Source organism: Anabaenopsis tanganyikae CS-531, from assembly GCF_029891675.1.
Classification (GTDB): Bacteria; Cyanobacteriota; Cyanobacteriia; order Cyanobacteriales; family Nostocaceae; genus Anabaenopsis; species Anabaenopsis arnoldii.
This window is the reverse complement of sequence record NZ_JANQDF010000116.1, coordinates 1-46,618: the sequence shown is the minus strand read 5'-3', so window position 1 is coordinate 46,618 and position 46,618 is coordinate 1. Positions and strand designations below refer to the sequence as shown.

The window sequence follows — 46,618 nt, the reverse complement described above, 5'->3', positions numbered from 1 at the left end:
TGCTGACAAAGCCACTTTGATCTGCTCCTCATTGGGGGGAATATACAACCGTTGCTTTTTACCTTCTGCGACAATAGCCATTAACTGAGTCTGCATTCTTCCTGCTTTCCCCTCCTGGCGGATGTGGTCAAAGGTTACTGGACTGTCACAACAAACACACATCGCCCCTCTGCGGTTAACGGTTCCCTCCCGTGGTGTTCCTTCGCCGGTTTTGACTGTAAAAGTAACTGTGGGGGGTTGGTGACTGCTATCAATTACAGGTTCTACCCAAGCTTCCTTACCCTTTTTGGTGGATAATTTAAAAGAATTTACTAAGGGCATTTGCGCCCCACAAGCGGGGTTAGGACATTTGACGGTTCGCGCCCACAACCAAGCAATTACGGTTGCTTCCCCACCGCCATGCTCTTGGGGTAGGGTGACTTTGGGGTATAAATGGCCAATGGTTTTAAAGGCTTGGTTTCGCATCCATTCGCCATAGTAGCGGACATCAGCAGCTAACCCCTGGGCGCTGTACCATTGGTCGGCTTTTAATTCTCTTTGTGCTTGGGGGTTAACGGGGGGTTGATTGGGAAATTTGGGGGGAATTTCAATGAGGGCTTTAGTAATTAGCACCGCCACGGGGTTAATATCACTACCATGGGCGACTAAACCTAGGCGTTGTCCTTCTAGGGGTATGGAACCACCGCCACAGAAGGGGTCATAAACTGGGGGTGCGTAGGTTTGTAGATATGTCAGTACTTTTGCGGGGTCTGTGGGTGGTGTTTCGTTGCGACTCCAAGCTAAACAGCGGGCGATTTCTTTTTGGGCGGTTTGGATAATTTCGGGTTTGTTGATACTGTCCCAGGATACTAAACCTTGTACTACTTGCTCTTGTTTACCTTTTTTTTCTAGGGTAGCAATTTTGCCAATGATATCAAATAGGCGTTGTCTTTCTTGTGCTTGGTCTGCTTCTGTGGGGAATTTGTCGGGGTGACTAGAGGGGTCATCGACTAGGGAAGCAAATAATACGGCTCTACAAGTGGCTGTAGGTTTTCTTGACCACCATAAATGGAGTGTGGAAGGATGTCCGTGTCTGATGGATTTTTCCCTGGCTGATTCTTGGTTGATGGCTTCTAGGGGTAGGGCGACTTCGATTAATTTTTTTATCATCAGAGTAACCAGGGAATACTAGGGAATACTTATGATATTAATTTACCTCATGGGATGGTGAATGGGGATATTGGGTGAAGTATTTCCACAAAATGATTAATTGTATTGAAGAAATGTTGAAATTTTTAGCATATGGAGATTGACGCTACCAATAGGCTAAACTAAGAAAGTACAACAATATTCCCTGTTCCGGTGTTCCCTGTTCCGGTGTTCCCTGTTCCCTGAAACTAAACAACTTTGTACCTCACGAGCATGGGAAATGCTATATTTTGAGGCTTTCTCAATCTGCTGGGTAAAGTATGTTTCTTGATGTTTGAGTTGTTGAGCCAATTCTAATCCTTTTTCAAAGGCTATGAGTGCTTGGGAATAGTCCTGAGTTTGTAAATACAATTGACCCATTTGATCATAAGCCGCCATCATGCCATAATAATTCATGGCTTGCTCTTGGGTTTCTATTAAAATTTGGCTGACTTGTAAAGCTGCGTCTGTTTGTCCTTGGTCAATATATAAAGAAATTATTTTTTGTAAAGCTTCCCCAGCCCGAACATATTGCCGCGATTCCATGGCTATAATATAAGCTTGTTGATAGTTGTTGAATGCTTCTGTGAGTAAACTAGGATTTTTTTGGGCGAGGAGTTGATAATTAGTGCCGATGGCGAGTTGCAATTCTGGTATTTTGGTCAGGTTATTTTCCTGTTGGTAAATTTTTACTATTCTCTGGAGAGTATCTATCGCTGCTTGGGGTTGTTGGTGCTGCTGGTATATATAACTTAGCTGTTGCAGATATACTAACTCCCTGGCGCGATCGCCCTGGTTAGCAGTTAAATTGAATAATTGCTCATAGGTGGCCGCAGCTTGGGGATAATCAAACCAACTCAAATGGAGTTCGCCAATTGTGGTTAGGGTTTGCAATACTGCTGCTGTATCTTGTTGCTGTTGTACTACTGTTAAAACTTGCTCATAGGCTTGTAAAGCTAATTTAGGCGATCGCACTTGCTGGTATGCTTCACCGAGCGCTCGCATTAATTCCCAATCAAAACCCTTAGCTTTTTGGGCTGACTGCTGGATAGTTTGTAGCCGCTGTGTAATATATCTTACTTGCTCCCCGTCATTTTCACCCCATGCGATCGCACCAAACCGGGACAAGGCTTTTACTTCAGCGAATACACCCAAATAGCGGCGTAACCGTATTTCCCGGTTCCAAATCGCAAAAGCTCCTGGTTGGTCTCCCCCTTGTAATTTAGCTGTAGCTTCCTGATTCAAAGCATCTAAAGCCCTCTCTAAGTTTTCCCGTTGTGGGATAGTTAACTGCTGTTTATCCCTCAAAGGCGGTAGCAGTGGGTCAGGTGTGGTAAGTTCTAGGGGATTGGGCGTAAATTGAGCCTGTGCTAGGGTAACCGCAGTATGAAACTGACAGAGGATAACTAGACTAACAGTAATATACAAGTGCCTGAGCATCGATAATTTACCTCAGATGTGATCATCCCAAGCCTTAAAATAAAGCTAGATAATTTAAATTAACATCTGTAATTACTAATTCCATGGATCTTACCACCTTAGCCCGCTGGATGGCGGCTGATTTTAGTAATCAAGCACAAGCCTTTGAAAATCCGCCTTTTTTTGCCCATATTCGCGTGTGTATGCGCCCCCTACCTGTAGAATTATTATCAGGGGTGAGTTTATTTGTCGAACAAGCCTATGATTATATGCTCAATGACCCCTACCGTGTGCGGGTGTTAAAATTGGTCAACGCTGGCGATCGCATCGAGATTGAAAACTACACCGTCAAATCAGAAGAAAATTTTTATGGCGCATCCCGTGACCTCCCACGCTTACAAACTTTAACTAAGGACTGCTTAGAAAAGCTACCAGGATGTAATATGATTGTAGAGTGGTCTGGTAACAGCTTCAAAGGTAAGGTAGAACCCGGTAAAGGTTGTATTGTTTTTCGTAAGGGACAAAAAACCTACCTAGATAGTGAATTTGAAATTGACGAACACAAATTTATCAGCCTTGACCGAGGACGGGATTTAGACACCAACCAACATATTTGGGGTTCTGTCGCAGGTCCATTTTACTTTGTCCGTCGCCAAACTTTTGCCGATGAGGTAATATAGGTAACACAAATATAGTTCAATTAAGATACTGTAGCAACTAACTCCAATGGCTGGAAATAAGGAACTCTTTCTACTGTAGTTTCCCACATCCCATTGGGGTAGAGTTTTAACAACCGAAAACCCGGGTATTTTGAGTCAATCATCAAAGTAGGGCTTTGGGTGCGGAACTGTAATCCCGTGGAGGGGGTACCCAGGTAGTGAACTTGGCCGCGTTGGCGTTGAAATTCCTGATGGATGTGACCAAATAAGACTAACTTCACCTGGGGATGGCGATCGAGAACAGCAAATAATTCTTGGGGATTTTGCAAACTGCTATGATCTAACCACGGTGAATTGACTGCAAAAGGGGGGTGATGTAGCGCCACTAAAGTGGGATGATCTCCCAATATTGTCAACTCACGGTTGAGCCGATCAAGAGTTTTACCCGAAAGATAACCATGGCTACAACCGGGAACACAAGAATCTAGTAAAATAAAATTCCACCCACCCCGCTTAAAAGACTTGCGCCGGGAAATCATCCCCATATTTAAGATATTATCCATGGCGATCGCACAGTCATTATTTCCCGGTAACCAATAAACAGGTATTCGTAGTGGGTTCAGCAGACTTTGGAGATTGTCATAAGACTGAAGATTACCATCCCCAGATAAATTTCCCGTCACTAGCAGTAGATCAAGTTCATTCCCGAATGCGTGTAATTTGTCTACAATAGCCTGGAAAGACTTTATAGTAGGCATTCCCAGCATTTTATGATTTTCCGAGCCAAACAGATGTATATCTGTGATTTGGACAATTGACATGGGAGATACTTGATTCATTTTCACTGATTATCATATTTGCTGAATATCTGATTCTGTCTTGGCAGTAACTCACCCGGTTCATACTGATCTTTAATGTCACCATAGAACTAAAAACCATCAATCAACATGGAATTTATCAAAATCTCTGAATTTTTATCCATCTTAAGAGTGAAATTGTATTTTTTTTTGTATTTTAAGTCACGCATATTTGCCAGAAATTCATCAATTCCTCACACTTTCCCTATATATCTTTATCTCGCCTTACCATCTCCTGGGGTGTTAAAATGCCATTAACCACTAAATTCCCTCAACTTGAGAAAAATTTCCTCAGACGTATGGCGTAAATTTGTGGAATGTGTTATCATCAGCAAATATGAAAGCGGCGACATAGCCAAGTGGTAAGGCAGAGGTCTGCAAAACCTTTATCCCCCGGTTCAAATCCGGGTGTCGCCTTCAAGAAGAATAGAGATTAAAAAACTCGGAGGTATGATATTATCTCCCACCGAGCATTTTTATCTATTTGTCAGTGTACCTGAGAGGTATGATATTATCTCCCACCGAGCATTTTTATCTATTTGTCAGTGTACCTGAGCTGAGAGGCGACATAGATTTTTTTACTCCCTATTCCCAGCCCTCACCAATATGAAAGTGATGGGGATAGCCCATCACTATTGAGGAAATCAACTTACTTACTACACCAGAGTAGTTAACTGCTCTAAGTGGTTTTGTATCTGCGCCAAGTCGCGGGTAGCATCAGGAGAAAGGGCTTCATGAGTTAATGCGTCTCCTGGGAAAGTACCAAACATATAACGCACTGCCATGATACCGTCAGAATAGGCTCCTACTGAACCATTGCCATCAATATCAAGGTGTCCTTGGTTGATACCTTCCTGTAAGTAAGCCTGAATTGCTACCAGGTCGCGGGTAGCATTAGGATCAATGGCTCCGTCAATTAACTCATTGCCAATAAACGAACCGAACAGGTGACGCATGAGGATGACACCATCAGACAATGCTTTTATCTCGCCATTACCGTCAATGTCCAGATTCCATCCTTGACTCACTGTAACAGAGTCTGCTGCCAGAGCGTAACCAGCGGCTGTATTACTGGAACTGAAGTTAACTTGGGTGCCAGTAAAACTATCGGTGGTAGCAAACTTCAAATCAGCTAACTTTAAGGGTAAAGGCTGATTCGGCCAGTCGCCTGTAAAGTCGTTGTATTGCAGTTGTACGAAACGATCAGTAGTCAGGTCGTTGTCAAAGTTTTCATTGTCTGGTAATTCCTTGACATCACCAAACAGGTTTGTTAGGAACAGGTCACTGGCATTGTTAAAAGTTAGCTCGCTGGAATTGTAGTGTAGGCGCAGACTAATACCAGGTAGGCTGTTATCACCAGTGGTAGTATCGTAGTACAGAGGAATTGTTACAGTTCCACCAGGAGCAGCAGATATATTGCTGCTAGATGTAATTTTTTGTGCGTTGTCTATTGCAGTGTCATCATTGAGAATGGTTCCCTCTGCAGTGTCTGTGTTGATGATGGCATCCACAGCATCAGATAAGGTCACGCTGAATCCTTCATCACCTTCATAACTAATGTCACCACTCACATCAACTATAATTTCCTTGGTGGTTTCCCCTGCTGTAAAGGTAACTGTACCTGATGGTAGTGTTGTGGTCGTTGCCGTTTCTATCAGTAAAGACCAACCCCCAGCAATTGAGCCAGAATCTCCGAAAGAGTCATCATCCATGACGTAGAGACTCCAAAGCCCATTGGGGTCGGTATTGTGGAACACTGATAAATCTGTGCCATGGCTACCTCCTGGCGCTGGGGCGGCAAAGTTATCCCCTGTGCCAATATTTGTGGGTAGATAAGTACCGCTGGTAATTTGTCCTGCATCAGGCAAATATGCTGTTGCCCCCGCATCAAAGGTTAAGGTCGTGTTACTGATACCATAGAGATATCCCACATCAGACATAAGTATGGTGGTTGCCCCTGTGGGACCCACGAGCAACACATCAATATCATCAGGCCAAGTATGCGCCAAATTCGTCAGGGTGACTGTGACATTAGTTACTTCCCCACTTAATCCTGAGACAGAAATAGTGGCAGGATAGGGATTACCCGCTCCACCAATAGGAATAGAAATGGGATCCGGATTAGTAAAAACTGGCAAGGTTTCTTCAGAAACAATTGTCCCCGTAGCTGCACTGCTACCAATGTAGCCCTCACCAGGGGTAACACTTAACTGCACCGTTTCGGCAATTTCCTCTAAGCTATCAGCTATGGGGTCAACCACTACTGCTACACTGTCGGCGTTAGCCGCAAAGGTGACTGTCCCGGTTTGCGTAGCCGAGTCGAAGGTGACATCGCTATTGGTCACCACCGTATAGTCTGCTGGGTCTGTCCCTACTGCTACGGCGTTAGCTGTTCCTGAAGCACTGAAGTTCACTGTGAGGGGACTGTCTAAACTCTCCCCGATGCGAGTGAAGGTATAAACTAAATTCTCGCTGCCATCTTCTGCCACACTTGCGGGAGAAACTGTGACACTGATAACAAAACCGGGATCACTCAGCAAGGCATTATAAACATTCAGTCGCCCCCCAGATACCGTAATCCCATTTAGAGTCTCAGTGGGGTCTACTGTCTGCAGTAACACGTCTTTCACCTGCTGGGCTGTCCAGGTGGGATTTTCTGACCATAGTAGTGCTGCGGCTCCCGCAACGTGGGGAGATGCCATGGAAGTTCCAGAAATGCTAGCGTAACTATTTCCGGGAACTGTGCTGTAAATACTTGAACCCGGCGCACCTAAATCTACTGTGGTCAGTCCATAGTTGGAGAACCATGATAGACCATCTGTGTGTGTGGTGGAAGCAACGGAGATGATATTGTCTAAATTGTAGCTTGCCGGATAGCTGGGGCTACTGTCGTTATTATTAGAATCATTTCCCGCCGCTGCAATGAATAATGACCCTGCGTCCCCGGCGGCTGCAATGGCATCGTATAGTCCTTGGCTGTAACCGCCACCTCCCCAGGAGTTGTTTGTCAGTTTTACCCCCTGGGCTGTGGCATAGTCCACTGCCAAAATTGCATTAGAAGTCGAACCAAAACCCGTGTCGTCTAGGAACTTCAAGGGCATAATCTTGGCGTTCCAAGCAACTCCTGTGACTCCCACCGCGTTATTACCTTTACCCGCAATGGTTCCAGATACATGAGTTCCATGTCCGCCTACATCCATGGGGTTGTTGTCGTTATAGGCAAAGTCCCAACCCCTGATGTCGTCTATGTAGCCGTTCCCGTCATCATCTATACCATTGCCAGCAATTTCTCCGGTGTTTGTCCAAATGTTGCCCACTAAGTCTGGGTGGGTATAATCTACTCCGGTGTCAATTACACCAATTACTAAGTCGGGGTTACCAGTTTGAATGTCCCAGGCTTCTGGGGCGTCGATGTCTGCATCTGGGGTGCCCCCTGTTTGTCCTGTGTTATGTAGTCCCCACAGGAGGTTAAAGCCGGGGTCGTTGGGAATGGTGGCGGCGGTGGTGACAATATAATCAGGCTCGATGTATTCAAATACCCGACTCTTACCGTAGGTGGCTAGGGCTGTTTCTACGGAGGTTGTCCCTGATAGTTGCCAAATTTCTGCCCCGGTGAGTCTGATGTTTTGTGTCTTGACTACTCCCAGGCTATTTTTAATTTCATTGGCTTGGGTGCTATTAACTTCTCGGTTGAATTTAACTATCAGTCGATTGGGTGCATAAGGCGATGATGGCGTGGTTGTGTCGCTTTGGCTGTTTGGTGCATAAGGCCTTGATGGTGTGGTTGTCTCCCTTTGGCTGTTGTTAATGGACGGAGTGAGGCTAAAGTCAGCAGCATCAGCCGTACCGGAAAGGGTCACCGCCCAGTTGACGGTACTTGTAGCTGTGGTGTCGCCGCTACGGGTGACGGTGAAGGTAAAGGGGGTGAGTCCTTCATTGCCTTCTGCTTGCACTGCGTCAAGAGGGGCAATGTCTAGGGTAGGTGGCACATCATCATTGAGAATAATTCCCTCTGCGGTGTCTGTGTTGATGATGGCATCCACAGCATCAGATAAGGTCACGCTGAATCCTTCATCAGCTTCATAACTAATGTCACCATTGACGTAGACTGTAATTTCTCGGTAGTTAGTGGTATCCCATGGTTCAAAGGTGAGAGTACCCCGTGGGAATACTCCCAAATCAAAGTCATCAGCAGTAGCAGGGTTGTCACCCGTACCTGTCACCGCCCAGTTGACGGTACTTGTAACTGTGGTGTCGCCGCTACGGGTGACGGTGAAGGTGAAGGGGGTTGTGCCTGTGTTACCTTCTGCTTGCACTGCGTCAAGAGGGGCAATGTCTAGTACTGCTACATTTTCATAAATTCTCAAATTACGGAATTGACCATTACCAGTAGGTGATGTTACATCATGGTCGTTGCTAAGGACGAAGTACTGAAAGTCACCTGTAAAGAAATTTCCCACTGGAATCTGGTAAGTCTGCCAACCGGAACCCGTGACGTAGTTATCAAAGTCTCTCAATCCCACATTCTGGGTTCCACTGAGTTTGAATAGCCAACTCGTGCTCAGTACATTATCATTATCAAACCCAAGTCCGTGAATTTCTCCCTCGATGGTGCTTTGGAAGTCAAATTCTAGGATCGTATCTGTGGTAATAGTGTAGTTAACGCCAAAGTCGAGTTTTTTCCAAGTGTTACCTTTGAGTTCTAATTGGGTTTGATTGTTTGTAATATTGAACTGACCGTTTCTATCTTCCGTAGCGTAGGAGGAAAGAGGGTACAGTACGCTATCACCGTTGATTTGTACAAAGAGTTTGTCAGTTTGAGTCATTTTACTTGATCATTAAATTATTTAACTCGGACGACAAAAATTAAATTACTTTAATCCTTGTCGCGCACATTTAGACCTTGAATGCTGCTTGCGGCTATTTCGGAGCAAAAAAAATAATTAATTTTTGTATCCACCCGCGCCGGTAAAAAGATGTTTGGCAGTGTACATTTATATCCACCCCAAACAATAGATTAAGGACTATTTCCTGATATTAACGGTATGGGTTACCAAACATATTTAGGTAACTAAATAATCATCTTAACCTAAAAATATGTATTTACACATTTAAATTTTTTATGTTTAATAACGTTAATACAATAGTGATTTAAGTTGACTATGTAAGGATACAATGGCAAATAGTATACAAAAAACTACATGATAATATCTTATGTTAATTATGTTTAACTTACTTGCTTGTGTGCAGTTTGCTGGGTGGGGAGTGTTTTCACTGCTCCTGGCCGAAGTATTCAGAGATAGTTATCATGTTTTGTGTCACCAGGTGAAATGGTTAGCTAAATGGCACAATAAGCATCATCAAGTATATCGGCGGGATTTGTCTATAGTCTCCCTACAAGCTTACCAGGATTCCCAACTGTATCATGATGTAGTTGAGTCCGGTTTACTAGTGGTGGTTTTAACAATCATTGCCTTACTGGTTAACCACATGGGGTTATGGCTGGGAGTAGTTTATGGCTGTACTTTCTTGTATGGCGCTTCTGTGCGATATTTTTCTGGTAAAATCGATACAGACTACAACCACTTACCAGGGCCTTTACAAATCATCCCTTCTGTGTGGTGGGTCAATCGTTCTTACCATTGGCGACATCATTTTGATGATGTCAATGCTTACTACAGTGGTGTATTTCCTCTAGTGGATAAAATACTGGGTACAGGACTATCCCTGAAAGGTAAAACCGTCGCTTTAACAGGAGCATCCGGCGCTCTGGGTCAAGCATTAGCAGCAGAACTACTCAAGCATAATGCTAAAGTAGTCGCCTTAACCACCAACCCGGAAAAATTAGCACCCCAGAGTAATTTAAAGGTGCTTTCCTGGGAATTGGGGAATGAAGAGCAACTGCGGGAGAGTCTCCAGAAAATTGATATTTTGATTATTAATCACGGTGTGAATGTCTACAACAATCGCACACCTGATGCGATCGCCACCTCCTATGAGGTGAACACTTTTTCCGCAGTGCGACTGATAGATATATTTCTAACTACAGTCACCGGACCCCAAGACAAAGCCACCAAGGAAATTTGGGTTAATACTTCCGAAGCTGAAGTTTCCCCCGCTTTCAGTCCCCTGTATGAACTGAGTAAACGCACATTAGGGAATATTGTTACCCTCAAGCGTTTAGATGGAAGTTGTGTAATTCGTAAGTTAATATTGGGTCCGTTCAAAAGTTCACTAAATCCCTATGGAGTCATGTCAGCCCAGCAGGTGGCTCGTGGTATATTGTTTTTAGCACGGCGAGACTACCGCAACATTATTGTCACTATCAATCCTCTGACCTATTTGCTGTTTCCTCTCAAGGAAGCAACTACATGGTTTTACTACCGGGTTTTTAGTAAGATGACTCAGAATTAGGCACATACAAATCATAGTGGGTCACTGACTCTGCATTGACCCCGATGAAGCGCGCTGTAACTCCTAAACCCCAGCGATCGCAAAAACAGTAATTAAAGAGGTAAAAATGTCCCCAAATGTGCGATTTAAAATTCCCCATCAAAAGTTAATCATATTAGTGGTAGGTGCCACGGTAATCACATCGGGAATTGCTATTTATGGACTATCCCAGTTTAATTTAAGTAGTGAAAATACCGTAGCAGTAGAAAATCAGCCAACTGCAACCAGAGTTACCGCATTAGGAAGACTAGAACCAGAAACAGAAGTAATTAGCCTATCAGCACCACTACAATTAGATGGCGATCGCATAGCTGAGATTTTAGTACAGGAAGGGGAGCCAGTCAAATCTGGGCAAGTAGTAGCAATTCTCGACTCAAGAACCCGTCTGCAAACTGCTGTAGTCCAAGCAGAAAAACAGCTCAGAGTTGCTGTTGCTAAACTAGCTCAAATTCAAGCTGGGGCTAAAACTGGAGAAATTCAGGCGCAACAAGCAACAATTGAACGTTTACAAGCTGAGTTAGAAACAGACATCATCGCCCAGCAAGAAGCGATCGCCCGCATAGAAGCACAATGGCTAGGGGAAAGGATAGCACAAGAGGCGACAATTAACAAACTGCAAGCAGAACTGAATAACGCCCAAGGGGAATATCAACGTTATCAGCAACTATCTGCTCAGGGAGTAATTTCTCATTCTTTATTTGACAATAAACGCTTAAGTTTAGACATCGCACAACAGCAACTAAAACAAGCGCAAGCAGTTCTCAATCGCATTAACTCCACAGCGAGCAGAGAATTAAACCAAGCGCAAGTCGCGCTCAAGCGCATCAACTCCACCGGGAATAAACAAATCACACAAGCAAAAGCCAGACTCAACAGTATTGCTGAAATTCGCCCCGTAGATATAGAACTAGCCAAAAGTGAAATTGAGAATGCAACCGCCGTACTCAAACAAATAAAAACCGACTTAGAATCTGCCTATATTAAAGCACCAATAGAGGGAAAAATCCTCAAAATTCACGCTCGCAAGGGCGAAAAAATTGGGGATGATGGAATCGCGCAACTAGCACAAACCCAGCAAATGATTGCTATAGCAGAAGTGTATCAAACCGATATTAGGAAAATTCAACTAGGACAATCAGCAGTAGTTACCAGTCAAGCATTTAATGGTGAATTGCAAGGAACAGTTTCTCAAATTGGTTTACAGGTAAATAGACAAAATGTATTTAGCAACCAACCAGGGGAAAACCTAGATAGTCGAGTCATTGAGGTAAGAATTCGCCTAGATCCCACAGACAGTAAAAAAGTAGCGGGATTAACTAACTTACAAGTGCAAACAGCCATTGAATTATAAGAGGATGTTTTATAAGTTTTCAACAGGTAATTTTTATCTTAGGGAACAGGGAACAGGGAACAGGGAACAGGGAACAGGGATTAGGGAACAGGGAACAGGGATTAGGGAACAGGGAACAGGGAACACACCGGAAGAAACAAAATCAAGTCCCATTCCCTTGTGAAGGGAATGGGGAGGGTGGGGGTAAAACAATATTTGATACACTAATCATACCTTTTAAAACATCCTCTAACACTCATTTGACTTCTATTTGATTTTTGAACAAGACTCAGTACAAATGGCAATTCTTCTTACCTGTTCCCTGTTCCCTGTTCCCTGTTCCCTACCTAGACAAATCAATTCAGAAACCAAACCGGATTTCTATATGTTTTTCAAATTCTTACATAAAACCCCCTAGCATGGCGACAGTTAATGAAAGAAAAAACTCGTTTACTAGTCGCCGTCGCAGGTATTACATTTGCTGATATGCTGATGTTTATTCAGCTAGGGTTTGAAAGTGCGCTATTTGACGCAGCTACCAAACCGCATCGGAACCTACAAGCAGATTTAGTTTTAATTAATCCCCAATTTCAAACTTTATTTTCAGTCAAAAGCTTTTCTAGAGAAAGACTTTATCAAACATTGGGTTATGAGGGTGTACAATCAGTAAATTCTGTTTATATTGGCACCGGACAATGGCGCAATCCCCAAACACGTTTGGATCGTGCTATTTTAGTTTGGGGTATTGACCCTGTAGCACCGGCGTTTAAATTTCCCGCAGTACAACAAAATCAGCATCATCTCAAGGCATTGTATCAAGTTCTGTTTGATCAAGATGGTCGTCCAGAATATGGCGCAGTGGGTGATATTTTTGCAACCACAGGTAAGTTTAACACAGAACTCAATAATCAAGCCATCAGTGTTCGGGGGTTATTTAATAATGGTGCTTCCTTTGCTGCGGATGGGAATGTCATTACCAGTGACTCTACCTTTTTACAACTCTTCCCCGAACGCCAAAGAGATAAGATAGAGGTAGGATTAATTACACTTAAGCCCAGTGTAAATATTGAGAAAATGCGATCGCAACTAGCCGCCGGCTTACCCAATGATATTAGCGTATTAACCATAGCAGATTTCGCCCAAATAGAACAGACTTACTGGGCCGAGAGTACTGGGATTGGTTTCATTTTTGGTTTAGGTGTGGTCGTGGGGTTTATTGTCGGTATAGTCATTGTCTACCAGATTCTTTACTCTGATGTCTCCGAACACCTACCAGAATACGCCACCCTCAAAGCCATTGGATATACTGATGGCTATCTGTTGGGGGTTTTGCTACAAGAAGCGTTATTTTTAGCTGTTTTGGGTTATATACCCGCTTTGTTCCTGTCATTTGGATTATATCAGTTAACCTACGCCGCCACCATGCTACCCATAACTATGAAGGTAGAACGAGCCATAACTGTATTTATTCTCACAGTCATCATGTGTAGTATTTCCGGTGCGATCGCCATAGGTAAACTACGTAAAGCTGACCCAGCTGATGTTTTCTAATTCCCAGCAGTTGTGAGTTTATGAAAGTCCCACCCTTGAGTAGTATTCTAAAAACATAAATTAAATTACCTTAGGGGGATGTATCCTATGACAATTTGGGTAAACGAGCAAATTGATCCTTCCGGTATGATTCACGCTTGTATTGCTTGTTGTGATGAATCCCAAGCCAAACACTGTCATCAATCCTTTGAAGAAAATTTGACTGATAGCCAAAAATTAGCCGGTTGGGTAGCACAATTGCGAATAGTTAACTCTTGGGATGAAGTCCCAGTTAATGCGCTCAAACTTAATTAGACACCAGTCTTCTATAAAGGTCATACCTTTGAGGTTTTGACCTTTATTTTTCTACCAGGGGGGGAATTTTCCCTTATATACAGCGCATTTTATCTGAGTAGGTACAAGGGCGGGCAGGATGCGCACCCCACAAGATTTATGATCTTAAAGTGTGTACTTTATTTACTTGAGAAGTGCTGTAAGTATTAAATGTATGATAATTTATACGTATCACCTAATAAACCATAAACATTAGACTCACAAAATCAGCACTCATACACAACAAATTTTAAGAAACATCAATAATTATGCAAATTTCATGAGTTTTATGAACTTTTAAGAGTTATCATCATAGCAATAGTTTAATGTAAAACTTGCGAAACCCGAATTAATATAGTGAACTATTCCCCAGTTTACACTATGGCTAACGCCACGCGATCGCTATCGGAGCAAACCTGTCCTATTAATTTAGTTGGCGAAACAGGACAAGCAGTGCAGATTTCTATTCATCCCCCCAGCCATTATATCTGTGCCAACTGCGAACAGATATTACCAGACTGGAAAAATCAAGCTTGTATATGGGTCGTAATTGTTTTACAGCAATCACGTTATCAACTAGTAAAAAGAACCACCGCAATAGAATTAGAGAAAGAACGCTTACGAGAAAAGTTTATGCGGTTTGGTTGCGATTTAGCATTTAAACTCAGAGATTGCGGCTATTTAACAGACCTGATTGATCCTCGCACTGGCTATCCTTTACTGTCACGTCCGGGAAAAATTCCCCACAATGACACAGCAGTAGTGCAAGCTTTGCTCAACTATCCAGTCATGAAAAACAAATGTCGTGTACTGATTCATCCCCTATGGGGTGCAGCAGTTTATCCGAGTATTTTAATATCAGTTGCACCCCCAAGAATTATCGCCACTTTTACTAAAGAGATTGCACCCTTACACGGTTGGAATTGAATTTAAATCAAATATCAAGGGAACAGGGAACAGGGAACACCGGAACAGGGAATGGGGAATGGGAAATAGGGAACACCGGAACAGGGAATGGGAAATAGGGAACACCGGAACAGGGAATGGGGAATGGGAAATAGGGAACAGGGAATGGGGAGCTTGGTGTGCAACTTTATTTATTAGACACAAACCAAAGGCTTTACTTGAATGTTGGGATTAATTAAATATTTCTCCCTCGGTGTCGTGGTTGAGCATTAATAGGGATGAGAATTTGGTTAAGCCTACGTAATTGCTCTGATGTTCCCAGGCAAATTAGTGTATCTCCAGGTAATAAAATAGTATCCCCAGTCGGACCGCCAATCAGACTACCATCAGTGCGGCGAATGGCAATCACTAAAGCCCCAGATTGTGATCGCAACCTTGTTTCTTTTAAACTCTGACCCACCAGAGGACATACCAGGGGGTCTACTAGAAACTGTTCCATATAAAACTGGCGGTCTGCACTAGAGATAAAACCATCCACAAAATCCAACACCTGCGGTCTTAAGGCCGCCGCCGCCATCCGCTTACCACCAGTAATATAAGGTGAAACCACGATATCTGCCCCGCCGCGTTGTATTTTTTTTGCCGATTCCTCCGTACTAGCCCGGGCGATCGCTCTAATTTTCGGATTCAGTGTTTTTGCAGTCAATACAGTATATAAATTTTCAGCATCAGAAGGTAAAGCCGCCACAATACAAACCGCTCGGTCTACCCCCACCCTCAAGAGGGTATCATCCAAAGTGACATCGCCCTGGTATGCTATGTAATTTTGTGCTTGTGCCTGTTCTACAGATTCTAAATCCGAATCAACCACCACAAAAGGTGCGCCTTCGGCCTGAAATTCCTTAGCAATTTGACGGCCAGTGCGACTAAATCCACAGATGATATAATGTTGTGTCAGGGTTTCCATTAACCTTCTCTGCTGCCGTAATCTCATTCCTTCTTGAAAGTAGCCTTGAATCACGGCTTCTGTAAATCTATTGATCATGTAACCAATAGTGACTACACCCAACAAAATCAAGGCAATTGTAAATAATCGTCCTTGTCTACTCAAGGGATTAGTCTCCCCAAACCCCACAGTAGTTAAGGTAATCACTGTCATATAAGCCGCTTCTTCCCATGACCACCCCTCCATGAACTTGTACCATAAAGTACCGGTGAGAAAAACGCCCCCCAGGGAAATAGTCCCCAGGGTAAGTTCTTGTTGGAGTCTTCGGTATTTTTTCTCAAGTGTGGAATACAAAGTTATTTTACCGTTACCATTATTTGGCAGAATATTTAACCGTTAACCTAGAAAAAAGTATCAGATTTAATAAATAAAATGTTATTTTTAATAATTTCTAGCAAACTAGTAAGTGACTATTAAAATTAAAGAGATATCAGGAGGCGCGGCCGTGAGTATCGAAACTCTCATTGAGCAAGCTACCATCCCCCCAACATCAAATTCTATGTCATCCAGCCCTTTTGACCCTGATAGCTTCAATGAAGCTGTTATGTCAACCTATGCTCGGTTCCCCCTAGCTTTAGATCGGGGTGCAGGTTGTCGGGTTTGGGATACCCAGGGACGTGAATATCTGGACTTTGTGGCCGGAATAGCCACTTGCACCCTGGGACACGCCCACCCGGCTATGGTAGAGGCGGTAACGCGCCAAATCCAAAAGCTGCACCATGTTTCTAATTTGTACTATATTCCCGAACAAGGTCAATTAGCCCAATGGATAGTTGAACACTCCTGTGCAGACCGGGTATTTTTCTGTAATTCCGGTGCTGAAGCTAACGAAGCAGCCATTAAACTAGCCCGCAAATATGCTCACACGGTTCTAGAAATTGACAAACCGATTATCCTCACAGCCAATGCTAGTTTCCACGGTCGCACTTTGGCCACAATCACCGCCACCGGACAACCGAAGTATCAAAAATACTTTGATCCTTTAGTCCCCGGCTTTGAATATGTTCCCTATAACGATGTTAGTGCCTTTGAGGCAGCAATTAGTGAGTTAGATGAAGGTGATTATCGTGTCGCCGCAATTCTAATTGAACCCTTGCAAGGAGAGGGTGGTGTCCGCCCAGGGGATCTGGCTTATTTCCAAAAGCTACGGCGACTTTGTGATGAAACTGGTATTTTGTTGATCTTCGACGAAGTGCAAGTTGGTATGGGACGCACCGGTAAGTTATGGGGTTATGAATATCTGGGCGTAGAACCAGATATCTTTACCAGTGCGAAAGGTTTGGGTGGCGGTATCCCCATTGGGGCGATGATGAGTAAGAAGTTCTGCGATGTTTTTCAACCAGGAGAACACGCCAGTACTTTTGGCGGTAACCCCTTTGTTTGTGGCGTGGCCTTGGCTGTCTGTCAGACTTTGGAAAAAGAAAATATTTTGCAGAATGTGGAAGCCAGGGGTACTCAGTTACGTGATGGATTAAACGCGATCGCCGCTAAATATCCCCATGTGATTTCTGAAGTCCGCGGTTGGGGTTTAATCAATGGTATGGAGTTACAAGCAGATATTGCGCTCACCGCCGCTGATATTGTGCAGGTGGCTATAGATCAGGGTCTGTTGTTAGTACCCGCAGGTCCCAAGGTTGTCCGGTTTGTACCCCCGTTGATTGTCACTGAGGCGGAAATCAATTTGGCTTTACAAGCTGTTGAACAAGCGATCGCTTCTTTGACAGCTTAGTTGTATATCCTCAGCGAGGATGGGTTGTACCTGTCTCTCGCTGTTCCACCCAGGAAAGAGGCAGAAGATGTAAAAATATGTTAATTTTCTACGGGGTGCTGCCCATAATATGGTTGAGCATCGAACCAATGGGGATGTTTACCTTCTTGCCAATCTAAATAAGCCAATTCCAAAATACTGCCTACAGTTATAGCCAAGTTAGATGTAGCTTTAATTAGTTTATATTCACTTTGCCAGTTAGCTAAGGTTTCTTGCCATGCTTCCGGTGTGAATACAGTATCCGGTAATAAGGCTCTGATGCTCGACTTATCAGGGGATGGTTCATATATCCCACCAAACACTTTTCCCCTTTGTGCTGGCATTTCTACGGCTATTACCCCCGATTTTTCCCGGTTTTGAGGTTTTTTAGCCCAAGCCAATGCCGCTAAGGTAGAAATCGTAAATACAGGGATATTTAATTGTTGTCCTAAGGTGCGAGCAATGACAAGGCCTATCCTGGTTCCGGTAAAACCACCAGGACCTTTAGCTACAGCAATAAATCCTAACTCTTCCCAAGTGTGGGGCTTAATAAATTCTACTAAGTATTGATGGACGTAACTAGATAAATCACGCCCCAAATCCCAAGTATGAGCACGACTTTCACTATTAAAATCACTGATAGCCAAACCCAGTGAGGGAGTGGTTGTGTGTAGGGATAATGCGTATGGTTTGGCTCCAAGGTCTTCTAGTTGTTCAATCACGGCTAATTACAATGGTATATTCCACAGTCATTTAACCTCTATGTTAGATGCACATCACACTTACAAAGCAACTGAGTACATTAAACGATAAGAATCCATACAGGAGGAAACATCGCCCTGATTTTTGCCCAAACGGCTACCTGCGTCACTCAGTAGTAGCCGCTTTCAATGATAATTGTATTGGCTCAGGTTGGTACTAGTTCTCCAGGACGCAATTTTGACCACTTACCCACTTCCTGCTTAAAGCTCAAACAACCCACCACGTCCCACTCCATTTCAATGATATCTTGGCTGGTACGAATGTTGACGTTGATGGAAGGTTCACTCGGAGCAAAGGTGGGATTTTCAGTTAGGTGCGGCTGTTGGTGCTGTGTTTCTACCGCGTGGTAGGTTTGACAGCGGTCTACGTAGTGGCAGTTCACACAAATACACATAATCGAACTGACTCCAAAAACCTATTTTACTGTTAATGTTAATGTAACTTAAGCCCAAGTTGTATTCACTAGTTGTTGGGTTGATTTTTATGACAATCCACAGTTTGAGAAATCTCACTCTAGTTACCGAAAATTGCCCTTTTAACTGGCAACTTCTCCCTCCATCTGCTTATATGGTAGGTGGTGCAGTGCGTGATGCCCTGTTGAGTAAGACTCGTGAATATTTGGATCTCGATTTTATTATTCCCTCTCAGGCGGTGCTGTTAGCTCACACCATCGCCCGCCATTATCATGCTGGTTTTGTGCTACTCGACCCCGAAAGGCAAATCGCTCGGGTGGTATTTCCCAACGCTACAGCCGATTTTGCCCAACAGGAAGGAGATAGTTTAGAGGCAGATTTATCAAGAAGAGATTTTACCATTAATGCGATCGCCTATCATCCCCATACCCAAACCATCTTCGACCCCTTACACGGTTATGATGATTTACAACGGGGTATATTACGCATGGTATCACCAGCTAACCTCAAAGATGACCCCCTGCGATTAATGCGGGCATATCGTCAAGCTGCCCAACTTGGTTTTACCATTGAACCGACTACTCAGGCAACTATTACCACCCTAGCACCACAGATCACACAAGTCGCCCCGGAACGAGTACGGGGAGAAATTGCTTATTTATTAGCAAATCCTCAAGGGACATTTTGGCTAGTTAAAGCCGCGTCACATCATTTACTTGCGCCTTTCTTTCCCCATGCTACCCCCGAAAGTTGGCAAAAATTGGCAACAATAGACACAGTAGCTGATTTGATTGCTCAACATTGGCCACAATTAGATGTAAAATTACAGCAGCATATCCGGGATACAGTCAAAACTACTTGGTTAGGCATTGCTAAACTCGCTTGTCTAGTTCACCCTGACCCAGAAGTTGCTAAAATCCAACTCCAAGCACTCACTTACAGCCGTGCTGAAATTCAGGCTGTGACCACCGCCCTAAAGCTGTTTCCCCTACTCAAATCCCCTCATATGTCTGTGAGAGAACAATATTTTTTCTTCCAAGAGGCGGGAAATGTATTTGCGGCTACAATAATCTTAGCCTTAATAAATAATAATTTGGTATCGGCGACCTCAGTCCACAAGTCGCTACGCGCCTATGCACCATTAATCAGCCGGTACCTGAACCCTGATGACCTGGTTGCCCATCCCACTAAATTAGTGAGTGGCGATGAGTTAATCATAGCACTAAATATTCCCCCTTCCCCAAAATTAGGCGAATTATTAACAGAAATTGCCATTGCACAAGCTGAGGGAAAAGTTTCTACCCCAGAAGATGCGATCGCCTTCGGGCAGCAGTTATTATTAAATATAGACTGAAGGTGATTTTTCATCCTCAAGATTATCATGGTCAAAATATCAATTCCTTCTCGACACCAGAAGGAAAACTAGACCCTAACAACCAGAATCTAGCTGATTTAGAAAACCATACACCAACATTAATCACCCATCAGGAATTTAGTCCGATTATCTTTTCATCCTCATATCACCAGGCGAAATCACGTCATAATTCTCAATCAACTTTAGTAATAAATAACTTACCAGCTGATATCATCCGAACTTTCCTGACTAATTTACATCAACAATCACATAGCAAATACCAGTTAGAAATTTTACCTCTTGCTATATCTGTAAATAATCGTCTAGTAGTACAAAGTACCTTAGTCCGGGGTTATGAAGATGGTCTTAATCCAGTAGACTTAGAGAATTGGCAAATACCCTATGAAGTAGTTTTACAAGCTCTAGACATTCAAACCTCTCAACTACCAGATGGTCAATTAGAACTGCGATCAGCTCATTTTATCCTGGGAATCAATCCCAAAGAACTTACTCTAGACCCAGAATTGGGACGAGTGATCAAAATTAAAGATATACAAGAATTATTTGATGTCGTAGTCAAATTTGACATTAACAGTTATACATTGCTCATTCAAGCTCCCTGGTTAGATCAAACACCTTCTCAAATAACCAGGAAAAAACCCGAAATAATCACATTAGATGGATTACCAAAAGTCAAAAGTCCACTATTTAGCTTTAGTCATCTTTTACACGATATACAGTTCAATAGTTCTCATAACCATACCATTCAAAGTTCAGCTAGTTTTCAAGCCATTGGTACAGCTTTTCAGGGAGGATGGAGCTTAGGAGTTCAACAAGGAAATATACTAGAAAACCCAAAATTCCAAATTAATTCCTTTCAATGGGTTAATTCAGATGCACACCAAGACTACATTGTAGGACAGCAACAAACATTGTGGCCCAGGACATTCTTTCAGCAATACTGGGGAGTGTCATTAGTCCAGCGCCATGGTTACACCTTGTCACCTACCCAAAGCACTAATATAGAGCAACGCAACCAAGCTGCTGACGTTAAACGTACCATTCAGGGAAAAGCCGAACCCGGAACTTTTGTCGTCCTCCGTCCCCAGAGTGACACTAAAAATATCTTAGGTGAAATATTAGTAGATGAAACTGGTATTTATCGCTTTCCTGATGTCAGTAGTGGGGTGTTTGTGATTGAAAAATATCCCCGTGGAAGATTAACAGCACAACCCCAAGTTAAAGTAATTAATTTAGCTTTTACACCAGGACAATTATCTTCTGGGACAAGTTCCTCTGTATTTTCTGCTGGTTGGTTATATCAACCCCCATTCCCCCAAACTTCCGAAATTATCGGCAATTTTTCTAATTTTCAAGCTGGAATAAAAAAAAAGTGGGGAGTTTCCGAAAGTCTCACATTAGGAATAGGTGCATTTTATCATGGCAATATTAATGCTATTGGTGAGCTATTTTTTCATCCTCAAAATGTCCCTTTAAGTGTTTATTTGAGTGCGAATACCCAAGACAGAATCAAATATCCCTCAAATCGTGGCAGCAATATTTATACCCGCATTAAATATCGCATTTCTAACAACACACAAATCAACTTAAATGGAGATTTATACTCACAGACATTAAATTTTAACCATCAATTAAATTTGAATCAAAGTACAACTATGCAGTTGTTTAGCAACATTCAAAATACAGGAACTGGTAGTTTACAAATTAGTTTGCGCCAAAATGATGATAATTTCAATACACAGATATCATTAGACAAAAATCAGAACTTAAATTTTAATAATACCTTGAATTTAGCCAAAGCATATAAAAACTTTATTTTTACCTTCCGTACTAATTTATCGGGAATAGATGCTGAAATTAAATACAATTTACCAAAAGCTAATACTGGGGTGGCGACTAATCAAATCGCATTGAGATATCAAGGTTATCAAAAAAACTATGATATTTTGACAAATCCCATTCCCCAATTTCCAAGAAATTTCTTAGAATTATCTTGGCAATATGCTCAGAAAAATGGATTACAGTGGCGAATAGGATCCGGTCTGAGTAACGATGGCTCAGGGATAAATGCTACATTGTCTATACCGATGCTTTCAGGATTAAACCTGTCTGCACGATACCAATCAATATCTCAATTTTCCCATGGGTCTTCCTTTCAAATTCAAATTAATAGTAGCTTTAACCTCCAACAAGGTTTCAGAACTATTAACCAGAAATTGGCTACACAAGGGTTATTTATTCAACCCTTCCTTGATAAAAACAGTAATCACAAACTAGACCAAGGAGATGAGATAATTACTGAGGACTTAGAAGAACTCTTATTGATTAATCATCAAAGCATTAGTCAATATCAATCGGAGTGGGAACATGATGGTATTCGTATATCCTTACCACCCGGTAATTATCGCCTCGATTTAAATACTACCGGTTTTCCCCCACAGGCGCAAACATTAGTTCCTTCCTATGCGATCGAAATTGCTCCCGGTAGTTTTACCACTCTTCCTATTCCATTTAGTCTAACTCATCCCGTTGAGAGTATAGTAAATTACATACAAAACTAGCCCATTACTCGATCATATATAGAACAGTCATCCGGTTCACTTTTAATTGGCATAACATGGGCTGAAAACAGACAAGTTTGCCTCAGTCTCCCTGGTAAATGGCATTAGGTCAAGATGTTAGCAATAAATCCTATGAATTACCTCTGAAATATCACAATTATCCTATTTTATCGACTTTAAATAAATTAAGTCAGTTGCTATCAAATCCGGGTTAACTATAGGTTAAACTGTGTTTATGGGGGCTATTATATGTCAAGTGCATATTAACTATTAAATGGGTGGTTCTGATGTCTGTGGCTTGTATACAACCTCACGTAAATCTATCCTTACGAAATCGAGGCAATATTATAGCTGTTATGCCCTGGCTGCGGTGTCCTCATGAGTTAATTAACACAGATGTCGGAGTACTTGTGGGAAGGGAAAGTTTATAAGTCCCGTTAAATTCAGGGAATTTAACATAATGCACAACCAAGAAAGTTATGAGTTGAGCAGTGATGCTGCGATCGCCATCAATAAAAATTTATGCATAAATGACCGCCACAATAAAGTGAATAATTCCTCCAATTTAAGTTTCGAGACCTTGGCAGACGCTGTCCCACAAATTGTTTGGACTTCCCGTCCAGATGGCTGGTTAGACTATTATAACCAACGCTGGGTTGAGTATACAGGTATGAATTGGGAGGAAAGTCAAGGTTGGGGCTGGCAATCTGTACTGCATCCCGAAGATGTGCAAATGTGCCTAGATACTTGGCGTGAATGTCTTCGTACAGGTCAAAAATATCAGGTAGAATACCGTTTGCTTCGTGCTAGTGATAGGGAATATCGCTGGCACTTAGGGCGAGCTTTTCCTTTACGTAATCACAAAGGAGAAATTATCAAGTGGTTTGGTTCTTCTACTGATATTGATGACCACAAACGCGCCGAAGCAGAACTGTGGAAAGCCTTGGAACAGCAACAAGCAGCCCGCGCAGCAGCTGAAAAGGCGAACCGCATTAAAGATGAGTTTCTTGCAGTCCTTTCTCATGAATTGCGCACCCCACTTAATCCCATTCTCGGTTGGGTACAGCTATTGAAAACTAACAAACTAGATCAGGCTAAGACTGCTCAAGCTATAGAAATTATTGAACGCAATGCTAAATTACAGGTGGAATTGATTGAAGATTTACTGGATGTATCTCGCATTCTTCAGGGAAAACTAACTTTAAATGTTTCTAAAATCAATCTAGCCAAGACTATTTCCGCCGCTTTAGACAGTATTAATTTGGCAGCTTCTGCGAAAGAAATTAGCATTAATACTATGTTAGACGAAAATGTAGGGGAAGTTACCGGTGACTCGGCTCGCTTACAACAAATTGTCTGGAATCTTTTGTCTAATGCTGTCAAGTTCACTTCTCCGGGGGGGAAAGTGGAAGTACGCCTGGAAGAATCTCATTGTATGGCTCAAATCCAAGTCAGTGATACAGGCAAAGGTATTAGCCCTGATTTTTTACCATACATATTTGATTACTTTCGTCAAGAGGATAGTTCAATTACCAGAAAATTTGGGGGACTAGGCTTAGGACTGGCAATTGTGCGGCAGTTAGTAGAGTTACATGGCGGTACTGTTGAGGCTAATAGTTTAGGTGAAGGGCACGGAGCCGCTTTTAGTGTGAAACTACCTTTGTGTAGATGTGTAGTGACTGAAGATAAATCATCCCGGCCAGAGATATCAACAGAGAATATACTGCAAACAGGAACTTTGGATTTAAATGGCATTAAAATCTTAGTTGTGGATGATAATCCTGATTCCCTTGATTTTATCACTTTTGTGCTGAAAATGTATGGCGGGAAAGTGACCAAAGTAGCATCAGCCTGGGAAGCATTGCAAATGCTCCTCAAGTCCCAGCCAGATATTTTAGTCAGCGATATTGGTATGCCTTATATGGATGGGTATGAATTATTACGAAAAGTTCGAGGATTACCCTCACAAATGGGAGGGAGAATTCCCGCGATCGCCTTAACGGCTTTTGCCGCTGAGTTTGACCAACAACAGGCTATTTCCGCAGGTTTTCAAATCCACATACCTAAACCAGTACAACCAGAAACTTTAGCAGCCGCAGTTGTTCAATTAGTTAAGCAGCATTCGACCACAGATGAACACAGTTAAACCGTCACACCTTCCAATTGTTCCTCTGTTAACTCATATAACTGACGCAACTTACCGATTTTATCTGCATCCGCTTGCCATAAACCCCGCCCATGTGCCTCAATCATTCTGCTTAAAATATTCCGAAAAGCTTCAGGATTAGCCCGGCGTAACTTCTCCGCCATTTCAGCATCTAAAGCATAAGTATCTGCCGCTTGGTCATATACCCAGTCATCCTGGAAATCAGCAGTACCACCCCAGCCAATTAACGCCGTCATCCGTTGGGAAATTTCAAATGCACCCCCAGAACCTTGATTAGCCATGGCTTGCGCCCATTTGGGATTGACTAACTTGCTGCGGTACTCCATACGGAGTAAATCATCTAAATTCCGGGGGGTACTGTCCTTAGAAAAACTTTCCACAAAGCTGGTAGTCACCTTTTTACCCCGTTGCTTTTCTGCTGCCTTTTTTAAACCGCCAGTATTAGCGTAATATTCTTGAATATCGGTTAAACCATATTCCACAGAATCAATTTCTTGAACAATGCGATCGCTAGTTTTCAATAAAGTATTTAAAACCTCTGGTCTAGCCTGACCCTTATCTTGTCTACCATAACTAAACACATTGCGACCTTCCCAAGTCTTACCCAACTCCTCCCCAGATTCCCAATTACCATCAACCACCTGATCATTGACTAAAGAACCAAAATCACCAGCGGGATTAGAAAACAATCTTGCAGAACTATTCTCTACCCCTTGGGCCTGCAAAGCCAAAGCGTGCTTTCTAATAAAATTCTGCTCTTCGGGTTCATCAGCATCAGCCGCCCGTTGAAACAAATCATCTAATAATTCAATAATATTGACAAAACTATCCCGAAAAATCCCCGATAAATTCCCCAAAATATCAATGCGCGGATGTCCCACCTCAGCTAAAGGCTTTAACTGATAACGGACAATACGCCCAGTCCCCTCCTTCACAGGTTCCGCCCCCACCAACTCCAAAAGAATACCCAGGGACTCGCCCTTAGTTTTAATCGCATCCAAACCCCATAACATCACCGCCACCGTTTCCGGATAAGTTTTATGTTCCGCCAAATGCTGGGCAATAATTTTCCCCCCAATTTCCCGCCCCCGAGCATAAGCAGCAGGAGAAGGCATTCTATAAGGGTCTAAAGCATGAATATTTCTGCCCGTAGGTAACACCCCCGCACCATCCCGCAGTAAATCACCCCCGGGCGCGGGTAAAATGTACTCTCCATTCAACCCCCTTAACAAACTCCTCAACTCATCAGTAGACTGCATCAACAAGTCAGTAACTAACTCCTCCTCCTGTGGGTGTTCTGTGCTTCCCTGGGGTTCCTTGCCAAAATAAGCCTCTAAATATCCCGCCAACTCCTCCTGATTCGGCGGTTCCCCCAAAATATGCAGCCCAGAAGAAAACAGACGATTCTCTAACACCTGGAGATATTCATACAACTTCAGCAAATAATCATCAAAGGCGTGAGCGCTAAACATCCTCACATTCTCAGGACTAAAAGCAATTCCCAAACGTTGAGCATCAGTAAACGGACAATCAGCATCCAAACCAGTATCAACAATCTGCTTACAAATCACCTGCTTCAAAGCATAATTTTTCTGGGGGTCTTCTCGATACTCCGCAATTAAATCTCGCAAAGATAACAACTCTTTATACAAACCAGCGCGACCGTAGGGAGGGACATTGTGAGAAATTAACACCCCATAACCCCGACGCTTGGCCAAAATCGACTCAGAAGGATTATTGGCGGCATATATATATAAATTAGGTAAATCTCCCAATAAAATATCCGGCCAAGAATAACCAGTATTACCCAGGGGGGATCCAGGCAACCATTCTACTGTCCCATGCATCCCAAAGTGAACCACAGCATCAGCCGCAAAATCATTTTGTAGCCATTTATAGAAAGCCGCATATTGGGGATGGGGAGTTAAATCCCGTTCAAACATTAACCGCATCGGGTCGCCTTGTATACCCAAAGGCGGCTGTACACCAATCCAAATATTACCTAACTGTATACCGCCAATATGTAATTCTTCCCCATAGGTTTTAATTCCAGTTCCCCGTAGAGACTTCCATTGTTTTTCAATGCGGGAAGTCAGCAGATACCCCAACCATCTTTCTAGTTTACGGACATGAACAGTATTAGCAGAGGAGGGAAAAGGCTGATTTTTTTGCCAGGTTTCCATTTCTTCATCTGCTGCTTTCACCTGACGAATTAATTCTTCCCCATCCTCGGGGATATCCCCAACATCATAACCTTGGTCTTTGAGGGCGTGGAGAAACTTAACTAGACTGCGGGGAACATTCAATAAAGCCGCAGTCCCCACAGCCCCATAACCAGGGGGAAATCCATATAAAATAATCGCTATTTTACGTTGAGATGGCAATTTCTGCCGCAAGGAAACCCAATTTTTAACTCTACCAATTAACCGTTGTACTCGTTCTGGCACCAGATAAATTTGTTCACCCACTAACCCCCCCAGGGGAATAGTATCTATTGCCCCATCTAGTTCAGGTAAAGCATATAACACTACACTTTGCAGTCCGCCGATTCCCTGACGTGTCCAGGAGTGAATATCTTGAATCAGCAGGGGTGCTGCTACTATATAAGGTACATTTTTCGCTGTCAGGATGCGTTTAGCTACTTCCACCTGGCGGCCTGCTTCCATTGAACCGGCCGGACCGCCTACTAAGGGAAAGCCAATGGTAGAGACAATTGCATCTACCTGGACTGCTTGATCTGACAGGGAGTAAGTTTCTATATTTCCTTGTTTTCGTTGCTGGGCTTCATGGTCGGTGGTCATCCAATCCCTTACCGCTACGTGTCCTTCTACACCGTTGATAAAAATGGGTAAGGGAATTAAACCCCCTTGCTCAAAACGGTGAATGAGTTGGGGAATGTATGGTTGTTGCGTAATTACGTGTTTACGGTAAAGCAGAATACCTACTATAGGTGTGGTTGTGTGGCTATGTTCCCCGCTTTTTGATGATGTCTGTCTCTGAAGATACCACTTTAAATATTCCCGGGGAGATGTGAAAAATCCCTCATATTCAGGATGCAGTAACCCCATATTCGGGGTTTCCTGCGGTGGGGGAATGTCGCCAACCTTTAAATTTAAATATTTTTCTGCTAGTATCCAGAATAGGGCAGCAACGTTTTCAGAACCGCCAGCGTTCCAATATCCATAGATAATTAACCAGTTGCGTAAGTCTTGAACTTTCTTTACTGGAATGAATTTCAGCAGTTTAGGACCGATTTTTAAGAAGCTAATATACCCAGCAAGTTTGTCTTCTTCCCTTCCGTTGCTGAATTTGTCCAGGATGAATTTAACTGGTTTTGGCATTCCTTTGGGTTCGCCGCCAATGGTAAAGTTACCCAACTGGGTTAAACTCATTAGCTCTAAGGCTGACTCGAATACCAGACGGATGGGAATTTGGTTAATGCGCGATCGCAGCCACAAAACCTGATCATAATCAAATAGTAAGCTGCCGAAAAACACATCCGCCCCATCCAGTGCTGCTTCTACTTCCCCAGGGTCAGTGGTAATATTGCGATCGCTAAACACCCGAATATCCAGAGCACACCGTGATTTAGCCAACTCAGCCGCCTTCTTGTACAAGTCAGCATTAAACGATTCAAATCCAGCAATCAAAACAATACGTTTCATGCCAAAGCTAGTAAAGATACCTTTACTGATGATCTTAAACGTAGTTTCGGTTTCATGACCCATTCCCCAAAATGAATTTGGTCATCTACCAGTAGACATAGGGTTATGGCGATCGAAAATAATTCGGCAATTTGGCATATTTTCTTACTTAAGATTTAATATGATTAAATTCTCGAATATCGTTGTGTGACAATACCGACTTGCAGAATCCCTCAGTTAACTACTGGGGGTATTTTTTTATTTTAACTCCCCCCGATGTCATACCGCAGATCAAACATTAAGAGTAAATATCACTAGAGGAATATACAAAGATTGCCTTAATGTGGAATTTTTTCATAGAGATGTACAATAAGAATAACTGCCAAAGGTTCAAGCTTACTTCTACCATTACAGGAAGCGGGTTTCACCCAAGTTATTGTCTCCTGTAGTCAACCTATATGCATTAGTAGTAAGTCATGAAAAACATACCTGTAGGCACTGGAAAGATTGCGTAAAACCTGCGTTAACCAGATTGAATCACTGCTCTGGGCTTTACATTTGGGAATCTCTACAATTAGGACAATTTGAGTTTATTTGCAACTAGTCCCCCATTGGTAACATCAAAAAACTTTGATTTCGGGATTTAAACTGTTGCAAATGGTAGCTCTATTTACGCCATGAAACCAGACTATTGACAAATTACCCCCAAGCGTTGCCAAATTTAAAATCTAGAGGAGTCAATGACTAGCACCAATTTTACCAAAGCAGAAAAGCCCCACAAACGACCACAGGAAGAACCTGATTTACCCAGAAAAAACTTAATAAAAAATAGTGCCAAAAATGAACATTCCCCAAAAATAGAGCAATTACCTGATGGTTCCTCATTAAATATTCAAAATCGTGGTCGAGTAGCTATTTTCATTGATGGCGTCAGTCTATTTCAAACAGCTTTGCAATTGAGTATGGAAATCGACTATCTCAAATTGCTGTGTTATTTAACTGGGGGGTCGCGCTTGTTGCGAGCTTTCTTTTACACTGCTATCGATACCTCAAGACTAGGTTCTACACGTTCACGCCCTAACGAAAAGCAACAAGGTTTTCTTTTTTGGATGCGTCGAAATGGTTATCGTGTGGTTACCAAAGAAGTACAACTGGCAGACCATACAAAAAAACACAACTTGAATGTAGAAATTGCTGTGGATATGATTACTTTAGCTCCTTACTATGATACAGCTATCTTAGTTAGTGGAGACGGAGATTTAGCCTATGCGGTCAATGCAGTTACCGCTACAGGTTCTCGCGTTGAATTGGTTAGTTTGCGAACCATGACCAGCGATAATTTAATTGATGTTGCTGACGAATTTATTGACCTCGATAGGATGAAACAATACATTCAAAAAGATTCCCATCTCGGCTATAGTTATCGCATGCTTTCTAATTCCAAGCTGTAAATCTCCATGGCTCATTGAGCTAAGACAATGATTACTGCCTACCTACTAACTAATACCAGAAAGTAGAATGGCAAAATCGGGAATTACTCTGCGTATTTTTTTTGATTATTTATACATTTGTCACAGGATTTCTATGACTGATACATTCTTTTTGTATAGTTGGTTACCGGGGGTTACACCCCTGTGACAACTCGTTCCAGAATGAATTAATGTAAATTGGTCTAACTGAAAATTAGTCATAATTGCCACCCACTAATTTTTAGCTGAAATTAACCATAAATACTGTTTGCTTCTCAGGGGTAATATTATCTATCTCACTAAAAAATATTAGTGCGGTATCAGAAGGAAGAAGATCGAAGTTACATATATCTGTATTTTGGGAAATCCAATCATATAATAGTTGTATTCACTTGAGTGGTACTAATCATAAGGAGTGTGAAACATGAATCAGATCCAAGTAACATTACTATTAAGTTATTTCCTGATGAGCTGCTATTTCTTCACCAATTGGCTAAGATTTTCTCTGCGTCATCCAACTTCTACCCCCGAAGAGAAATTTTTATCTTTTGTGATGTTTCTAGTCACAACGATTTTATGGCCTGTAGTTATCATCATGAACCTGTGGCAAATTTTCAATAAACGAAAACTGGAACTGAGCAATGTCATTCCTGTGATTTTCGCGATGTTTGCCTTCAGTCTTTCATACTATTTAACTTATTGGTATTAACGCGGTTTCTGTTATCAAAATTTATTCCGCTGATTCCCTTCTAATTTTGAGCAGTTCAACGATACACCCCTGCATGCTATAAGGCGGCAATTCCATATATAAAAGTTAAATAATATCTCAGCACAACCCGGTAACTGCTATTGGTTATAAATCAACACAGAATACCAACATTATTCAGGGTGTATACTATCTGAATTATATCACCATTTCAAATTCTAACTGATGACTCTCGAATAAATCATGAGTGAAATGATCCACTACATTAGTATCAGCCAGTTCTAAGTTATAAAAATCTACAACTTCATGTGCAAAATAGGGTCCCGCGTGCCAAGTACCCTGGTTTAATTTGATAAAGCAATTTCCCGGTATACGGAAAGCAGCCATCTGGGCTAATACTGGTTGATTTAAATGATTATGAGGAGGACAAACAGCCATTAACCAGTCCTTTCCTCCTAAAGAACCTAAACATTGGGTACATTGTAAATGACGAGTAATTTTATCAAACTTACAACCCCGATTTTCTAGCCTCATAATATAAAATCGCGGTGTCCCATTCTGTAAGTTTAATTGCGCATCTTTCCCATCAAAATTCTTGCCATCTTCACTAGGCAAAATTACCTGACCATAAGACCGAAAATTTTCTGGTGTTATCCATTGCGCCGGTAATTGTTGCACTGTTTTTGATGTAATCATAAATCTGACTGCTTATCTTAGAATATTATTTTTTCTGTCCACTTATATCAGCATCTGATCTGGGGTGAACTTATGCCAATCTATGTATATTGGGGTGAAGATGATTTCGCTATGGAAAAGGCAGTGGCGACATTGCGCGATCGCATCCTTGATCCCCTGTGGGTAAGTTTTAACTATACAATCCTATCACCAGATCAACCAGATGCAGCAATTGCTGGTTTAAATCAAGTGATGACACCAGCCTTTGGTGCTGGTGGAAGGTTGGTGTGGCTAGTCAATAGCACACTCTGTCAGCATTGCCCAGAGAACATTCTAGCAGAACTAACGCGAACTTTGTCAGTCATTCCCGATAACTCCTGGTTATTACTCACCAGTCGCAACAAACCAGATGAACGCATCAAATCCACTAAATTACTCAAAAAATGCGCTAGTGAATTTCGAGAATTTTCCCTCATCCCACCTTGGAAAACAGAATTGCTGGTACAGTCCGTCAATCAAGTGGCTGAAACTGTGGGGGTGAAACTAACTTCCCGCGGTGCGGAACTTTTAGCTGAGGCTGTAGGTAATGATACACGCTTGCTGTATAATGAAATGGAAAAACTGCGACTTTATACAACTAATACCACTAAGCCTCTAGACATAGATACCATTACGCAATTAGTCAGAAATACTACCCAAAATAGTTTACAATTAGCAGCAGCAATTAGAATGGGAGATACACCCAAAGCCTTGAGCATTTTGGCCGATCTGATCAATGCTGCGGAACCGGGACTACGGATAGTTGCTACTCTCATAGGTCAATTCCGTACCTGGTTATTAGTAAAGATAGCCATGGACAGCGGAGAACGTAACCCCCAAGCGATCGCCCAATTAGCCGAAATTAACAACCCTAAACGCATTTACTTCTTACAGCAAGAAGTCAAATTACTTTCTCTAGAGCAACTCATCTGTTGCTTACCACTACTACTACAATTAGAAGTAAGTCTCAAGCAAGGATCCCCTGAAGTATCTGCACTACAGACAAAAGTTATAGAAATTTGTCAAGTATGCCAAGTTCGTAGACACTCCCAAGGCTAGAAGCGCTGGGGATTCTTGATTCATTCAGCCCACTTATTTAGAGGAGTTTCCCCACCCAAACAGAGGTTGTTCTGGTAAAGATTAAAGATCAAAAAGATAAAAATTTTATTCACAGGCAGTTTTGTTGGAACTTCTAACTCCTAAAATAATTCAAAGCTATTAACTATTCCTATTATACTTGTGTGTCATAGACTTTATGAAACCAACCCCTAATTTATTTTGTCACACTAGTCTGCAACATATGCTCTCCCAGATTCTATGTTTAGGCATTCTCACCACTGCTAGTTTCATCACTAGCGCTCTTACCTTCAGTTACCAAGCCGATGGTCAAACACCACCTGTAAACAATTCCGTTAATAATACTGAGATTACCAACTACGCCCAAGCTATTTTGGCAATGGAAACACCCCGACAACAGGCTTTTGATGAAATTAAAAAACTAATTGGGGGTGGAGAAATGCCCAGAATCTTTTGTAACGACCCCAAGAGTATGCAAGAGTTACCACGCCAGGCTCAAAATATCGCTGTAACTTACTGTAATAATTCTCAGAAAATAGTCGAAAATAATGGACTCAGTATTGATCAATTCAACAAAATCACTATGGAGCTACAAAGTAACAATGAGTTAAAACGAGAAGTTTATAATACGTTGATTCGCTTGCAAAAGACTCCGGAATCTCCATAGGTGACAACCTCTAAGAGTGAGTTGTCAGGTTGCTGTTTCAGCTAAAAACCGCCCCTTTTAGTGCGGTTACCACAACTGGGGAATAAATTAATAGATTTTAATATTACGTTACAATTATTGGATACAGCAGACGTATTCAAAGGTGTACGGCATGAATGGTACAATTCGCGTTGGCAATCTCTTCGGGATTCCCTTCTATATCCATCCGTCGTGGTTTCTCGTGCTGGGCTTAGTAGCTTGGAGTTACAGTAGTGGACTAACAGCACAATTTCCCTGGTTATCTGGGGGATTAGCTTTTTTACTGGGACTGATGACGGCGTTGTTGTTGTTTACCTCCGTCGTCGCCCATGAATTAGGACACAGTTTTGTCGCAATTCACCAGGGAATTGATGTAAAATCTATTACCCTGTTTATATTTGGCGGTCTAGCTAGCTTAGAAAAAGAGTCCCAAACCCCAGGGGAAGCATTTTGGGTGGCGATCGCCGGTCCTTTAGTCAGCTTGTTGCTGTATGGGACATTTACAGTAATTAATGTCACCACCACCGCCACAGGAGCAACAGCAGCCATCCTTGGTGTTCTCGCCTCCGTTAACTTAGCCTTAGCATTATTTAACCTGATTCCCGGCTTACCCCTAGATGGTGGCAATATCCTCAAAGCAGCCGTGTGGAAGATTACAGGAAATCCTTATAAAGGTGTATCCTTTGCCAGTAGAGTCGGACAAGTATTTGGTTGGGTGGCGATCGCCTCTGGTGTGATTCCACTAGTATTATTTGGTAGCTTCGCCAACTTCTGGAACCTATTAATTGGTTTCTTCCTGCTGCAAAATGCCGGTAGAGCAGCGCAATTTGCCAGGGTACAGGAAAAATGCACAGGTTTAACAGCAGCAGATGCTGTTACCGCTGATAGCCCCATTGTATCTGCTCATACTAGCCTTAGAGAGTTTGCCGATCAAAGAATTTTCCAAAATCAAGACTGGAGGAAATTCTTAGTCACTGATGAAGAGGGAAGATTAGTAGGCGTAATTAATCTGGATGATTTGCGAGGTATTCCCACAACCCAATGGACACAAACCCCCATCAGCACCGTCATGAAGTCCATTGAGCAATCTACCACAGTCAAATCAGATCAACCCCTGTTAGAAGTAGTACAGCTACTCGAACAGCGCAAATTATCCACCCTGTCTGTGATTTCTGAGAATGGGGTACTTGTGGGAATATTAGAAAAAACTGCGGTTATTCAGCTACTGCAAGGTAAAACTCAACCTAACCCTGTATAGCTAGTCATCAGAATTGAATACCCCCCAACTCCCTGATAATTTATCGGGGATATTTATGTGTAAATTTATTTCAACCAGTTATTCTAACCAGAGGTAAAAGATGTTTGAGAAACAGCCACAAAATTTACAGCAAAGGGTAAAACAACTAGCGACTAAAGCCATAGAGGACTCAAATCCTACCGCCTGGTTTGATGTTTTGTATAGTCAGTCCCAGGGTGATGTTACCCAAATCCCCTGGGCGAAGTTAACCGCTCACCCCTATTTACAAGATTGGTTGACGACTAATAACCCTGAAGGTGAGGGAAAATCAGCCCTGGTAATTGGGTGTGGTTTAGGGGATGATGCGGAAGCTTTAGCAACCAGGGGATTTCAAGTAACCGCCTTTGATATTTCCCCCACAGCTATTAACTGGTGTCAGCAAAGATTTCCTAACTCCTGTGTCAACTATGTCGTTGCAGATTTGTTAGCCCTTCCCTCACACTGGGAGCAAGCCTTTGACTTAGTGGTAGAAATCAGGAATATCCAAGCTCTACCCTTGAATATCCGCTCAACTGTAATCACATCGGTTGCTTCTGTAGTTGCACCAGCAGGTACTTTACTATTGATTAATCGGTTTCGCGAAACTGAGGTAGAACCTGATGGACCGCCTTGGCCTTTGTCTAGTTCCGAATTAGCCCAGTTTACACAATTGGGTTTACAAGAACTCAACCGGATTGTATTTTTTGAGAGTGACCGGGCTGATATTCCACAACTACGGATAGAATATCAAAAATCTGCCCCAGTGTAGGAATGCTACAAAATATTACTGAAAGTTCACATCAGCACTATTTTAGGGATTTTTGAGCCACAATGGAGGTAGGAAACCAGCTGGAGGTGTAAGATGACTCACAATCTCACATTATCTGACCCTACCACTTACCTGATATTTAAACTCAGTATCCTGATTATGGTACTGCTAGTATTGTTGGTGATTTCCGCTGCTCCAGCGGTTTAGTCCATCCGCGACTAATTCCACGCCGAATACTTGGGCAAAACACCGGGCTATATGAACACGTACCTCTTGAGAGGTAATACCGGGAATCCATTCGGCTAAACTACTTACAGGCTTATCGGCAATACCACAGGGGATAATCTCTTGAAAGCCTAACATATCAGGACAAACATTGAGGGCGAACCCATGCATAGTAATCCAACGGCTAACTTTAATCCCGATGGCGGCTACTTTTCGTCCTTCTAGCCAAACACCAGTCAAACCCGCAAGGCGATCGCCAGACAGGCCATAAACAGCTAATACCTGAATTAATACTTCTTCTAATTGCCTTAAATACCAATGCAGGTCTTGGCGATAATGTCGCAGATTTAAAATCGGATAACCTACCACCTGACCAGGACAATGGTAAGTCACTTCGCCGCCCCGTTCAACTGTGTGGACATCAAACTTAGTATTTTGTCGGTCAAACTTGAGAAATTCCGGGTTACTTCCTTGTCCCAAAGTGTAGACAGGGGGATGCTCGAGCAAGATTAACACATCCTCTAGACTAGGGTGATGAATGCGCTGAGTCAAGAGCGATCGCTGCCATGAGAGAGCATCGAGATATGGCATCAATCCCACATTAAATAACAAACAACTTCTGTGATCTGTTTCCATACTACGGATCATGCCAAAAATCAACTACCTTATTGACCAAATATATTGCAAATGACAAGACTTGAAGCAACAAATGTCAAGCTATGCAAAGGATTTTAAAGGAACATCAACTAAATGTGCATTACAGAATACAAAGTGCTACGTTAGATATATAACCTCAATGGTGTTAGGAGGAATTCTCTGCATCAAGCATCAAGCCCAACAGGATCACAACGAATGCACTGGCCGATCAATATCATAAATAGTTCGCATCTCAAACCAGATCGAAGATCCGATAGAGAGTACATTAAAATCGTTCAAAATTTGTTTTGGCGGTAATGCGCGATATTACCGCGACATCCATTCATACAAAACAAATTCACATCAAAAAATATATCAGTGGGAGGGTTTACATGAAGCTTGTCATCCACGGCAAAAATATTGAAATCACCGATGCAATTCGGGAGTATGTACATCAAAAAATTGAAAAAGCCGTCAGTCACTTTCAACACATCACTAATGAAGTGGATGTACATCTAAGCGTCGCCCGCAATCCCCGAATTACTACCAAGCAAGCAGCGGAAGTGACTATTTACGCCAATGGTAACATTATCCGTGCTGAGGAAAGCAGCGAAAACTTATATGCCAGCATTGACTTAGTGGCAGATAAAATTGCCCGTCAACTGCGTAAATATAAAGAAAGACGTCAAGATCAAAAAACTCACGCCCAACCCACAAATCAAGCATTAGTTCCCGAACCAGTGGCCGCAGATTTAATCGGCGATCGCACCCCGGAATTACCCGATGAGGTGATCCGGACAAAATATTTTCCCATGCCACCCATGACCCTTGCAGAAGCCACAGAACAGCTGCAACTAGTGGGACACGACTTTTATATGTTCCGCAACTCAGAAAGTGGGGAAATTAATGTGGTTTACGAACGTAACCACGGCGGTTACGGTGTCATTCAACCCCGCAAGACCAACGGTCATACCAACGGTAAGAATGGTCATTCAGCCCATGTTAATCATCCAGTAGGGGACAAATCCCACTCCTATAAGTAAGTAAATCTAGTCCCCTCCCCTTAATCAGGGGAGGGGTGATGGGTGGATTTATTTCACAGCTAAATCTTGCAAAATTTTCAGAGCTTCCTCTACGTGAGCCTGAAAATTAAACATAGTATCCAAAACAAACCGCACAACCCCCTCTTGATCAATTACATAAGTTACACGGCCAGGAACAAAACCAAAAGCCATAGTAGCGCCGTATTCCTTACGCACCTTGTTATCTTTATCACTCAAGAGAGTGAAAGGCAAATTGTATTTTGCCGCAAATTGCTGGTGAGATTGCGGAGAATCTCCACTTACGCCAATCACTTCAGCACCAGCAGTTTTAAACACCTCATATTGATCCCGGAACCCACAAGACTCCGCCGTACATCCGGGTGTGTCATCCTTGGGATAAAAGTATAAAACCACCGCTTTTTTGCCCCGAAAATCCCTCAGGCTGACCCTAGAGCCATTTTGATCACTCAGGGTAAAATCAGGGGCGGTATCACCAACTTTAACTGACATATAATTTCTTACCGTTTTTCTTAAGATTCCATCTCAGCTAATTCTAACCAGCGTTCTGTAGCTATATCAATGGACTGCTTCAGGTTTTCTACCTGTTCGTAGAGTTTTTGGACCTGGGTGTAATTCCCCCCAGATAGACTACTCAAGGCTTTCTCCGCTTCCGCTTTCTCAGATTCCAACTTCGCAATTTTAACTTCTAACTCCCCAAATTCCCGCTTTTCCCAATTTGACAGTCGGCGACGCTTTTTATTTTCCGTCACTGTAGATGAACTGCTAACCTTGGGTGTTGCTGGTGGTTTTTCAGCCACATTGGCCGCTTGCTGTTGTTTTTCTAGCTCCTCTTCTGCTTTTTTGTAATCTAGATAAACTGAGTAATTACCTGGATATTGTCGCAGATTACCGCCCTCCTCCAGGGCAAAAACATTATCTACAGTCCGATCTAAAAAGTAGCGATCGTGAGAAACTGCAATTACACACCCCGCAAAATCTTCTAAATAATCTTCTAGTACCGCCAAGGTTTGCACATCTAAATCATTAGTTGGTTCATCTAAAATCAACACATTGGGCGCACCAATGAGAATTCGCAACAAAAATAAACGGCGTTTTTCGCCCCCAGATAATTTATGAATTGGCGCGTACTGCTGGTTTCCCGGAAACAAAAATCGCTCCAACATTTGCGAAGCCGAAATTTGAGTACCGTCGGCGATTTTGACAAATTCCCCTTCTTCCTTGATATAGTCAATCACCCGCTGATTTTCATCTACCGCTGCGAGTAACTCTTCAGAATGCTGGTCAAAATAACCAATGTGAACCGTAGCCCCAATTTCCACAGTACCAGAATCAGGTTGAATCCGCCCGGTAATCATATCCATTAAAGTAGATTTACCAGTACCATTACCCCCAATAATCCCGATCCTGTCTTCTGGACTAAATTCATAGGTGAAATTATTAATCAGAGTGCGGCCATCATAGCCCTTAGATACATTATTTAATTCAATCACCTTTTTACCAATGCGGCGGCTAACTGTGGAAATCTCCACTTTACCTTGAACTTGTTTAAACTCAGTTTCCCGCATGGCTTGGATGCGTTGAATTCGGGCTTTTTGTTTAGTACTCCTGGCTTTTGGACCCCGACTCAACCATTCTAATTCCCGACGTAATACACCTTGATGTTTACGTTGGCTACTCATAGCCGACTCTTGGGCTAAAGCTTTCTTTTCCAGGTAATATGAATAATTACCTGCATAGGTGTAAACATCACCTCTGTCTATTTCAATAATCCGGTTGGTGACCTGATCTAGGAAATAGCGATCGTGAGTAATCAGTAGCAGCGTACCACGAAAGCGATTTAAATAACTTTGCAGCCATTCCACAGACAGCGCATCTAAATGGTTAGTAGGTTCATCCATCAGTAAAACGTCTGGTTCCGATAGTAAAGCTGTAGCTAAAGCAATGCGCTTGCGATATCCCCCTGATAAAGTCCCAACCACCGCATCAAAATCAGAAATTCCTAACTTAGTTAAAATAATTTTGGCGTTGGTTTCCAACTCCCAAGCGCCCGTGGTTTCCATCCTTTGCATCACCCCAGACAAGCGGGACATCAACTGACTATCTTCTGGATGATCAACAAGTTTGTGAGATAGTTCCTCATACTCACGTACTAAAGACAAGTGTTCACCGCTATCGGCAAAAATTTGCTCTAAAACTGTGTAATTCTCGTTTACATCTGGTTGTTGGGGTAAGTAAATTACCTTTGCACCAGCACTAAAAGTAATCTGTCCACTATCAATTGATTCTAATCCGGCAATCATTTTTAACAAAGTTGATTTACCAGAACCATTAGTACCAATTAACCCCACTTTATCAGTAGCATCTAAACTAAAACTGGCATCTCTTAAAATTTCCTTGATCCCAAAATCTTTTTTAACTGATTGTAATGTAATAATACTCATAGAAATTAGTCGTTTTAACTTTCAAATTATTTTGCTATTTTAATTATTATAAGCATAAATATTGATTGTGGGGTGGGCATCTTGCCCGCCCTGCCTACCTACTCCCATGAAATCCGGCTGTATCCATAGAGGACTAAAGTCCTCACTACAAACCTGATCTAAACTAGAGGACTAAAATCCTCACTACCAATCTGATCTAAGCAAACAAATCCAGGGGCAAATGTCCATACATTTCGTTAATTCCCCCTTCACGATAAGATTGACAAGAAATTAATACTCCCCGATGATGTCCCGCATAGGAATCAAGATAACATAAACCATTTTTGCCATTCAATTTGATATAAACTGGACCTTCTGGTGTTGGTAAATTACTCGGGGCTTCATAGCCAAAAGCATAAGAATAAGTTCTCATCGCCAGTATCCCTTCTGCGGCTGTATCAGCACAAATTCCCAATATTTGGTAATCAGAAATACTAGTTACCAAAATTAAAGCCCGACGCACTAAAGCCTCCTCTGAGGGTTTGAGGATAGGTGCTATATCTAAGCAGTTGAATTTGTTGAGAATTTTTTTGGCTTCTGAGACTGTGAGATTTTGATGGTTGGGAGTTGACATAACTTAGTTTCTTATGTTCTGGTTGAGTTTTGCTAGTGGTGTGTGTGAGGTGGGTATAGCCCACCCCGCTATGATTAACCTAAATTATGATTGGTCGGAAACATTACCTAAGTTGAAAATGAATGGTACACTGCCTTTGGCTTCACCACCCATAACGAGAACTTTCGGCATTTGAGCGCCACCAGTTCTCCAAGCTTCAATTGCTTCTTTTTGCAGAACTAACTCTCCCCCTTGGGCTTTGAGGGTTTCTGCTAAAAGTCTTTGAGCCTCTGCTTTACCCTTAGCGCGATTAACATCTGCTTGCGCTTCTTGTTCAGCTTCTCGTGCTACATAAACTGCTCTTTGAGCCCGTTGTTCAGCTATTTGTTTTTCTTCTACAGCCCTGGCAAACTCCGGTGAGAAATTCAAGTCAACTACACTAGTGTCTAAAACGATTATCCCATATTTAGCCAAGCGATCGCCCAAGGCTAAATCAAAATCCTCTTTTAATTCACTTCTTTTGGTAATTGCTTCTTCTACCGTTCTTCTGGCCGCCGCGATTTTAAACGCTTCCTGTGTTTGCGGCGCAATTATCTTTGAAACAATATTTGCTAAAGTTCCTTGTCTTCTTCTCACCTCAACTACCTGCGCCGGATCAAGGCGAAAGTTAATCGCAAATCTTGCAGATAAATTTTGCAAATCCTTGGTAGAACTTTCCGCCGGGACTTCAAACTTTTGTACTGTCAAATCATACACATCAACTACTGAGATAAGCGGTGGTTTAATGTGAATACCTTCCAGTAGCGCCCCATCTCTAGCTCTACCTAAGATGCTGATGACTCCTGCTTGTCCCGGGCTGAGAATCACAAAGGAATTTACACCCACAAGGACAACCAGTGCTAATACAATACCCAAAACTGTAGTTTGCCAATTCCCGAATTGCTGACTTTTCAAGGTTTGATCTCCTTTTGCATCTTTAGGCAACTCCTGTACTATGGTGACACGTCTTCAGCTGTTCTCACCGAAGAATCAGATTACAAAAGCCAGATGCTCTCCTCTCCCCTATGGTGGTAATATCGGTTTCACCCAATGGTAAATGACCTTAGCTGTGGCTGACCAAAAGCCCTATCTGTCAGCCCTGACTTGACTACTAACACGAGTATTCGCAATAAATTTGACTCGTTATCGGCTGTTTGATTTTGGGTAAAGTTTTTAACTTGGCAGCACCAGCATTAATTGCCATGGCAGTTGATCTGCTAGTTAAGCAGCAAGATTCTATCATTGGTTAGTTTGGTGTTCAAGATACCTTTGGACAATTTTTACTTCTGTTATAATATCTGAATGTTTGGCTGTGGTGGCGCGGTTTTTGCAGTTTTGGTGACAAACTGGGGTAAGATAGGTTTCACGTACTAGGCGCACCAGGCGCAGAGAGTTTATGATGTTTGGTAGTGGTGGCGCGGTTTCCCATAATAGCAAGTGGCGTGTTGAGTTAGATAAGTTTGTTAGGGATAATCACCGCGATTTGGCGGCTGTTTTTTGGGGGTTGTGGTTACAAAATGGTAATGAGCAGGGTACCCTGGGTATTGATTTACAGCCTAGTCCCCATTTTATTTATTGTCCTCAAGGGGCGATTGAGGTTTTAAATCAGAAGGTAGAAAATCGTCTTCAGGAAATTTTGGGAATTATTGACCATCATGATCCTGAGGTGGAAGTGTTGATGATTGCAATTGGTAAGGGTGAACTGAAGTTGATTCAGTTTGCGCCTGAACCTCCCCCCCCGGTTTGTTTTGCACAGGTGGGTAAGGATGTGAATGAGTTATTAGATTTGTTGGAGGGAAGGTTAAATGAGGTGGAGTTTTTTTAACCTGAGTTAGCACTGAGGTTTTATTGGTCTCCCTCTATGACTGTTAACACGGCTTTGGGTAAAAGTTTATCTTTGAACCAGACTATTTTGGCGGGGACGTTATCTAATTTGACTCCAGCTTTTTCTAGGTTCAATCTTTCGGAAATGGCTAAAATTAAATTCTCACATCCAGAACGCCGCACTTGATAAAATTTCTTTTGTAAATATTCCGGTCGCCAATAACCAACTATTTCTAGTAAGTAGTCACGTCCATCAGGATGTACTAGGCGAAAGTCGGGAATCATGACGCTACCAGGTATGGGAATTAAATCTACTTCTCGCTCTAATACCCAATCGGTTTTAAGTACATCCCATTTCTCGGCAAAGGATGACTCTAACATACTATCGTAAGGTTTACCGGGGGAATAGTGGGAGACTAAGCCACATTCAGAGTTGAGGGTAAAACGTCGGGTGTTCCATTGTTTGGTGTCAAAATCTCTGCTCTGTAAGGTGGCGCAAAGACTCCATTTAGTCACATGAAGTAAGGCGGGAATTAATTTGGCGATCGCCAGTCCATATCTTGTACTCGGTCTAAATAAACTTGTCGGACCGTCAACAGTAATTGTAAATCCATGGTCAGCATCTCCCTCAATATACGCCATCAGTTGAAACAATTTTAAATAACGAAATAATAGTTTATATTGCCCTGGTACATTGCGATGAGCATTTAAAGTTAACTGACTGGCTTTATAAAAGATTCCCTGGACTTGAGACAAGTTATATCTATTTAATAATTCTACGGGTGTGGGTGCTTCAAAACTGGTTAAAATCTTATTTTCATTCAAATCAGCATATAACCCATCCCGCACTTGTTCCCATAAAACTTCTCTTTGCAGTTGCTGACTCAGTTCATCAGCAATTCTAGTTAAAATAATTTGGGTTGATTCTCTACTACAAACAGACTGGGAGGCTAAACTAAATACCCGCTCTCTTAACATGGGTGGTTCTAGGGGACTAACTACCTCAAAGGTACAGAAACTGCTTTTGAGAATATAACCTAACCCCCGCTTGACTCTGTAATCTGTCCCGTCTCCCTCTAGGTCTAACAGTTGACTTTCTAGCAACCCTACGGAATTACCCCGCGCTTCCTCAAAACAATTAATTAACTCCTGCGCTAACTCCAAACTATGGCGATCAATCTTCAATCTCTTGGGAATGATTTCCTCTCCGTTCTGGCGATGACTCAGTAAATCCGTCGGTAACATTTCCCTGATCTGTTGAATATTTAATGTCTAACTGTTCTGCTGCTTTGGGGACTCTACTTTGACCCCCGCCATAAATTACCCGTAAATTACCCTTGTTCTCTGGGTGTTTTTCGCTGCTCTGGGTTTGGTGATCCACTCCCCTGCGTCTGGCGGAGGTTCCCTCTTCGCTGGTATCTTCGGCTACTACTTCATATAAAATCGCCTGTTTATTAGCTACATTCCCCTTTCTTAACACCCTACCCAACCGCTGTATATACTCCCTGGTGGAACCAGTACCAGATAAAATAATGGCCACGGAAGCAGCGGGAACATCAACCCCCTCATTTAAGACATGGGAAGCTACCAAGGTATTATACTCACCCTCTCGAAACTTCGTGAGAATTTCGTGCCGTTCTTTGACAGGAGTTTGATGGGTAATGGCGGGAATTAATAACTGTTGGGAAATTCTATATACTGTGGTATTATCGGCTGTAAAGATTAAAATCCGCTCTGGGAAGTGTTGGGCTAATAGGTCGGCTAAAATTCGCAACTTGCCATCAGTACCTAAAGCAATATTTTTCGCTTCCCGGTGTGCTAACATGGCTCTACGACCCGCTGGCGATCGCCCACTCATTTTGACAAACATTTGCCAACCTTGAATACTCCCCAGGGAAATTTTAGACTGGCGGAGAAAGTCGTTACGGGTTTGAATTAACTGGTTGTATCGCTCTCGCTCCTGCTGGGATAACTTCACCTTCATTTGCACAATTTCATGGTGAGCTAAAGCACCCCCCGCTAAGTCCTCAGCGCGTTTGCGATAGACTTCTGGTCCGATGAGTATATTTAAATCAGCGTGTTTCCCATCAGTACGTTCCGGTGTAGCTGAGAGTCCTAACCGATAAGGAGCAATAGAATACTCAGCAATTACCCGCCCAAAGTCTGTTGGTAAGTGATGACATTCATCAAAAATTATTAAAGCATATTTATTGCCTAAACTTTCCGCATGAATCGCCGCACTATCATAGGTGGCCACTAAAATCGCTGTGCGATCGCCCGAACCACCCCCCAACAAACCCACCTCAGCATCAGGAAAAGCCGCGACTAAATGAGCATACCACTGATGCATTAAATCCAGAGTTGGCACTACAATTAGGGTAGTCCGGGGTGTAGATTGCATCGCCATTTGTGCTAAATAAGTCTTTCCCGCCGCCGTGGGGAGAACCACAACCCCCTGTCTACCCCCCAATTTCCAAGCCGTTAACGCCTCAATTTGGTGGGGGTAAGGCTCCATTTCTAAACTGGGGATTAAATCCACCGGGTAAAATTCCTTGGCTTCATCAATAAAATATACCTCCTCCCCTTGCAGTGCTTCCACCACAGCGCGATAATTAATCGCGGGAATCCGAAACTTTTCCACCCGGTCATCCCATGTAGCGTAATCCATCCACCCTTTACCCCTTGGTGGTGGATGTAAAATTAAAGTACCTCGGTTAAATTGTAGGGTGGGTGTGCGAGCCATTACATATGAAGATTTACAAGCTAGGTTACTGACAGTATTGAAAATTATCGGGGTTGGGGTGCAGACAGTCTGGGTTGAGACAGTAGATTTGATTGCTCATGTCTGGGGCGGTTTGTCTGGTGGTGATTGCCAAGAAGTATTATACACTTAAGTATGGGTTAAAGTGCCCGCACAAAAAACTTTTAGGGAACACACCGAACGCTTCCACCAAGGACGGATAATTTACAGGATGAACAGAGAGATTTGATCACCAATTACCAATTACCTAATAGAAGATATGGAGATTTAAGCAATGCTGAACTTGCGAATTACCAAAGAACAAGTATTTAGTTTACTTGAACAATTATCTTGGCAAGAAAAACAGGAGATTTTCCAATATCTGAGTCAAAAACTCCATCGCCAACCAGTTGATAGTCAATCCAATCTTGATCATGCTTTAGAACATCCCATTAACCAACTCTCAGGCAAAATTACAGCTTTTCAAGGGGTTAATGCTTTAGCTTGGCAAGAGCAAATCCGGAGTGAGTGGGATGAAACTGGATTATCTCATTGATACTAATATTTTTATCTCATTGTTCAATCAAGAATTAACCCAACCTGTCCCCAATGGTAACATAGGTTATTCTGTGATCACAAGTATTGAGATTTTGTCTTTTAAGGGGTTATCTTTGGAGGAAGAGAATCTAATTCGCTCAACTCTAAAAACTCTTATCGAAGTATCTCTAGATGCGACTATTGCCGAAAAAACGATTCAATTACGACGAAAATATAGCTTAAAGATTCCCGATGCTGTTATTCTTGCGAGTGCTTGGGAGTGTGCAGCAGTGTTGATTACGAATGATCAGCAGTTGTTCAAAATCAGCGAAGTACAGGTTATTTCTTTGCCAACGAAAAGTTAGGTAAGAGGGAACAGGGAACGGTTCCACCAAGGACGGATAATTTACAGGATGAACATAGACCCTATGCTAGTATCCTATTCTCAACTTTATCAACGGTTTATTGAGCAGGTTATTGGTTTAAGTCAAAAAAAAGATTTTTCCTTAACTGCTTTAATCAGTAACTATATTAGCATGAATTACCAGCTTAAATTAGAACAAATAGACAAGTTAAAAGCCTGGTTAGATGACTTTAGACCATTTGACCAAACAATAATCGCCGAACTCAAAAAGCTGTATGATGTCCGCTTTACTTATAACTCTAATGCCATTGAAGGGAATACTTTAACTCAAAGTGAAACTGAGTTAGTGTTAACCAAGGGAATTACAATTGGTGGTAAGACTCTTGATGAACATTTAGAGGTAATTGGACATAAGGAAGCGATTGACTATATTGAGAGTTTAGCCCAAAAAGATACAGTAATTAATGAATGGGAGATTAAACAAATTCACAATCTAATTCTGAGGAAAATTCACCCTAATGAAGCGGGTTGTTATCGGCAATTAGATGTAATGGCTCCAGGTACAAATTATATTTATCCTCCCCATTATTTACTGTCTCAATTAATGACAGATTTTGTGATCTGGCTCAATTCAGATGCTGCTTTAACACTCCATCCTGTAGAATATGCAACCATGGCACATTATCGTTTTGTTTCTATCCATCCTTTTCGAGATGGGAATGGCAGAACGGCTAGATTATTAATGAATTTATTGTTAATTCGTGCCGGGTATCCTATTGTAGTGATTAATAATCAAATTCGTAATGATTATATTCATGCTTTGGGCTATGGACAACAAAACCAAGATGATTTAAGTCAGTTGTTTGATTTGGTTTGTGATGCTACTATCGGTTCATTGGTGGAAACTTTAAGGTTATTAGTAACTGCAAGTAGTAGTAGGGAAAAAGGGCAGGTTTTTTATCAGGAAATTACTGATTTTATTGATAATTATGGTTCTTCAGTACCTAATATGCTAAATTGTTTTGATAAAATCCGAAAAAGCTTACCGTATAAGGGAAATAATGTTGGTTATTGAAGAAAATGCCTGAATATTCCTTCTTAATCTCTGTTCCCTGTTCCCTGTTCCCTGTT

General features: G+C 42.3%; 38 protein-coding genes and 1 tRNA gene. 23 read left to right on the top strand and 16 right to left on the bottom strand.

The window, feature by feature from the left end; all coding sequences use genetic code 11:
- Window positions 1-1,149, bottom strand: a 1,149-nt coding sequence (locus NWP22_RS11940) for a DUF1156 domain-containing protein (RefSeq protein ID WP_280801928.1), incomplete at its 3' end; no start/stop codon positions are given.
- 156 nt (window positions 1,150-1,305) lie between these two features.
- On the bottom strand, window positions 1,306-2,607 hold the full coding sequence (locus tag NWP22_RS11935) for a tetratricopeptide repeat protein (protein ID WP_271730481.1): 1,302 nt from the start codon (window positions 2,605-2,607) through the stop codon (window positions 1,306-1,308).
- A gap of 71 nt (window positions 2,608-2,678) precedes the next feature.
- Here NWP22_RS11935 and NWP22_RS11930 point away from each other — a divergent pair, with 71 nt between their 5' ends.
- On the top strand, window positions 2,679-3,266 hold the full coding sequence (locus NWP22_RS11930) for a chromophore lyase CpcT/CpeT (protein WP_280801931.1): 588 nt from the start codon (window positions 2,679-2,681) through the stop codon (window positions 3,264-3,266).
- Between the two features lie 20 nt (window positions 3,267-3,286).
- On the opposite strand, the gene cpdA is transcribed toward NWP22_RS11930, so the two are convergent.
- On the bottom strand, window positions 3,287-4,084 hold the full coding sequence (gene cpdA, locus NWP22_RS11925; RefSeq protein WP_271730484.1) for a 3',5'-cyclic-AMP phosphodiesterase: 798 nt from the start codon (window positions 4,082-4,084) through the stop codon (window positions 3,287-3,289).
- 363 nt (window positions 4,085-4,447) lie between these two features.
- On the opposite strand from cpdA, the gene NWP22_RS11920 reads away from it, so the two are divergent.
- Window positions 4,448-4,519: transfer RNA gene (locus NWP22_RS11920), tRNA-Cys, on the top strand.
- Window positions 4,520-4,758: 239 nt separating this feature from the next.
- Here the strand turns inward: NWP22_RS11920 and NWP22_RS11915 are convergent.
- Window positions 4,759-8,928, bottom strand: coding sequence for a S8 family serine peptidase (locus NWP22_RS11915; protein WP_280801927.1), 4,170 nt, complete (start codon window positions 8,926-8,928; stop codon window positions 4,759-4,761).
- Window positions 8,929-9,325: 397 nt separating this feature from the next.
- Here NWP22_RS11915 and NWP22_RS11910 point away from each other — a divergent pair, with 397 nt between their 5' ends.
- From NWP22_RS11910 to NWP22_RS11890, 5 genes are all read left to right on the top strand, one after another.
- Window positions 9,326-10,516 (top strand): bifunctional sterol desaturase/short chain dehydrogenase, encoded by a 1,191-nt coding sequence (locus NWP22_RS11910; RefSeq protein WP_271734787.1) that lies wholly within the window; start codon window positions 9,326-9,328, stop codon window positions 10,514-10,516.
- Between the two features lie 106 nt (window positions 10,517-10,622).
- Window positions 10,623-11,906 (top strand): ABC exporter membrane fusion protein, encoded by a 1,284-nt coding sequence (locus NWP22_RS11905; protein ID WP_280801926.1) that lies wholly within the window; start codon window positions 10,623-10,625, stop codon window positions 11,904-11,906.
- Window positions 11,907-12,317: 411 nt separating this feature from the next.
- Window positions 12,318-13,436 (top strand): ABC transporter permease DevC, encoded by a 1,119-nt coding sequence (gene devC, locus NWP22_RS11900; RefSeq protein ID WP_425332615.1) that lies wholly within the window; start codon window positions 12,318-12,320, stop codon window positions 13,434-13,436.
- An 87-nt stretch (window positions 13,437-13,523) separates the two neighbouring features.
- The gene (locus tag NWP22_RS11895; RefSeq protein WP_200986888.1) at window positions 13,524-13,730 is read left to right on the top strand and encodes a glycogen debranching protein; all 207 of its coding nucleotides are present in this window, start codon (window positions 13,524-13,526) and stop codon (window positions 13,728-13,730) included.
- Window positions 13,731-14,102: 372 nt separating this feature from the next.
- On the top strand, window positions 14,103-14,675 hold the full coding sequence (locus tag NWP22_RS11890; RefSeq protein ID WP_280801930.1) for a methylmalonic aciduria and homocystinuria type D protein: 573 nt from the start codon (window positions 14,103-14,105) through the stop codon (window positions 14,673-14,675).
- Window positions 14,676-14,889: 214 nt separating this feature from the next.
- Here NWP22_RS11890 and NWP22_RS11885 read toward each other — a convergent pair whose 3' ends face one another.
- Window positions 14,890-15,954: a potassium channel family protein gene (locus tag NWP22_RS11885; protein WP_271734792.1), complete on the bottom strand. Its 1,065-nt coding sequence runs from the start codon at window positions 15,952-15,954 to the stop codon at window positions 14,890-14,892.
- A gap of 151 nt (window positions 15,955-16,105) precedes the next feature.
- Between NWP22_RS11885 and NWP22_RS11880 the strand changes: the two genes are divergently transcribed.
- Window positions 16,106-17,389 carry an aspartate aminotransferase family protein gene (locus NWP22_RS11880; RefSeq protein ID WP_280801929.1) on the top strand — a complete coding sequence of 428 codons (1,284 nt, stop codon included), beginning with the start codon at window positions 16,106-16,108 and terminating at the stop codon, window positions 17,387-17,389.
- Window positions 17,390-17,469: 80 nt separating this feature from the next.
- Here the strand turns inward: NWP22_RS11880 and tsaB are convergent, their stop codons facing one another.
- Together tsaB and NWP22_RS11870 are read right to left on the bottom strand one after the other, a co-directional pair.
- Window positions 17,470-18,129, bottom strand: coding sequence for a tRNA (adenosine(37)-N6)-threonylcarbamoyltransferase complex dimerization subunit type 1 TsaB (tsaB, locus tag NWP22_RS11875; RefSeq protein ID WP_271734794.1), 660 nt, complete (start codon window positions 18,127-18,129; stop codon window positions 17,470-17,472).
- Between the two features lie 185 nt (window positions 18,130-18,314).
- On the bottom strand, window positions 18,315-18,563 hold the full coding sequence (locus NWP22_RS11870; RefSeq protein WP_271734796.1) for a Ycf34 family protein: 249 nt from the start codon (window positions 18,561-18,563) through the stop codon (window positions 18,315-18,317).
- An 89-nt stretch (window positions 18,564-18,652) separates the two neighbouring features.
- Here NWP22_RS11870 and NWP22_RS11865 point away from each other — a divergent pair, with 89 nt between their 5' ends.
- The 3 genes from NWP22_RS11865 to NWP22_RS11855 all read left to right on the top strand — a co-directional run bounded on the left by NWP22_RS11865 (window position 18,653) and on the right by NWP22_RS11855 (window position 24,664).
- Entirely contained in the window at window positions 18,653-19,936 is a 1,284-nt protein-coding gene (locus tag NWP22_RS11865) for a CCA tRNA nucleotidyltransferase (RefSeq protein ID WP_271734797.1), read from the top strand.
- Window positions 19,937-19,938: 2 nt separating this feature from the next.
- The gene (locus tag NWP22_RS11860; RefSeq protein WP_280801925.1) at window positions 19,939-22,518 is read left to right on the top strand and encodes a hypothetical protein; all 2,580 of its coding nucleotides are present in this window, start codon (window positions 19,939-19,941) and stop codon (window positions 22,516-22,518) included.
- Window positions 22,519-22,978: 460 nt separating this feature from the next.
- Window positions 22,979-24,664, top strand: coding sequence for a hybrid sensor histidine kinase/response regulator (locus tag NWP22_RS11855; protein WP_271734799.1), 1,686 nt, complete (start codon window positions 22,979-22,981; stop codon window positions 24,662-24,664).
- Here NWP22_RS11855 and bchH read toward each other — a convergent pair.
- A complete protein-coding gene (gene bchH / locus NWP22_RS11850) occupies window positions 24,661-28,350 on the bottom strand; it encodes a magnesium chelatase subunit H (RefSeq protein ID WP_271734800.1) in 3,690 nt (1,229 codons plus the stop codon). The two genes, NWP22_RS11855 and bchH, sit on opposite strands and share 4 nt — an antisense overlap.
- A gap of 719 nt (window positions 28,351-29,069) precedes the next feature.
- Here bchH and NWP22_RS11845 point away from each other — a divergent pair.
- Together NWP22_RS11845 and NWP22_RS11840 are read left to right on the top strand one after the other, a co-directional pair.
- A complete protein-coding gene (locus tag NWP22_RS11845; protein ID WP_271734801.1) occupies window positions 29,070-29,780 on the top strand; it encodes a LabA-like NYN domain-containing protein in 711 nt (236 codons plus the stop codon).
- 442 nt (window positions 29,781-30,222) lie between these two features.
- Entirely contained in the window at window positions 30,223-30,507 is a 285-nt protein-coding gene (locus NWP22_RS11840; RefSeq protein ID WP_271734803.1) for a hypothetical protein, read from the top strand.
- Between the two features lie 195 nt (window positions 30,508-30,702).
- Here the strand turns inward: NWP22_RS11840 and NWP22_RS11835 are convergent, their stop codons facing one another.
- Entirely contained in the window at window positions 30,703-31,200 is a 498-nt protein-coding gene (locus NWP22_RS11835; protein ID WP_271734804.1) for an ureidoglycolate lyase, read from the bottom strand.
- 72 nt (window positions 31,201-31,272) lie between these two features.
- Between NWP22_RS11835 and holA the strand changes: the two genes are divergently transcribed.
- The 4 genes from holA (at window position 31,273) to NWP22_RS11815 (ending at window position 35,025) form a co-directional block, all read left to right on the top strand.
- The gene (gene holA, locus NWP22_RS11830) at window positions 31,273-32,277 is read left to right on the top strand and encodes a DNA polymerase III subunit delta (protein WP_271734805.1); all 1,005 of its coding nucleotides are present in this window, start codon (window positions 31,273-31,275) and stop codon (window positions 32,275-32,277) included.
- Window positions 32,278-32,473: 196 nt separating this feature from the next.
- Window positions 32,474-32,962, top strand: a complete 489-nt coding sequence (locus tag NWP22_RS11825) for a DUF4168 domain-containing protein (RefSeq protein ID WP_271734807.1) — start codon at window positions 32,474-32,476, stop codon at window positions 32,960-32,962.
- Between the two features lie 151 nt (window positions 32,963-33,113).
- Window positions 33,114-34,238 (top strand): site-2 protease family protein, encoded by a 1,125-nt coding sequence (locus NWP22_RS11820; protein ID WP_280801924.1) that lies wholly within the window; start codon window positions 33,114-33,116, stop codon window positions 34,236-34,238.
- A gap of 100 nt (window positions 34,239-34,338) precedes the next feature.
- A complete protein-coding gene (locus tag NWP22_RS11815; protein ID WP_280801923.1) occupies window positions 34,339-35,025 on the top strand; it encodes a class I SAM-dependent methyltransferase in 687 nt (228 codons plus the stop codon).
- Between the two features lie 168 nt (window positions 35,026-35,193).
- On the opposite strand, the gene lipB is transcribed toward NWP22_RS11815, so the two are convergent.
- On the bottom strand, window positions 35,194-35,898 hold the full coding sequence (lipB, locus tag NWP22_RS11810; RefSeq protein ID WP_271734810.1) for a lipoyl(octanoyl) transferase LipB: 705 nt from the start codon (window positions 35,896-35,898) through the stop codon (window positions 35,194-35,196).
- A 380-nt stretch (window positions 35,899-36,278) separates the two neighbouring features.
- Between lipB and hpf the strand changes: the two genes are divergently transcribed.
- Window positions 36,279-36,929 (top strand): ribosome hibernation-promoting factor, HPF/YfiA family, encoded by a 651-nt coding sequence (gene hpf, locus NWP22_RS11805; protein ID WP_271734811.1) that lies wholly within the window; start codon window positions 36,279-36,281, stop codon window positions 36,927-36,929.
- A gap of 48 nt (window positions 36,930-36,977) precedes the next feature.
- Here hpf and NWP22_RS11800 read toward each other — a convergent pair whose 3' ends face one another.
- The 4 genes from NWP22_RS11800 to NWP22_RS11785 form a co-directional block, all read right to left on the bottom strand.
- The gene (locus NWP22_RS11800) at window positions 36,978-37,439 is read right to left on the bottom strand and encodes a peroxiredoxin (protein WP_271734813.1); all 462 of its coding nucleotides are present in this window, start codon (window positions 37,437-37,439) and stop codon (window positions 36,978-36,980) included.
- Between the two features lie 20 nt (window positions 37,440-37,459).
- Entirely contained in the window at window positions 37,460-39,391 is a 1,932-nt protein-coding gene (locus NWP22_RS11795) for an ABC-F family ATP-binding cassette domain-containing protein (protein ID WP_280801922.1), read from the bottom strand.
- A 196-nt stretch (window positions 39,392-39,587) separates the two neighbouring features.
- Window positions 39,588-40,004, bottom strand: a complete 417-nt coding sequence (locus NWP22_RS11790; protein WP_271734816.1) for a DUF1824 family protein — start codon at window positions 40,002-40,004, stop codon at window positions 39,588-39,590.
- Window positions 40,005-40,088: 84 nt separating this feature from the next.
- Window positions 40,089-40,937, bottom strand: a complete 849-nt coding sequence (locus NWP22_RS11785) for a prohibitin family protein (protein ID WP_280792047.1) — start codon at window positions 40,935-40,937, stop codon at window positions 40,089-40,091.
- 481 nt (window positions 40,938-41,418) lie between these two features.
- On the opposite strand from NWP22_RS11785, the gene ccmS reads away from it, so the two are divergent.
- The gene (gene ccmS, locus NWP22_RS11780; protein ID WP_280801921.1) at window positions 41,419-41,847 is read left to right on the top strand and encodes a beta-carboxysome assembly chaperone CcmS; all 429 of its coding nucleotides are present in this window, start codon (window positions 41,419-41,421) and stop codon (window positions 41,845-41,847) included.
- A 20-nt stretch (window positions 41,848-41,867) separates the two neighbouring features.
- On the opposite strand, the gene NWP22_RS11775 is transcribed toward ccmS, so the two are convergent.
- The gene (locus NWP22_RS11775; protein ID WP_280801920.1) at window positions 41,868-43,091 is read right to left on the bottom strand and encodes a DUF790 family protein; all 1,224 of its coding nucleotides are present in this window, start codon (window positions 43,089-43,091) and stop codon (window positions 41,868-41,870) included.
- Window positions 43,021-44,589 carry a DEAD/DEAH box helicase family protein gene (locus NWP22_RS11770; RefSeq protein ID WP_280801919.1) on the bottom strand — a complete coding sequence of 523 codons (1,569 nt, stop codon included), beginning with the start codon at window positions 44,587-44,589 and terminating at the stop codon, window positions 43,021-43,023. Before NWP22_RS11770 ends, NWP22_RS11775 begins: the two co-directional genes overlap by 71 nt.
- Here NWP22_RS11770 and NWP22_RS18375 point away from each other — a divergent pair.
- The 4 genes from NWP22_RS18375 (at window position 44,579) to NWP22_RS11750 (ending at window position 46,562) form a co-directional block, all read left to right on the top strand.
- The gene (locus NWP22_RS18375) at window positions 44,579-44,740 is read left to right on the top strand and encodes a hypothetical protein (RefSeq protein WP_271734823.1); all 162 of its coding nucleotides are present in this window, start codon (window positions 44,579-44,581) and stop codon (window positions 44,738-44,740) included. The genes NWP22_RS11770 and NWP22_RS18375 overlap by 11 nt on opposite strands.
- Before the next feature lie 141 nt (window positions 44,741-44,881).
- Entirely contained in the window at window positions 44,882-45,142 is a 261-nt protein-coding gene (locus NWP22_RS11760; protein WP_280801918.1) for a hypothetical protein, read from the top strand.
- On the top strand, window positions 45,120-45,488 hold the full coding sequence (locus tag NWP22_RS11755; protein WP_280792053.1) for a type II toxin-antitoxin system VapC family toxin: 369 nt from the start codon (window positions 45,120-45,122) through the stop codon (window positions 45,486-45,488). The genes NWP22_RS11760 and NWP22_RS11755 overlap by 23 nt, the downstream gene beginning before the upstream one ends.
- A gap of 48 nt (window positions 45,489-45,536) precedes the next feature.
- The gene (locus NWP22_RS11750; RefSeq protein WP_280801917.1) at window positions 45,537-46,562 is read left to right on the top strand and encodes a Fic family protein; all 1,026 of its coding nucleotides are present in this window, start codon (window positions 45,537-45,539) and stop codon (window positions 46,560-46,562) included.
- Window positions 46,563-46,618 lie beyond the last annotated feature (56 nt).

What these genes read in the sequence shown, in the direction of transcription:
- NWP22_RS11935 (WP_271730481.1), bottom strand. Translation starts at nt 2,607, where the DNA reads ATGCTCAGGCACTTGTATATTACTGTTAGTCTAGTTATCCTCTGTCAG.
- cpdA (WP_271730484.1), bottom strand. Translation starts at nt 4,084, where the DNA reads ATGAATCAAGTATCTCCCATGTCAATTGTCCAAATCACAGATATACAT.
- NWP22_RS11915 (WP_280801927.1), bottom strand. Translation starts at nt 8,928, where the DNA reads ATGACTCAAACTGACAAACTCTTTGTACAAATCAACGGTGATAGCGTA.
- NWP22_RS11910 (WP_271734787.1), top strand. Translation starts at nt 9,326, where the DNA reads ATGTTTAACTTACTTGCTTGTGTGCAGTTTGCTGGGTGGGGAGTGTTT.
- NWP22_RS11905 (WP_280801926.1), top strand. Translation starts at nt 10,623, where the DNA reads ATGTCCCCAAATGTGCGATTTAAAATTCCCCATCAAAAGTTAATCATA.
- devC (WP_425332615.1), top strand. Translation starts at nt 12,318, where the DNA reads ATGAAAGAAAAAACTCGTTTACTAGTCGCCGTCGCAGGTATTACATTT.
- NWP22_RS11895 (WP_200986888.1), top strand. Translation starts at nt 13,524, where the DNA reads ATGACAATTTGGGTAAACGAGCAAATTGATCCTTCCGGTATGATTCAC.
- NWP22_RS11870 (WP_271734796.1), bottom strand. Translation starts at nt 18,563, where the DNA reads ATGTGTATTTGTGTGAACTGCCACTACGTAGACCGCTGTCAAACCTAC.
- NWP22_RS11865 (WP_271734797.1), top strand. Translation starts at nt 18,653, where the DNA reads ATGACAATCCACAGTTTGAGAAATCTCACTCTAGTTACCGAAAATTGC.
- NWP22_RS11855 (WP_271734799.1), top strand. Translation starts at nt 22,979, where the DNA reads ATGCACAACCAAGAAAGTTATGAGTTGAGCAGTGATGCTGCGATCGCC.
- bchH (WP_271734800.1), bottom strand. Translation starts at nt 28,350, where the DNA reads ATGAAACGTATTGTTTTGATTGCTGGATTTGAATCGTTTAATGCTGAC.
- NWP22_RS11845 (WP_271734801.1), top strand. Translation starts at nt 29,070, where the DNA reads ATGACTAGCACCAATTTTACCAAAGCAGAAAAGCCCCACAAACGACCA.
- NWP22_RS11840 (WP_271734803.1), top strand. Translation starts at nt 30,223, where the DNA reads ATGAATCAGATCCAAGTAACATTACTATTAAGTTATTTCCTGATGAGC.
- NWP22_RS11835 (WP_271734804.1), bottom strand. Translation starts at nt 31,200, where the DNA reads ATGATTACATCAAAAACAGTGCAACAATTACCGGCGCAATGGATAACA.
- holA (WP_271734805.1), top strand. Translation starts at nt 31,273, where the DNA reads ATGCCAATCTATGTATATTGGGGTGAAGATGATTTCGCTATGGAAAAG.
- NWP22_RS11825 (WP_271734807.1), top strand. Translation starts at nt 32,474, where the DNA reads ATGAAACCAACCCCTAATTTATTTTGTCACACTAGTCTGCAACATATG.
- NWP22_RS11820 (WP_280801924.1), top strand. Translation starts at nt 33,114, where the DNA reads ATGAATGGTACAATTCGCGTTGGCAATCTCTTCGGGATTCCCTTCTAT.
- NWP22_RS11815 (WP_280801923.1), top strand. Translation starts at nt 34,339, where the DNA reads ATGTTTGAGAAACAGCCACAAAATTTACAGCAAAGGGTAAAACAACTA.
- lipB (WP_271734810.1), bottom strand. Translation starts at nt 35,898, where the DNA reads ATGATCCGTAGTATGGAAACAGATCACAGAAGTTGTTTGTTATTTAAT.
- hpf (WP_271734811.1), top strand. Translation starts at nt 36,279, where the DNA reads ATGAAGCTTGTCATCCACGGCAAAAATATTGAAATCACCGATGCAATT.
- NWP22_RS11800 (WP_271734813.1), bottom strand. Translation starts at nt 37,439, where the DNA reads ATGTCAGTTAAAGTTGGTGATACCGCCCCTGATTTTACCCTGAGTGAT.
- NWP22_RS11795 (WP_280801922.1), bottom strand. Translation starts at nt 39,391, where the DNA reads ATGAGTATTATTACATTACAATCAGTTAAAAAAGATTTTGGGATCAAG.
- NWP22_RS11790 (WP_271734816.1), bottom strand. Translation starts at nt 40,004, where the DNA reads ATGTCAACTCCCAACCATCAAAATCTCACAGTCTCAGAAGCCAAAAAA.
- ccmS (WP_280801921.1), top strand. Translation starts at nt 41,419, where the DNA reads ATGATGTTTGGTAGTGGTGGCGCGGTTTCCCATAATAGCAAGTGGCGT.
- NWP22_RS11775 (WP_280801920.1), bottom strand. Translation starts at nt 43,091, where the DNA reads ATGTTACCGACGGATTTACTGAGTCATCGCCAGAACGGAGAGGAAATC.
- NWP22_RS11770 (WP_280801919.1), bottom strand. Translation starts at nt 44,589, where the DNA reads ATGGCTCGCACACCCACCCTACAATTTAACCGAGGTACTTTAATTTTA.
- NWP22_RS11760 (WP_280801918.1), top strand. Translation starts at nt 44,882, where the DNA reads ATGCTGAACTTGCGAATTACCAAAGAACAAGTATTTAGTTTACTTGAA.
- NWP22_RS11755 (WP_280792053.1), top strand. Translation starts at nt 45,120, where the DNA reads ATGAAACTGGATTATCTCATTGATACTAATATTTTTATCTCATTGTTC.
- NWP22_RS11750 (WP_280801917.1), top strand. Translation starts at nt 45,537, where the DNA reads ATGAACATAGACCCTATGCTAGTATCCTATTCTCAACTTTATCAACGG.